Origin of the sequence: Enterobacter cloacae complex sp. P14RS (assembly GCF_014895895.1) — a bacterium.
In the GTDB taxonomy this organism is placed as follows: domain Bacteria; phylum Pseudomonadota; class Gammaproteobacteria; order Enterobacterales; family Enterobacteriaceae; genus Enterobacter; species Enterobacter bugandensis.
This window is the reverse complement of record NZ_JADBQM010000002.1, coordinates 113,305-167,067: the sequence shown is the minus strand read 5'-3', so window position 1 is coordinate 167,067 and position 53,763 is coordinate 113,305. Positions and strand designations below refer to the sequence as shown.

At 56.6% G+C, this 53,763-nt stretch carries 49 protein-coding genes (1 of these 49 only partly in view); 37 read left to right on the top strand and 12 right to left on the bottom strand.

Translation table 11 applies throughout. The annotated features are described in order from the left end of the window. Window positions 1-227 precede the first annotated feature (227 nt). Window positions 228-1,325, top strand: coding sequence for a murein transglycosylase A (mltA, locus tag IM295_RS01935; RefSeq protein WP_045261324.1), 1,098 nt, complete (start codon window positions 228-230; stop codon window positions 1,323-1,325). A 75-nt stretch (window positions 1,326-1,400) separates the two neighbouring features. Beyond that, window positions 1,401-2,207, top strand: a complete 807-nt coding sequence (tcdA, locus tag IM295_RS01930) for a tRNA cyclic N6-threonylcarbamoyladenosine(37) synthase TcdA (protein WP_045261323.1) — start codon at window positions 1,401-1,403, stop codon at window positions 2,205-2,207. Here tcdA and csdE read toward each other — a convergent pair. Together csdE and csdA are read right to left on the bottom strand one after the other, a co-directional pair. Beyond that, complete coding sequence (gene csdE, locus IM295_RS01925; RefSeq protein WP_045261322.1) at window positions 2,198-2,644, bottom strand: cysteine desulfurase sulfur acceptor subunit CsdE; 447 nt, start codon at window positions 2,642-2,644, stop codon at window positions 2,198-2,200. The two genes, tcdA and csdE, sit on opposite strands and share 10 nt — an antisense overlap. Then, on the bottom strand, window positions 2,644-3,849 hold the full coding sequence (csdA, locus tag IM295_RS01920) for a cysteine desulfurase CsdA (protein ID WP_045261321.1): 1,206 nt from the start codon (window positions 3,847-3,849) through the stop codon (window positions 2,644-2,646). The genes csdE and csdA overlap by 1 nt, the downstream gene beginning before the upstream one ends. 192 nt (window positions 3,850-4,041) lie before the next feature. Here csdA and IM295_RS01915 point away from each other — a divergent pair, with 192 nt between their 5' ends. From IM295_RS01915 to rlmM, 4 genes are all read left to right on the top strand, one after another. Beyond that, window positions 4,042-4,269 (top strand): YgdI/YgdR family lipoprotein, encoded by a 228-nt coding sequence (locus IM295_RS01915; RefSeq protein ID WP_008499648.1) that lies wholly within the window; start codon window positions 4,042-4,044, stop codon window positions 4,267-4,269. Between the two features lie 349 nt (window positions 4,270-4,618). Continuing rightward, on the top strand, window positions 4,619-5,536 hold the full coding sequence (gene gcvA / locus IM295_RS01910) for a glycine cleavage system transcriptional regulator GcvA (RefSeq protein ID WP_014885066.1): 918 nt from the start codon (window positions 4,619-4,621) through the stop codon (window positions 5,534-5,536). A 39-nt stretch (window positions 5,537-5,575) separates the two neighbouring features. Then, the gene (locus IM295_RS01905) at window positions 5,576-5,971 is read left to right on the top strand and encodes a DUF423 domain-containing protein (RefSeq protein WP_028014272.1); all 396 of its coding nucleotides are present in this window, start codon (window positions 5,576-5,578) and stop codon (window positions 5,969-5,971) included. Further along, window positions 5,964-7,064: a 23S rRNA (cytidine(2498)-2'-O)-methyltransferase RlmM gene (rlmM, locus tag IM295_RS01900; RefSeq protein WP_028014271.1), complete on the top strand. Its 1,101-nt coding sequence runs from the start codon at window positions 5,964-5,966 to the stop codon at window positions 7,062-7,064. The genes IM295_RS01905 and rlmM overlap by 8 nt, the downstream gene beginning before the upstream one ends. Window positions 7,065-7,126: 62 nt before the next feature. On the opposite strand, the gene xni is transcribed toward rlmM, so the two are convergent. The 5 genes from xni to queF form a co-directional block, all read right to left on the bottom strand. Beyond that, complete coding sequence (gene xni / locus IM295_RS01895) at window positions 7,127-7,882, bottom strand: flap endonuclease Xni (protein WP_028014270.1); 756 nt, start codon at window positions 7,880-7,882, stop codon at window positions 7,127-7,129. Window positions 7,883-7,994: 112 nt separating this feature from the next. Further along, window positions 7,995-9,362 (bottom strand): L-serine ammonia-lyase II, encoded by a 1,368-nt coding sequence (sdaB, locus tag IM295_RS01890; RefSeq protein ID WP_028014269.1) that lies wholly within the window; start codon window positions 9,360-9,362, stop codon window positions 7,995-7,997. 65 nt (window positions 9,363-9,427) lie between these two features. Continuing rightward, window positions 9,428-10,723: an HAAAP family serine/threonine permease gene (locus tag IM295_RS01885; protein ID WP_028014268.1), complete on the bottom strand. Its 1,296-nt coding sequence runs from the start codon at window positions 10,721-10,723 to the stop codon at window positions 9,428-9,430. Between the two features lie 514 nt (window positions 10,724-11,237). Continuing rightward, window positions 11,238-12,602 (bottom strand): nucleotide 5'-monophosphate nucleosidase PpnN, encoded by a 1,365-nt coding sequence (gene ppnN, locus IM295_RS01880; RefSeq protein ID WP_023309027.1) that lies wholly within the window; start codon window positions 12,600-12,602, stop codon window positions 11,238-11,240. 114 nt (window positions 12,603-12,716) lie between these two features. Beyond that, on the bottom strand, window positions 12,717-13,559 hold the full coding sequence (gene queF / locus IM295_RS01875) for an NADPH-dependent 7-cyano-7-deazaguanine reductase QueF (protein WP_048957216.1): 843 nt from the start codon (window positions 13,557-13,559) through the stop codon (window positions 12,717-12,719). 69 nt (window positions 13,560-13,628) lie between these two features. On the opposite strand from queF, the gene syd reads away from it, so the two are divergent. The 8 genes from syd (at window position 13,629) to IM295_RS01835 (ending at window position 21,940) form a co-directional block, all read left to right on the top strand. Continuing rightward, window positions 13,629-14,174 carry a SecY-interacting protein gene (gene syd / locus IM295_RS01870; RefSeq protein ID WP_048998513.1) on the top strand — a complete coding sequence of 182 codons (546 nt, stop codon included), beginning with the start codon at window positions 13,629-13,631 and terminating at the stop codon, window positions 14,172-14,174. Window positions 14,175-14,804: 630 nt separating this feature from the next. Continuing rightward, window positions 14,805-15,134 carry a YqcC family protein gene (locus IM295_RS01865; RefSeq protein WP_028014265.1) on the top strand — a complete coding sequence of 110 codons (330 nt, stop codon included), beginning with the start codon at window positions 14,805-14,807 and terminating at the stop codon, window positions 15,132-15,134. Further along, window positions 15,131-15,907, top strand: coding sequence for a tRNA pseudouridine(65) synthase TruC (gene truC, locus IM295_RS01860; protein ID WP_045261316.1), 777 nt, complete (start codon window positions 15,131-15,133; stop codon window positions 15,905-15,907). The genes IM295_RS01865 and truC overlap by 4 nt, the downstream gene beginning before the upstream one ends. A gap of 24 nt (window positions 15,908-15,931) precedes the next feature. After that, window positions 15,932-16,381, top strand: a complete 450-nt coding sequence (locus IM295_RS01855; RefSeq protein ID WP_028014263.1) for a flavodoxin — start codon at window positions 15,932-15,934, stop codon at window positions 16,379-16,381. Window positions 16,382-16,674: 293 nt separating this feature from the next. Further along, window positions 16,675-18,030 carry a galactarate/glucarate/glycerate transporter GudP gene (gene gudP / locus IM295_RS01850; protein WP_041908405.1) on the top strand — a complete coding sequence of 452 codons (1,356 nt, stop codon included), beginning with the start codon at window positions 16,675-16,677 and terminating at the stop codon, window positions 18,028-18,030. Continuing rightward, complete coding sequence (locus IM295_RS01845) at window positions 18,030-19,370, top strand: enolase C-terminal domain-like protein (protein ID WP_069732813.1); 1,341 nt, start codon at window positions 18,030-18,032, stop codon at window positions 19,368-19,370. Before gudP ends, IM295_RS01845 begins: the two co-directional genes overlap by 1 nt. A 15-nt stretch (window positions 19,371-19,385) precedes the next feature. Then, the gene (gene gudD, locus IM295_RS01840) at window positions 19,386-20,723 is read left to right on the top strand and encodes a glucarate dehydratase (protein WP_193066140.1); all 1,338 of its coding nucleotides are present in this window, start codon (window positions 19,386-19,388) and stop codon (window positions 20,721-20,723) included. A 77-nt stretch (window positions 20,724-20,800) separates the two neighbouring features. Continuing rightward, the gene (locus IM295_RS01835) at window positions 20,801-21,940 is read left to right on the top strand and encodes a glycerate kinase (RefSeq protein ID WP_193066139.1); all 1,140 of its coding nucleotides are present in this window, start codon (window positions 20,801-20,803) and stop codon (window positions 21,938-21,940) included. An 89-nt stretch (window positions 21,941-22,029) separates the two neighbouring features. On the opposite strand, the gene barA is transcribed toward IM295_RS01835, so the two are convergent. Further along, window positions 22,030-24,789 (bottom strand): two-component sensor histidine kinase BarA, encoded by a 2,760-nt coding sequence (gene barA, locus IM295_RS01830; protein ID WP_048998526.1) that lies wholly within the window; start codon window positions 24,787-24,789, stop codon window positions 22,030-22,032. A 57-nt stretch (window positions 24,790-24,846) separates the two neighbouring features. Between barA and rlmD the strand changes: the two genes are divergently transcribed. The 5 genes from rlmD to eno all read left to right on the top strand — a co-directional run bounded on the left by rlmD (window position 24,847) and on the right by eno (window position 32,527). Then, complete coding sequence (rlmD, locus tag IM295_RS01825; RefSeq protein WP_193066138.1) at window positions 24,847-26,145, top strand: 23S rRNA (uracil(1939)-C(5))-methyltransferase RlmD; 1,299 nt, start codon at window positions 24,847-24,849, stop codon at window positions 26,143-26,145. Between the two features lie 51 nt (window positions 26,146-26,196). Beyond that, the gene (gene relA, locus IM295_RS01820) at window positions 26,197-28,428 is read left to right on the top strand and encodes a GTP diphosphokinase (protein ID WP_028014256.1); all 2,232 of its coding nucleotides are present in this window, start codon (window positions 26,197-26,199) and stop codon (window positions 28,426-28,428) included. A 66-nt stretch (window positions 28,429-28,494) separates the two neighbouring features. Next, window positions 28,495-29,286, top strand: a complete 792-nt coding sequence (gene mazG, locus IM295_RS01815; protein ID WP_193066137.1) for a nucleoside triphosphate pyrophosphohydrolase — start codon at window positions 28,495-28,497, stop codon at window positions 29,284-29,286. A gap of 223 nt (window positions 29,287-29,509) precedes the next feature. Next, window positions 29,510-31,147, top strand: coding sequence for a glutamine hydrolyzing CTP synthase (pyrG, locus tag IM295_RS01810; RefSeq protein WP_028014254.1), 1,638 nt, complete (start codon window positions 29,510-29,512; stop codon window positions 31,145-31,147). An 81-nt stretch (window positions 31,148-31,228) separates the two neighbouring features. After that, window positions 31,229-32,527, top strand: a complete 1,299-nt coding sequence (gene eno / locus IM295_RS01805; RefSeq protein WP_006811784.1) for a phosphopyruvate hydratase — start codon at window positions 31,229-31,231, stop codon at window positions 32,525-32,527. Between the two features lie 53 nt (window positions 32,528-32,580). Here eno and IM295_RS01800 read toward each other — a convergent pair whose 3' ends face one another. After that, the gene (locus IM295_RS01800; RefSeq protein WP_193066136.1) at window positions 32,581-33,690 is read right to left on the bottom strand and encodes an SDR family oxidoreductase; all 1,110 of its coding nucleotides are present in this window, start codon (window positions 33,688-33,690) and stop codon (window positions 32,581-32,583) included. A gap of 357 nt (window positions 33,691-34,047) precedes the next feature. Then, entirely contained in the window at window positions 34,048-34,872 is an 825-nt protein-coding gene (locus tag IM295_RS01795; RefSeq protein ID WP_028014252.1) for a MurR/RpiR family transcriptional regulator, read from the bottom strand. A gap of 165 nt (window positions 34,873-35,037) precedes the next feature. Between IM295_RS01795 and IM295_RS01790 the strand changes: the two genes are divergently transcribed. From IM295_RS01790 to queE, 3 genes are read left to right on the top strand one after another with little or no spacing between them, the layout of a single operon-like run. After that, window positions 35,038-36,597, top strand: a complete 1,560-nt coding sequence (locus IM295_RS01790; protein WP_193066135.1) for a PTS transporter subunit EIIC — start codon at window positions 35,038-35,040, stop codon at window positions 36,595-36,597. Continuing rightward, complete coding sequence (locus IM295_RS01785) at window positions 36,597-37,304, top strand: N-acetylmannosamine-6-phosphate 2-epimerase (RefSeq protein WP_193066134.1); 708 nt, start codon at window positions 36,597-36,599, stop codon at window positions 37,302-37,304. The genes IM295_RS01790 and IM295_RS01785 overlap by 1 nt, the downstream gene beginning before the upstream one ends. A gap of 54 nt (window positions 37,305-37,358) precedes the next feature. After that, window positions 37,359-38,030, top strand: a complete 672-nt coding sequence (gene queE / locus IM295_RS01780; protein ID WP_028014249.1) for a 7-carboxy-7-deazaguanine synthase QueE — start codon at window positions 37,359-37,361, stop codon at window positions 38,028-38,030. 28 nt (window positions 38,031-38,058) lie between these two features. Here the strand turns inward: queE and queD are convergent, their stop codons facing one another. Next, window positions 38,059-38,421 (bottom strand): 6-carboxytetrahydropterin synthase QueD, encoded by a 363-nt coding sequence (queD, locus tag IM295_RS01775; RefSeq protein WP_003862700.1) that lies wholly within the window; start codon window positions 38,419-38,421, stop codon window positions 38,059-38,061. Between the two features lie 306 nt (window positions 38,422-38,727). Here queD and cysJ point away from each other — a divergent pair, with 306 nt between their 5' ends. From cysJ to cysH, 3 genes are read left to right on the top strand one after another with little or no spacing between them, the layout of a single operon-like run. Continuing rightward, window positions 38,728-40,533 (top strand): NADPH-dependent assimilatory sulfite reductase flavoprotein subunit, encoded by a 1,806-nt coding sequence (gene cysJ, locus IM295_RS01770; protein WP_193066133.1) that lies wholly within the window; start codon window positions 38,728-38,730, stop codon window positions 40,531-40,533. Next, window positions 40,533-42,245, top strand: coding sequence for an assimilatory sulfite reductase (NADPH) hemoprotein subunit (gene cysI / locus IM295_RS01765; RefSeq protein ID WP_045261277.1), 1,713 nt, complete (start codon window positions 40,533-40,535; stop codon window positions 42,243-42,245). The genes cysJ and cysI overlap by 1 nt, the downstream gene beginning before the upstream one ends. Before the next feature lie 15 nt (window positions 42,246-42,260). Beyond that, a complete protein-coding gene (gene cysH, locus IM295_RS01760) occupies window positions 42,261-42,995 on the top strand; it encodes a phosphoadenosine phosphosulfate reductase (protein WP_008499616.1) in 735 nt (244 codons plus the stop codon). Window positions 42,996-43,039: 44 nt separating this feature from the next. On the opposite strand, the gene IM295_RS01755 is transcribed toward cysH, so the two are convergent. Beyond that, window positions 43,040-44,083, bottom strand: a complete 1,044-nt coding sequence (locus tag IM295_RS01755) for an aminopeptidase (protein WP_028014245.1) — start codon at window positions 44,081-44,083, stop codon at window positions 43,040-43,042. 246 nt (window positions 44,084-44,329) lie between these two features. Here IM295_RS01755 and cysG point away from each other — a divergent pair, with 246 nt between their 5' ends. From cysG to nlpD, 12 genes are all read left to right on the top strand, one after another. After that, window positions 44,330-45,679 carry a siroheme synthase CysG gene (gene cysG / locus IM295_RS01750; protein ID WP_162196524.1) on the top strand — a complete coding sequence of 450 codons (1,350 nt, stop codon included), beginning with the start codon at window positions 44,330-44,332 and terminating at the stop codon, window positions 45,677-45,679. Between the two features lie 9 nt (window positions 45,680-45,688). Then, complete coding sequence (cysD, locus tag IM295_RS01745) at window positions 45,689-46,597, top strand: sulfate adenylyltransferase subunit CysD (RefSeq protein WP_008499613.1); 909 nt, start codon at window positions 45,689-45,691, stop codon at window positions 46,595-46,597. Window positions 46,598-46,606: 9 nt separating this feature from the next. Further along, window positions 46,607-48,031 carry a sulfate adenylyltransferase subunit CysN gene (gene cysN, locus IM295_RS01740; protein WP_028014243.1) on the top strand — a complete coding sequence of 475 codons (1,425 nt, stop codon included), beginning with the start codon at window positions 46,607-46,609 and terminating at the stop codon, window positions 48,029-48,031. Beyond that, window positions 48,031-48,636, top strand: a complete 606-nt coding sequence (gene cysC / locus IM295_RS01735; protein WP_028014242.1) for an adenylyl-sulfate kinase — start codon at window positions 48,031-48,033, stop codon at window positions 48,634-48,636. Before cysN ends, cysC begins: the two co-directional genes overlap by 1 nt. 58 nt (window positions 48,637-48,694) lie before the next feature. Then, a complete protein-coding gene (locus IM295_RS01730) occupies window positions 48,695-49,021 on the top strand; it encodes a DUF3561 family protein (RefSeq protein WP_028014241.1) in 327 nt (108 codons plus the stop codon). 79 nt (window positions 49,022-49,100) lie between these two features. Continuing rightward, complete coding sequence (gene ftsB, locus IM295_RS01725) at window positions 49,101-49,412, top strand: cell division protein FtsB (protein WP_003862095.1); 312 nt, start codon at window positions 49,101-49,103, stop codon at window positions 49,410-49,412. Between the two features lie 19 nt (window positions 49,413-49,431). After that, window positions 49,432-50,142, top strand: coding sequence for a 2-C-methyl-D-erythritol 4-phosphate cytidylyltransferase (gene ispD, locus IM295_RS01720; protein WP_028014240.1), 711 nt, complete (start codon window positions 49,432-49,434; stop codon window positions 50,140-50,142). Then, window positions 50,142-50,621: a 2-C-methyl-D-erythritol 2,4-cyclodiphosphate synthase gene (gene ispF, locus IM295_RS01715; protein ID WP_006811766.1), complete on the top strand. Its 480-nt coding sequence runs from the start codon at window positions 50,142-50,144 to the stop codon at window positions 50,619-50,621. Before ispD ends, ispF begins: the two co-directional genes overlap by 1 nt. Then, complete coding sequence (truD, locus tag IM295_RS01710; RefSeq protein WP_045261236.1) at window positions 50,618-51,667, top strand: tRNA pseudouridine(13) synthase TruD; 1,050 nt, start codon at window positions 50,618-50,620, stop codon at window positions 51,665-51,667. The genes ispF and truD overlap by 4 nt, the downstream gene beginning before the upstream one ends. Continuing rightward, complete coding sequence (gene surE, locus IM295_RS01705; RefSeq protein ID WP_028014238.1) at window positions 51,648-52,409, top strand: 5'/3'-nucleotidase SurE; 762 nt, start codon at window positions 51,648-51,650, stop codon at window positions 52,407-52,409. Before truD ends, surE begins: the two co-directional genes overlap by 20 nt. Further along, the gene (locus tag IM295_RS01700; protein ID WP_028014237.1) at window positions 52,403-53,029 is read left to right on the top strand and encodes a protein-L-isoaspartate(D-aspartate) O-methyltransferase; all 627 of its coding nucleotides are present in this window, start codon (window positions 52,403-52,405) and stop codon (window positions 53,027-53,029) included. Before surE ends, IM295_RS01700 begins: the two co-directional genes overlap by 7 nt. Before the next feature lie 116 nt (window positions 53,030-53,145). Continuing rightward, a protein-coding gene (gene nlpD, locus IM295_RS01695; RefSeq protein WP_041908436.1) for a murein hydrolase activator NlpD crosses the window boundary here: on the top strand, window positions 53,146-53,763 show its 5' portion. It continues 507 nt past the right edge of the window; 618 of the gene's 1,125 nt are visible here — the first part of the coding sequence; its start codon is at window positions 53,146-53,148; its stop codon lies beyond the right edge, outside the window.

Sequence of the window (53,763 nt, the reverse complement as noted above, 5' to 3'; positions counted from 1 at the left end):
AGGCTGCTCCACCCCGCGTCCGTGGAAGCGCACTATACTCGGATAGGTTTGTGATGCAACCCCTTTTTCACATAAATCATTAACTTTGTATATAAAGTGAACGGCATTGCGACATTTAGACTATTTTTTGCTCTGAATTTGCCAAAGGGCATGCGATCGCATTTCATTCGCTTTGTCGGTTTGTTATCTTCATCACGCGGAAATGGGCAACTTAAAGACGAGATATAATGAAAGGACGTTGGGCGAAGTATCTTATGGCGGGCGCAATGGTAGCGATTCTTGCGGCCTGTTCTTCCAAACCGACCGATCGCGGTCAGCAGTATAAAGACGGGAAGTTATCCCAGCCTTTCTCTTTAGTTAATCAGCCTGACGCCGTTGGCGCGCCGATCAACGCCGGTGATTTCTCCGAGCAGGTCTACCAGATCCGCAACGCGTCGCCGCGTCTGTATAGCGCACAGAACAATGTTTATAGCGCGGTACAGGACTGGCTGAAGGCGGGCGGCGATACGCGCAACATGCGCCAGTTTGGTATTGATGCCTGGCAAATGGAAGGGGCGGATAACTACGGCAACGTCCAGTTCACCGGCTATTACACGCCCGTGGTTCAGGCGCGACACACGCGCCAGGGCGAGTTCCAGTACCCTATCTACCGTATGCCGCCAAAACGCGGCCGTCTGCCGTCCCGCGCCGAAATCTACGCCGGTGCGCTGAGCGAAAACTACGTCCTGGCCTACAGCAACTCCCTGATGGATAATTTCATCATGGACGTGCAGGGCAGCGGTTACATTGATTTTGGCGACGGTTCACCGCTTAACTTCTTCAGCTATGCCGGGAAAAACGGCCATGCCTACCGCAGCATCGGTAAGGTGCTGATTGACCGCGGCGAAGTGAAAAAAGAAGATATGTCGATGCAGGCGATCCGCGAGTGGGGCGAAAAGCACAGTGAAGCCGAGGTGCGCGAGCTGCTGGAGCAGAACCCATCGTTCGTCTTCTTCAAGCCGCAAAACTTCGCGCCGGTGAAAGGGGCCAGCGCCGTGCCGCTGATTGGCCGCGCGTCGGTGGCATCGGATCGTTCTATCATTCCTGCGGGTACCACGCTGCTGGCGGAAGTCCCTCTGCTCGACAACAACGGCAAGTTCAACGGCAAATATGAGCTGCGTCTGATGGTAGCCCTGGATGTGGGCGGAGCGATTAAGGGCCAGCACTTTGATATCTATCAGGGCATTGGCCCGGATGCCGGTCACCGTGCAGGCTGGTATAACCACTACGGACGCGTATGGGTGCTGAAGGCCGCGCCGGGCACCGGAAACGTATTCAGCGGCTGATTGTGGTATTCTGAGCGCAATACGGATTACTGTTCAGGGTGAGGAAAACCTCACCCTTTTTACATCTGAGGTTTTATGTCTGTGGTAATCAGCGATGCCTGGCGCCAGCGTTTTGGCGGCACGGCACGTCTCTATGGTGAAAAAGCCCTGCAGCTGTTTGCGGATGCGCACGTCTGCGTCGTGGGCATTGGCGGTGTCGGCTCCTGGGCGGCGGAAGCGCTGGCGAGAACCGGGATTGGCGCAATCACGCTGATTGATATGGATGACGTTTGTGTGACCAACACTAACCGTCAGATCCACGCCCTGCGTGATAACGTCGGCCTGGCGAAGTCCGAGGTGATGGCGGAGCGCATTCGTCTCATCAATCCGGAGTGTCGGGTGACGGTGATCGACGACTTTGTGACGGCAGATAACGTCGCGGAGTACATGAGCAAAGGCTACAGCTATGTGATTGACGCCATCGACAGCGTGCGGCCTAAAGCGGCGCTGATCGCATACTGCCGTCGTTACAAGGTGCCGCTGATCACGACCGGCGGCGCGGGCGGGCAAATCGATCCCACGCAGATCCAGGTTGCCGATCTGGCGAAAACCATTCAGGATCCGCTGGCTGCCAAGCTGCGTGAACGCCTGAAGAGCGACTTCAATGTGGTGAAGAACAGCAAGGGCAAGCTGGGCGTCGACTGCGTGTTCTCCACCGAAGCGCTGGTCTACCCGCAGGCGGATGGTTCAGTTTGTGCGATGAAAAGCACGGCGGAAGGGCCAAAACGCATGGACTGCGCGTCAGGCTTTGGAGCGGCCACCATGGTAACCGCCTCTTTTGGCTTTGTGGCGGTCTCTCACGCCCTGAAGAAGATGATGGCGAAGGCGGAACGTCAGGCCTGAGCCTGACGTGCGGCGTCCAGCACCGCGTCGCTGAGCGCGATCAGGCCCTGACCGCGCGAGGCGCTAAGCTGCGCGCGCAGCCCCAGCTCGTCGAACAGCGCCAGCGGCGAGCGCGTTAACAATTCCGCCGCGCTTTTCCCCTCAATGGCGGTTAACAGGACCGCCAGCAGGCCCCGGACGATGCGCCCTTCGCTGTCGCCGAAGAAATGCAGCTTCTCGCCGGAGACGCTCACGCCCAGCCAGACGCGGTTTTCACAGCCCGCAATCTCTTTCGCCTGCGCTTTAAGATCGTCGGAAAGAGCTGGGAGCTGTTTACCCAGCAGGATCAGCTGACGATATTTATCTTCCCACTGCTGGAGCGGGGCGAAGGTCTGTTTTAAGGTCTCTTCAGTGATGACCGTGCCAAACGGATGTCCGGCTAAAGCAGCGCTAGTCATTAATCCACCAGTATTTCAAGGGCGCGGTCAATGGCGCTAACCAGCGCATCGACATCGCTTTGGGTATTATACGGCGCAAACGAGGCGCGCAGCGTACCGCTGACGCCGAGCGCCGCCAGCAGCGGCTGGGCGCAGTGCTGTCCGGCGCGCAGGGCAATGCCGTACCCGGCCAGCAGCGTCACCATATCGCTATGATGCACACCAGCAAAATCAAAGGCGAGCAGGCTGGAATCCTGAACGCGGAACGAGCGGAAACCCGGGCGTTTTTTCAGTTCTTCCTCAGCCAGCGTCGCCAGCCCTCGGCTCCAGCTTTCCGCCTGAACCACGTCCGTTTCCGCCAGCCATTCAAGTGCGGCGCTCAGGCCGATGACCCCGGCCACGTTCGGCGTGCCCGCTTCCAGACGGTAAGGCACCTCCTGCGTTTTAAAACCGTCGAAGGTCACTTCGGTAATCATTTTGCCGCCGCCGAGCCACGGCGTCATTTTTGCCAGCAGTTCTGGCTTACCGTACAGCGCGCCAATCCCGGTTGGCCCGTAGAGTTTGTGCCCGGAGAAGGCGTAGAAGTCGATATCCAGCGCCTGCACATCAGCGGGGAAATGAACCACGCCCTGAGCACCGTCGACCATCACCACCACGCCGCTGGCATGGGCAATCTCAATGGCGCGAGCCAGATCCGGACAGCCGCCGGTGACGTTGGACATCTGCCCCAGCGCCAGAATACGGCTGCGGGGGGTAATCAGCTCAGGGAGACGGGCCACGTCAGGCAGAAAGTCTGCACTCAACGGGAGCTTAATAACGCGCGCGCCCGTTTGCTCAGCCACCATCAGCCACGGCACCAGGTTAGCGTGGTGCTCTGCTTCGCTGACAATGATCTCGTCCCCTGGCTGCAGCAGCGGGCGGGCATAGCACTGGGCCACCATATTGATGGCTTCAGTCGTACCGCGCGTCCAGACGATATTTTTCCCGCTTTCGGCATTGATCAGGCGTGCAACCTGATCGCGTGCGGCTTCATAGCGCGCGGTCAGGCGCTGCGCTTCGGCAAACTGGCTGCGATGTACGTTGCCGGCGCTCAGGCTGTAGAACTGCTGCGTGGCCTCGATCACCGCCTGGGGCTTCAGGGCCGTGGCGGCGCTATCAAGATAAATACCGGCATCGGCCAGCGCCGGAAACTGTGCGCGAAACTGCGCAGGACTGAAAGCGTTCATGGAATTCCTCGTGTCGATAGAGAGATCGTCGCGCAATTTCAGCGGCAGGGCAAGGAGGTTGATATCTATCAGATTTGTCTGCTTATCCTGGCGACCTCGAAAAAGCAGGTTATGCTAAATAGTGTTAGGCGGATGTTTTAGCCTGTTATAAATCGAGGTTTGAATAGCATTAATTGCTAAAGGAGAATAATCATGAATAAGACAGCTGCAATCATTTCTGCCTGTGCGTTTACTTTTGCCCTGAGCGCCTGTTCTGGTAACAACTACGTGATGCACACAAACGATGGTCGTTCTATCGTTTCGGAAGGGAAACCGACTACCGATAACGATACCGGGATGATTTCGTACAAAGATGCTAACGGGAACAAGCAGCAGATCAACCGCACGGACGTGAAAGAGATGAAAGAGATCGAGCATTAACCGATCGCAGGCGAAAAAAAAGCACCGCAAATTGGCGGTGCTACATTAATCACTATGGACAGACAGGGTAAATGTACAGGAAGTGAAAAATTGGTAGCGTTGCTACCGTGGTCTGAATCGCAGACCAATTGCAAACACAACAACACAACATCACAACCGTAAGCCAAAAGCCCTTCAGAACACGCATTCCGAAAAAAGCTCTTCGTTCCGGCTCAGGAAGTGCCGCCACTATAGGTATTTGCTGGTAGTTCCTCAACGGACAAATTATAATGGCTCAGATAAAAAAAACTAATAGGTTAAACGTTGTTTCCTGTTTGTTAAATTCCGTTAACATCTAAGCCAGATAACCATGTCAAAGCGATTGCCACCCCTTAATGCATTACGCGTTTTTGATGCAGCAGCACGTCACCTGAGCTTCACCCGTGCGGCAGATGAGCTTTTTGTGACACAGGCCGCAGTAAGTCACCAAATCAAGTCCCTGGAGGATTTCCTGGGCCTTAAGCTGTTCCGCCGACGCAATCGTTCCTTGCTGCTGACCGAAGAGGGGCAGAGCTATTTTCAGGATATTAAAGAGATTTTTTCCCAGCTCACGGAAGCCACGCGTAAGCTGCAGGCCCGCAGTGCAAAAGGTGCCCTGACTGTTAGTTTATTGCCCAGTTTTGCCATTCAGTGGCTGGTGCCTAGACTCTCAAGCTTTAACTCAGCTTATCCGGGGATCGACGTTCGAATCCAGGCGGTGGATCGTCAGGAAGACAAGCTGGCCGATGATGTGGATGTCGCCATTTTTTATGGTCGCGGCAACTGGCCGGGCTTGCGTGTCGAGAAATTATACGCAGAATATCTGCTGCCGGTCTGTTCGCCTCTGCTTTTAACAGGCGACAAGGCGCTGAAAACACCCGCTGACCTGGCGCAGCATACGCTTTTACATGATGCCTCTCGCCGCGACTGGCAAACTTATACCCGTCAATTAGGTCTTAGTCATATAAACGTGCAGCAGGGCCCCATTTTTAGCCATAGTGCGATGGTGCTGCAGGCTGCCATTCACGGACAGGGCGTGGCGTTGGCGAACAACGTGATGGCGCAGTCCGAAATTGAGGCAGGCCGTCTGGTTTGCCCTTTTAATGATGTACTGGTCAGCAAGAATGCATTTTATCTGGTTTGTCATGACAGTCAGGCAGAACTGGGTAAAATAGCCGCCTTCCGGCAGTGGATACTGGCGAAAGCGGCAAGCGAGCAAGAAAAATTCCGCTTCAGGTATGAACAATAACGTTTGTGTGCCGGGCACGCATTAATTCAGGACTTAAACATGACCAGCCGATTCATGCTGATTTTTGCCGCGGTGAGTGGCTTTATTTTTGTTGCACTGGGCGCCTTTGGCGCGCACGTATTGAGCAAGTCTTTGGGCGCCGTCGAGATGGGCTGGATCCAGACCGGCCTTGAATACCAGGCGTTTCATACGCTGGCTATTTTTGGGCTGGCGGTAGCGATGCAGCGCCGGATAAGCATCTGGTTTTACTGGAGTAGCGTATTTATGGCGCTGGGTACCGTGCTGTTTAGCGGCAGCCTTTACTGTCTGGCCCTCTCGCATTTGCGCCTGTGGGCGTTTGTTACACCTGTCGGCGGCGTGAGCTTCCTGGCGGGTTGGGTATTAATGTTTATCGGAGCTATCCGTCTGAAACGCAAGGGCGTTGTTCATGAATAAGGTTGTTTTATATTGTCGCCCGGGGTTTGAGAAAGAGTGCGCCGCGGAAATTACCGATAAAGCGGCGAAGCGCGAAGTCTTCGGCTTTGCTCGCGTAAAAGAAAATGCGGGCTATGTGGTATTCGAATGTTATCAGCCTGAAGACGCCGACAAGCTGGCGCGCGAGCTGCCGTTCAGCTCGCTGATTTTCGCCCGCCAGATGTTCGTCGCGGGTGAGTTGCTGAAAGATCTTCCGCCGGAAGATCGCATCACGCCGATTGTGGGCATGCTGCAGGGCGTGGTGGAGAAGGGCGGCGACCTGCGCGTTGAGGTTGCCGATACCAACGAAAGCAAAGAGCTGATGAAGTTTTGCCGTAAGTTCACCGTGCCGCTGCGCGCAGCGCTGCGTGACGCGGGCATACTGACAAACTACGAAACGCCGAAGCGTCCGGTGGTGCATATCTTCTTTATCGCACCGGGCTGCTGCTATGCGGGCTATTCGTACACCAATAACAATTCGCCATTCTTTATGGGCATCCCGCGCCTGAAGTTCCCGGCAGATGCGCCGAGCCGTTCAACCCTGAAGCTGGAAGAGGCGTTTCACGTCTTTATCCCGGCAGATGAGTGGGACGAGCGTCTGGCTAACGGCATGTATGCCGTCGACCTTGGCGCGTGCCCGGGCGGCTGGACCTATCAGCTGGTGAAACGCAACATGTGGGTGTCGTCTGTGGATAACGGTCCAATGGCGCAAAGCCTGATGGACACAGGGCAGGTCACCTGGCTGCGAGAAGACGGTTTCCGCTATCGCCCAACCCGCAACAACATCTCGTGGATGGTGTGCGACATGGTGGAGAAGCCGGCGAAAGTGGCCGCGCTGATGGCCTCCTGGCTGGTGAACGGCTGGTGCCGTGAGACCATTTTCAACCTCAAGCTGCCGATGAAAAAGCGCTACGAGGAGGTATCCCAGAACCTGGCCTATATTCAGGCACAGCTGGATGAGCACGGTATTAACGTGGAGATCCAGGCGCGTCAGTTGTACCACGACCGCGAAGAGGTGACGGTACACATCCGTCGCTGGTGGGCGGCTGTAGGGGGACGTCGCGACGAGCGATAGTGCGTGCTTTGTTTTGCCCGGTGGCGCTGCGCTTACCGGGCCTACAAAACGGTGTTGACGTTTTAACGTTCTAACCGCAACTGCTGTAAATTCCCGTCCAGCTGTAAATCCGTCTGTAGCGTCGCCACCTCGCGGCAGATAAACGCCATCTCTTTATGCGCTTCCAGCTTCTTGCGCCACTTTTCAGGCACCTCATCCAGACGGGCGTAAATCCCTTCCAGACTCTGAAAATCGGTCAGCAACTGGGCGGCGCTCTTTGGTCCAATACCGGCGACACCCGGAACCTTAGAGCTGCTGATGCCTGCCAGACCCCAATAATCCGGCAGTTGCTCAGGCAAGACGCCGAACTCGCTGGCAATAAACGGCGCGTCCAGCCAGCGTTTTTGAAAATAGTCGCGAATGCGGATAGTTGGGGAGAGCAGCTGGCAGTAGCCTTTGTCAGTTGAAACGATAGTGGCCTGATGCCCGGCACTTGCCACTTTTACGGCCAGGGTGGCCGCGAGATCGTCGGCTTCATTGCCCTGTGCACCCCAGCAGGGGACGCCACGCTGCTCAAAGGCGGCACGCAGAGCGGGCATTTCGGCATGGAGATCGTCCGGCATCGGCGCGCGTCCAGCCTTGTAGTCGGGCAGGCGCTGATGTCGCCAGCCGCTGTTGCGCGCTTCGTCATCAAACACGGCCACGACGTGCGTCGGCTCGCTGTGGCGAATAAGCTGCTCCAGCGCGTGCAGGCAGGTGTCCTTGCAGGGCGTGCCTTGTACCGCATGGATTCGGCGAATCAGATTGAGCGCGTCGACGATAAGCAAATGAACAGCCACAGATATTCTCCCTTAAATCTAATGGGTAAAGGGTATCACTGTCGGCAGGATGAAACGAATAGCGTGAGGGAAAACAGGAAGAAGCCTCGCAAAACGAGGCTTCCTGAGAGGCTTAATCGCAGGTTACGATCTTCATCGCCAGGCCGCCGCGAGAGGTTTCGCGGTATTTGGCGTTCATATCTTTACCGGTTTCGTACATGGTTTCGATAACTTTATCGAGACAGACGCGCGGCTCACTGGTGCGGCGCAGCGCCATACGCGCCGCGTTCACCGCTTTGACGGAGGCGATGGCGTTACGCTCGATGCACGGCACCTGTACCTGTCCGGCAACCGGATCGCAGGTTAGCCCCAGGTTATGTTCCATGCCGATTTCCGCAGCGATGCAGACCTGCGCCGGGCTTGCGCCCAACAGTTCCGCCAGGCCCGCTGCCGCCATGGAGCATGCCACGCCGACTTCGCCCTGACAGCCTACTTCCGCACCGGAAATGGAAGCGTTCATTTTATACAGAGAACCAATCGCGCTGGCGACCAGCAGGTAGCGCGCCAGGGAGTTAGCGTTCACTTCACGGATAAACTTGTCGTAGTACGCCAGCACGGCCGGAACGATACCGCAGGCACCGTTGGTTGGCGCCGTGACGACGCGGCCCCCTGCGGCGTTCTCTTCGTTCACCGCCAGGGCGAACATGTTGATCCAGTCGACGACGGCCATCGGGTCCGTTGTCGTTTTGTCGGTGCTCACCAGCATACGACGTAGCGCCGCCGCACGACGCGGTACGCGAAGCTTGCCCGGCAGAACGCCTTCGGTGGTGATCCCGCGCTCAATGCCGCCGCGCATCACTTCCCAGACGCTAGCGAAATGCTGTTCCAGCTCCTCTTTGCTGTGAAGGGCCAGCTCGTTTTTCATCATCAGGCCGGAGAGGGAAAGCCCCGTCTCCTGGCAGTGGCGCTGGAGATCTGCCGCGGTTTTGTACGGATACGGGACCTCAACAGAAGAGGTGGTGGTTTGACCAAAGTGGTCTTCATCGACGATAAAGCCGCCGCCGATGGAGTAATACGTCTGGCTGTAAACCGCTTTGTCGCCGGCCAGCGCGGTAATGCGCATGCCGTTTTCGTGCAGCGACAGGTTGTCCGCATGGAAATTCATGCAGTGGTCAACCGGGAATTCAACCTCATGCTCACCGTTTGCCAGCAGCAAACGACCGTGGGTGTTCACGTCCTGGATGAAGCCAGGGATCGCGTCAATATCAACGGTATCCGGCAGATTTCCCGCCAGGCCCATGATAATGGCGATATCGGTATGGTGGCCTTTCCCGGTCAGGGAAAGCGAGCCGTACACATCGACAACCACGCGGGTGATGTCGTGCAGAATGCCGCGTGCAATCAAGTCATCCGTGAACTGCTTACCGGCTTTCATTGGTCCGACGGTGTGAGAGCTGGAAGGACCAATACCGATTTTGAAAATATCGAATACGCTAATCATGATGCGTCCATTGCTTTCAGTCAGAGGGGGAGGAGTGCGCCGCCCGAAGGCGGCGCGGGCGTTCATCAGAACATGGTGTACAGGGAGTAGAAGATCGCAGAGATAGCGATAAGGCCCATGATAACCACAAACACGTTGCTGACCTGGCCGCTGTACTTGCGCATGGCAGGCACTTTCTGAATCGCGTACATCGGCATCAGGAACAGAATCATCGCGATAACCGGGCCACCCAGGGTTTCAATCATGCCCAGGATGCTTGGGTTCAGGGTCGCTACCGCCCAGGTGGTGAGCAGCATGAACAGTGCAGTGATTTTGTTCAGCTTGTTGATTTCAATGCTCTTGCCTTTACCGCGCAGAGATTTAATCACCATACCGTTGAAGCCTTCACGCGCGCCCAGGTAGTGGCCCAGGAAGGATTTGGTGATGGCGATCATCGCGATGATCGGTGCCATCCACGCAATCAGCGGTGCGTTAAAGTGGTTCGCCAGGTAAGACAGAATAGAGATGTTCTGTTCTTTCGCTGCCGCCAGGTCCGCCGGGGAGAGGCTCAGTACGCAGCTGAAGACGAAGAACATCACGGTCAGCACCATCATCACGTGAGCGCGGGCCAGGATGCTGGAGCACTTCTTCTCTGCACCATTACCGTACTCTTCGCGTTTCGCCACGGCGAAAGAGGAGATGATTGGGGAGTGGTTGAAGGAGAAGACCATTACCGGGATCGCCAGCCACAGGGTCATCAGCAGGCCGTTACCGGTCGCAGACGCGCTGCTCAGGGACAGGGTTTCCAGCGCTGCACCGTTCCACTGTGGGATCAGGTAGCAGGCCAGCAGCATCAGCGCAGCCACAAACGGGAAGACCAGCACGCTCATGGCCTTAACAATCATCTGCTCGCCGAAGCGCACGATGGTCATCATGCCGACGATCAGGATCAGAGACAGAATGGCACGCGGTGGCGGCGTCATGTGCAACTGGTGCGTCATGAAGCTTTCTACGGTGTTGGTGATCGCCACGCTGTAGACGAGCAGGATTGGGTAAATCGCGAAGAAGTAGAGCAGGGTAATCAGTTTACCTGCGCCAACGCCGAAATGTTCTTCAACCACTTCGGTGATGTCTTCGCCCGGGTTTTTACCGGACAGCACGAAGCGGGTCAGACCGCGGTGTGCGAAGTAGGTCATCGGGAAGGCGATGATGGCCATGATGATCAGCGGAATCAGACCGCCGACGCCTGCGTTGATAGGAAGGAACAGTACACCAGCGCCGATTGCCGTGCCGTAAAGGCCCAGCATCCACATGGTATCCGTTTTGCGCCAACCACTTCGGGATTCAATCGAAGCAACGGTGCTGGTTTGAGTGGTTTCCATCTGTATCTCCTGGAGGAAGCAAATTGTCAGGTTTTTAGTCAAATCCGATGAAAAAGTGCCTGACGGTAATATGAAATTCGTTCAGTGACGGTTTTTTAATAATTTTCGCCCGTAACTATTGGCGGGCGGAAAGATACATTCTCGTTATGAATCTATCAGTGATCGCGATCCCAAATGCAATAATCCACTTATGATGTGGGCATCTTTAGACCATTTATCTGTTAAAAAAACATCAAATAGAATTTACGGGCGCGAAGGCTACCACCAACGACATGTGGGCTAAAAGAGCGGCCCGCAATATAGGTGTCTTCCGCTGTAAAGATATGGATTTTTAGGATTTTCTTGCGGGTAATTTAGTTTAAGGCTGATAAATTACGGTTGTTAAATGGAGGTAATCGATTGCGTTCGCCGTAAGTTTGTTAAAGTTATAAGTGAGGCCTATGAATTGATTCGCTAATAAAAAAGCCGGGACCCGCTACAGGGTGCCCCGGCTTTGAGAAGAAGAAACTGAGCGTTACGTGCAGATTTCGTAGCACGGAATGTAGGCTGAACCCGGCAACTTCATGCGGTGTTGAGCCACAAAGCCCTGAAGCATGTCGTCCATACGGCGCATCATCTCCGGGTCGCCGTGGATCTTGTACGGACCATACTGCTCAATCGCGCGGATGCCCATCTCCTTCACGTTGCCCGCCACAATCCCGGAGAAGGCGCGACGCAGGTCGGCGGCCAGCACTTCCACCGGCTGGTCCGGGTAGAGTTTCAGGTTCGCCATATTTTCATGGGTCGGCTCGAACGGGATCTGCAGGTCAGGCGCAATGCGGATTGACCAGTTAAAGCTGTACGCATCACCGGTATCACGACGATTCTCTTTCACCAGCGGCATCGCTTTTTTCATCTGGCGCGCCACTTCCGCCGCATCATCAATGATGATGCGATAGTGACGACGCGCGGCTTCTCCCAGCGTATGCACGATAAACTCGTCCAGCACGCGGAAGTAGTCGGCGCTCTCTTTCGGGCCGGTCAGGATCAGCGGTAGAACCTGATCTTTGTTGGCCGGGTTCATCAGAATCCCCAGCAGATAGAGCAGCTCTTCCGCCGTTCCCACGCCGCCCGGGAAGATGATAATCCCGTGAGCGATACGGACAAACGCCTCAAGACGCTTCTCTATATCCGGCATGATAATCAGCTCATTGACCAGCGGGTTAGGCGGCTCAGCGGCGATGATTGACGGCTCGGTCATGCCGATAAACCGCCCCTCTTTGTAACGCTGCTGCGCATGACCCACAGCTGCACCTTTCATTGGTGCTTCCATTGCACCCGGACCACAGCCGGTACAGATATTCAGCTCGCGCAGGCCAAGCTGTGTTCCGACCCGACGGGCATAGAGATATTCGGTTTCGTTAATCGAGTGGCCGCCCCAGCAGACGACCATGTTTGGTGCTTCGCCAACGTGCAGGGCGCGGGCGTTGCGCAGAATAGAGAACACCAGGTTGGTGATATGAACGGAGCTTTCCAGGTCGAGATGCTGGAAGCGGCCCGCGTTGTGAATCTGCCCGTTAACAAACAGGATGTCGCGCAGGACGGCAAACAGGTTGGCCTGAAGGGAACGAATGATACGCCCGTCGACAAAGGCCTCTTCCGGCGGGTTGATCACTTCCAGTTTCACGCCACGCTCGCGGCGCAGCACGTTAATATCAAAGCTTTCGAAGCGGGACAGCAGTTCTTTACTGTTATCTGTCAGGCTTCCGGAGTTCAGTACGGCAAGTGAACAGTTACGAAACAGTTGATAAAGATCGCTGCTGGCCGTGCGTTTAAGCATGTCCACTTCCAGCTGCGACAACATATCCATTGAGCCAAGCGGGCTAATATGTGTAATCAAGTGAGCTCCTTATGGGACGATTATCGTCATTCCCTTTGATTACAATAGCCCTGGCGCGTGACGTTTCACAACACTTCGGCGGAATACCGCACGCATATTGTGAAAATATTTATATTATTGACGCACCAGCCGGCCCGTTGCTGGCACAAAATCGGTGTTGGTGCGCCACGGGTTAATGTCCAGCCCGCCACGGCGGGTATAGCGCGCGTAAACGCTCAGTTTCTCCGGCTGGCAGAAACGCTGAATATCGTTAAAAATACGCTCCACGCACTGCTCGTGAAATTCGTTGTGATGGCGGAACGACACCAGATAGCGCAGCAGTTTTTCCCGGTCAATTTTCGGGCCGCGGTACTGGATCTGCACCGAACCCCAGTCCGGCTGGTGGGTAATCAGGCAGTTAGACTTCAGCAAATGGCTGACCAGCGTCTCTTCAACCACTTTTCCGCCCGCCGCGTTTTCGAGGTAATCGGCGCTGAATTCATAATTCTCTACCTCGATGTCCTGCTCGTCGATGCAGGTTCCGTGGAAATGGGCAATGGGCTGTCCTTCCAGCTCGTGCAGGCGGTATAACGAGACGGACACGTTCCCCTGCGCGCAGGCGGCTAAATCCCGCTCCAGCGTTTGCTGAACCTCGTCCCAGCTGTTGAATCGGGTCTGGTTGAAGCTGTTGAGATAGAGCTTAAAGCTTTTGGATTCCACCAGGTTCACGCTGGCATAGTCCAGCTCAACGTGGCCCACGGCCACCTGTGGCAAACCGCGCGCGTTAAGCCAGGAGAGTTCGTACAGCGTCCAGATATCGCCGCCGACAAACGGCAATGCGTCCGCATGCAGTCCAAGAGGATCGCGGTTCAGGCTGCGCGGCACGCCCTGCAGCAGGCTTGCATCGTAGGTATCGCGGTAATCGGTCGATTTACCCAGCGTTAGGCCGGTTAACGCCTGATGATTTTCGTAAGACATGTTTCATAGCCACTTTACAGGTACACTTATGGGCAGAGTTTATCCTGTCTTACAAGAAGAGAGAAATCGGTGGACATCGAAACTGCAAATGCCCTTACTACCTTCACAACCCGCTATTGCGACGCGTGGCATGAAAAGCACGGAACATGGCCGCAAAGCGCTGATTTATATGGCGTGCCGTCGCCGTGCATTATCTCTTCGCAGGATGACTATGTTATCTGGCAGCCGAAGCCTAATACCGCTGAGCAAAATGTAAATGCGGTTGAACGGGCTATGGACCTTGTGGTACAACCAGCGGTTCACGCGTTTTATGCCACGCAGTTTGCAGGGGATATGCTCGCGCGCTTGGGTGATTTGACGCTGACGCTGTTGCAGACCTGGAGCGAAGACGATCTGCAGCGTGTTCAGGAAAACCTGATTGGTCATCTGGTCACGCAAAAACGCCTTAAGCTTTCTCCGACGCTCTTTATTGCCACGCTGGACAGCGAACTGGATGTGATATCCGTCTGCAACCTGTCCGGGGAAGTGATTAAAGAGACCATCGGTACCCGCAATCGCGAAACGCTCGCCCCCTCTCTTGCGGATTTCCTTACCCGGCTTGAGCCACTTCTGTAATCCATGATGCTACGACGCGTGTGAGAGATCTCTTACAAGGTTTGTGAGAGATCGCTGGATCATTCAGTATTGCCTTATTTAATTCAGATTAATATCACTCTGTTTTTCAAAGAATTAGTTGTTCATCGCATCTTTTTTAGGGATTTCTTACGGCTTACAGTGCTGCAAGGGTGGGTTGTAAGACGAAGCGGAATAGCGGATTCTATCTCCGTCGACAGGACGCCGACATGAGAAACGAACATCAGGATGATGGCGTTTCTTACTCAGGACACGTCAGGATGGCGCTGCAGGAAGGCTTCAGGATGAAGCAAAAGGATAACGCAGGACGCGTAAGGGACACCTCCAGGAAGGAGAACGAGAACCGAACAGGATGGTCGGTGGGTCAGGAAGGCCAGGACGTTTCAGGATGAAACAAACACGTCAGGAAGATGTGTGCAGGATGCAAAAGGTATAAGGATGACCAGGCCTTCGGGCATCAGGAAAAGTTGTCACGGAAGAGCAGGGAGCACGAATTGTAGCTGGAATGCTGCGAAACGAACCGGGAGCACTGTTTTTACAGTGCTCCCTTTTTTATTTCTGTCTTCCGCAATGCTATGCTGCGCGCCGTTCACTTTTTCAGTTGAGGTTACTATGACGCAACACGATAGCGTTCGTGCTCAGTTGCATGCCATCGAAGCCCTTTTGCGCCAGCATCAGCTGTGGCAGGAGACCGCGCCGAATCCGGAAGCGTTTGCCAGTACCCAGCCATTCTGCCTGGATACGCTGGCACCGTTCGAGTGGCTCCAGTGGGTATTAATTCCGCGCATGCACGCGCTGCTGGAAGGCGGTCACCCTTTGCCGCAGGCGTTCGCCGTTTCTCCCTACTATGAAATGGCGCTTGAGGCGACGCACCCTGCGCGCGATGTGATGCTGGTTGAGCTGGAAAAACTGGACGCCCTGTTTGCCGGTGAAGAGGCATGACGCTGGAAATCCTCTATCAGGACGAGTGGCTGGTGGCGGTGAATAAACCGTCTGGCTGGCTGGTGCACCGCAGCTGGCTGGATCGCGATGAGAAAGTGGTGGTAATGCAAACCGTGCGCGATCAGATTGGTCAGCATGTGTTTACCGCGCACCGCCTCGACAGACCGACTTCCGGCGTGCTGCTGATGGGGCTTTCCAGCGAGGCGGGCCGCCTGCTGGCGCAGCAGTTCGAACAGCACCAGATCCAGAAGCGCTACCACGCGATCGTTCGTGGCTGGCTGACCGAATCCGCCACGCTGGACTATCCGCTGGTGGAGGAGCTGGACAAAATCGCCGATAAATTTGCCCGCGATGACAAAGGCCCGCAGCCCGCGGTGACGGATTATCGCGGCATGGCGACAACGGAAATGCCGGTAGCAACCAGCAAATTCCCCACCACGCGCTACAGCCTGGTTGAGCTTTTGCCCAAAACCGGACGCAAGCACCAGCTTCGCCGTCATCTTGCGCACCTGCGCCACCCGATTATTGGCGACAGCAAGCACGGCGATCTGCGCCAGAACCGCAGCGCGGCAGAGCATTTTGGCTGTAACAGACTGATGCTGCACGCCAGCGAGCTTAGCCTGATTCACCCGTTTACCGGTGAACCACTGATTATTCGTGCCGGGCTGGACGACGTCTGGATGCAGGCGCTGTCACAGTTTGGCTGGCGGGGACAACTCCCCGAAAATGAAAGGGTTGAGTTTGTATCAGGCAACGTTCAGGATGAACGGTAAGCGCAATAATTACGGGAGCAAAGCATGGCTGAAGTAGGCATTTTTGTCGGCACAATGTACGGCAACTCGCTGCTGGTAGCGGAAGAGGCTGAGGCGATTTTGACAAGCCAGGGCCATAAAGCCACGGTCTATGAAGACCCGGAACTGGCGGACTGGGAAAAGTATAAAGATAAATACATTCTGGTAGTGACCTCCACCACCGGTCAGGGCGATCTCCCGGACAGCATCGTGCCGCTTTTCCAGGGCATTAAAGATCGGCTTGGCTACCAGCCGGACGTTCACTACGGCATTATTGCCCTCGGCGATAGCTCTTACGCCAACTTCTGCGGCGGCGGCAAGCAGTTCGATGCGCTTCTTCAGGAACAGAGCGCCCAGCGCGTCGGCGAGATGCTGTTGATTGATGCCGGCGAGCATCCTGAACCCGAAAGCGAGTCGAACCCGTGGGTTGAACACTGGGCAACGCTTCTTAAATAGTTTCGTAGGCCGGGTAAGGCGTAGCCGCCACCCGGCAACAAAGCCGCATCAAATCCTCAATTCCGTGAAGTATCTTCCACTGCTTTGGGCTTATGCCTCAAACCACGTTCCCCACACTCCTCAATGTTGTGTTTCTGCACGGTGAGCGAACCTGTCACTCCTTCATATACTTTTCCGGTCACAATAAAACGGCTTCAGGCCGTACTAAAACGACAAAAACTTATCTCATTCTGATTACCCTACCGGTGCTGTACAGAATGAACAGGCGAAAGCTATGTTTCAGGAGTGCAACAATGAGTACATTAAGCCACGCAGCGAGCAGCGCTGAAAAGCGCACTAACGCCCGCTACTGGATAGTGGTGATGCTGTTTATCGTCACGTCCTTTAACTATGGTGACCGCGCCACGCTGTCGATTGCCGGCTCGGAAATGGCAAAAGACATCGGCCTTGATCCGGTGGGCATGGGTTACGTTTTCTCTGCATTCTCGTGGGCCTACGTCATCGGCCAAATTCCTGGCGGCTGGCTGCTGGACCGTTTTGGCTCTAAACGCGTCTATTTCTGGTCCATCTTTATCTGGTCTGCTTTTACCCTTTTGCAGGGTTTCGTCGATATCTTCAGCGGCTTTGGCATTATCGTGGCGCTCTTTACGCTGCGCTTTCTGGTAGGCCTGGCGGAAGCCCCTTCCTTCCCGGGCAACAGCCGCATTGTCGCGGCCTGGTTTCCTGCGCAGGAGAGGGGAACAGCGGTGGCGATTTTTAACTCCGCCCAGTATTTCGCAACGGTGATCTTTGCGCCCATTATGGGCTGGCTGACGCATGAGGTGGGCTGGTCGCACGTCTTCTTCTTTATGGGCGGGCTTGGGATCGTCATCAGCTTTATCTGGCTGAAAGTGATCCACGAACCGAATCAGCACCCTGGCGTGAACAAGAAGGAGCTGGAATACATTGCTGAGGGCGGGGCGCTGATCAATATGGATCAGAAATCTGACAAAGCAAAAGTCCCCTTCAGCCAGAAATGGGCGCAGATCAAGCAGCTCGTCGGCTCGCGCATGATGATCGGTATCTATCTCGGTCAGTACTGTATCAACGCCTTAACCTACTTCTTTATCACCTGGTTCCCGGTTTATCTGGTGCAGGCGCGCGGCATGTCGATCCTCAAAGCGGGGTTTGTTGCCTCGGTCCCGGCAATCTGCGGCTTCATCGGCGGCGTGCTTGGCGGGGTCATTTCCGACTGGCTGATGCGCCGCACGGGTTCGCTGAACATCGCGCGTAAAACGCCGATTGTGCTCGGCATGCTGCTTTCCATGACCATGGTGTTCTGTAACTACGTCAGTGCCGAGTGGATGATTATCGGCTTTATGGCGATGGCCTTCTTCGGCAAAGGGATTGGCGCGCTGGGCTGGGCGGTGATGGCGGATACGGCACCGAAAGAGATCAGCGGCCTGAGCGGCGGTCTGTTCAATATGTTCGGCAACGTTTCCGGGATTGTTACACCTATCGCTATCGGCTACATCGTCGGCACCACGGGGTCTTTCAACGGCGCGCTGATCTACGTTGGTGTGCATGCCCTGGTGGCGGTGCTGAGTTACCTGGTGTTGGTGGGCGATATTAAACGCGTCGAACTTAAACCTGTTGTGGAGCGCGGATGATGACAACACAATCAAGCCCTGTCGTCACGGAAATGAAAGTTATCCCGGTGGCCGGTCAGGACAGCATGCTGCTCAATATTGGCGGCGCGCATAACGCATGGTTTACCCGCAATATCGTGGTGCTGACCGATAGCGCAGGCAACACCGGGGTAGGTGAAGCCCCCGGCGGGGAAGTGATCTACCAGACCCTGGTAGAGGCTATTCCACAGGTCGTGGGCCAGGAAGTGGCTCGTCTGAACAAGGTGGTTCAGCGGGTGCATAAGGGCAATCAGTCGGCGGACTTTGATACTTTCGGCAAGGGCGCGTGGACGTTTGAACTGCGCGTCAATGCGGTCGCCGCCCTGGAAGCGGCGCTGCTGGATTTACTCGGTAAAGCCCTTAACGTTCCGGTCTGTGAACTGCTGGGGCCAGGCAAACAGCGCGATGCGGTCACCGTGCTGGGCTATCTGTTCTACGTTGGCGATCGCAATAAAACCGATCTCCCCTATCTGGCTCGTTCACCGGGTGACCACGACTGGTATCAGCTACGCCATCAGGAAGCGCTCTCCAGCGAGACGGTTGTGCGCCTGGCTGAAGCTGCGCAGGATCGCTACGGCTTTAAGGATTTCAAGCTGAAAGGCGGCGTGCTGCCCGGCGAGCAGGAGATTGAAACGGCCCGGGCGCTGAAAAAACGCTTCCCGGAGGCGCGCATCACCGTTGACCCGAACGGCGCCTGGCTGCTGGATGAGGCGATTAGCCTGTGTAAAGGTCTCGGTGACGTGCTGACCTATGCGGAAGACCCGTGCGGCGCCGAGCAGGGCTTCTCAGGCCGCGAGGTGATGGCCGAATTCCGCCGCGCCACCGGGCTGCCGGTTGCGACCAATATGATCGCCACCAACTGGCGCGAAATGGGCCACGCGGTGATGCTGAACGCCGTCGACATTCCGCTGGCAGACCCGCACTTCTGGACGCTCTCCGGCGCGGTGCGCGTGGCGCAGCTGTGCGATGACTGGGGCCTGACCTGGGGCTGCCACTCCAACAACCATTTCGATATCTCGCTGGCAATGTTTACCCACGTTGGCGCGGCGGCGCCGGGTAACCCGACCGCCATCGACACCCACTGGATTTGGCAGGAAGGCGAAGCTCGCCTGACGAAAAATCCGCTGGAGATCAAAAACGGTAAAATTGCCGTACCCGATGCGCCGGGGCTGGGCGTGGAGCTTGACTGGGATCAGGTTCATCAAGCCCATGAGGCGTATAAAAAGCTACCGGGCGGCGCGCGTAACGACGCGGGCCCGATGCAGTACCTTATCCCCGGCTGGACATTTGACCGTAAGCGCCCTGTTTTTGGACGTCACTGATAAAAGGATTACACGATGAGTACTTTTACGACCCCTGTCGTCACCTCCATGCAAATCATTCCGGTCGCAGGTCATGACAGCATGCTGATGAACCTGAGCGGGGCGCATGCGCCGTTCTTCACGCGCAATATTGTCATTATCAAAGACAATGCCGGTCATACCGGCGTGGGTGAAATTCCGGGCGGGGAGAAGATCCGCAAAACGCTGGAGGATGCCATTCCGCTGGTGGTGGGCAAAACGCTGGGTGAGTACAAAAATGTCCTCAACACCGTGCGCAACACCTTTGCCGATCGCGATGCCGGCGGCCGCGGCCTGCAAACCTTCGATTTGCGCACCACTATCCACGTGGTGACCGGCATTGAAGCCGCGATGCTGGATCTGCTGGGCCAGCACCTGGGCGTTAACGTCGCGTCGCTGCTGGGCGAGGGCCAGCAGCGCAGTGAAGTGGAGATGCTCGGCTATCTGTTCTTTGTCGGCGACCGCAAGCTGACGCCGCTGCCGTATCAGAGCCAGCCGGATGACCAATGCGACTGGTACCGCGTACGTCACGAAGAAGCGATGACCCCGGATGCGGTGGTGTGGCTGGCAGAAGCCGCGTATGAAAAATATGGCTTCAATGATTTCAAACTGAAAGGCGGCGTGCTGGCGGGGGAAGAGGAGGCGGAAGCCATTACCGCGCTGGCAAAACGTTTCCCGCAGGCGCGCGTGACGCTGGATCCGAACGGCGCGTGGTCGCTTGATGAAGCGATCGATATTGGCAAGCAGCTGAAAGGCGTGCTGGCGTACGCGGAAGATCCGTGCGGGGCTGAGCAAGGCTTTTCGGGCCGCGAAGTCATGGCGGAATTCCGTCGCGCTACGGGGCTACCGACCGCGACCAATATGATCGCTACCGACTGGCGTCAGATGGGGCACACGCTCTCTCTGCAATCGGTGGATATCCCGCTGGCGGACCCGCACTTCTGGACAATGCAGGGCTCGGTACGCGTGGCGCAGATGTGCCACGAGTTTGGCCTGACCTGGGGTTCGCACTCCAACAACCATTTTGACGTGTCGCTGGCGATGTTTACCCACGTTGCCGCCGCCGCGCCGGGCACTATTACCGCTATCGACACGCACTGGATTTGGCAGGAGGGTAACCAGCGCCTCACCAAAGAGCCGTTTGAGATCAAAGGTGGCATGGTGCAGGTGCCGTCCACGCCGGGGTTGGGCGTTGAGCTGGATATGGATCAGGTAATGAAAGCACACGAGCTGTATCAGAAACACGGTCTGGGCGCGCGCGACGACGCGATGGCGATGCAGTACCTGATCCCTGACTGGACATTCGACAATAAACGTCCGTGCATGGTACGATAAACGCATTGGGACCGCTCCCATGAGCGGTTTTCTACGTGGTGTATGCTTAACGTAACGACTATGCGTAAGGATGGCTTATGAAAATTGTTATCGCACCGGACTCGTATAAGGAAAGTTTGAGTGCGCTTGAGGTTGCGACAGCGATCGAGCGCGGTTTTCGCGAGATTTTCCCTGAGGCGGAGTACGTCAAACTGCCGGTCGCTGATGGCGGTGAAGGCACGGTTGAGGCGATGATCGCAGCAACCCGGGGACGCATTGTGCACGTTCCGGTGACCGGTCCGCTGGGCGAGCGCGTGGACGGGTTTTATGGGATATCCGGTGACGAGCAGAGCGCCTTTATTGAAATGGCGGCGGCAAGCGGTCTGGAACTGGTAGCCCCTTCACTGCGTGACCCTCTGAAAACGACCTCCTGGGGCACGGGGGAACTTATCCGCCACGCGCTGGATGCGGGCGTTAAGCATATCATCATCGGTATCGGCGGCAGCGCCACCAATGACGGCGGCGCCGGGATGGTGCAGGCGCTGGGGGCGAAGCTGCTGGACGACAATGAACAGCCGCTGGGGCAGGGCGGGGGCGAGCTGGATAAGCTTGCGCGGATTGACCTGAGCGGCCTCGACCAGCGTCTGGCGGAGTGCCGGATAGAAGTCGCCTGCGATGTGACGAATCCGCTCACCGGTAAGGATGGCGCGTCAGCGGTATTTGGCCCGCAAAAGGGCGCCACACCCGAGATGATCGTCACCCTGGACAACGCGCTTGCGCACTATGCGAGAGTCATTGCCCGGGATCTGGACATTGATGTGCTCAACCTTGCTGGCGGCGGTGCGGCGGGTGGCATGGGCGCAGCGCTGTACGCTTTTTGTGGCGCGCAGTTGCGCCAGGGCATTGAGATTGTGACCGATGCGCTAAACCTGGCCGACCAGGTGGCCGATGCGGATCTGGTGATCACCGGGGAAGGCCGCATCGACAGCCAGACGATCCATGGCAAAGTGCCGGTAGGAGTGGCGAAAGTGGCGAAACGCTTTAATAAGCCCGTTATCGGCATTGCAGGCAGCCTGACGGCGGATGTTGGCGTGGTACACGATCACGGCTTAGACGCGGTGTTTAGCATAATCTACACCATCTGCTCGCTGGAGGACGCGCTGGAAAATGCCAGCGCGAATGTACAGATGGCCGCAAGGAATATCGCGGCGGTGCTGAAAGTAGGGCAGGCATTTTAACTGTGATTGCCGGGTGGTGGCTTCGCCTTACCCGGCCTACGTTAGCGCACCTGTAGGCCCGGTAAGCGTAGCGCCACCGGGCTTTTACCTCAGCTCCCCAACACCTTCATCGCTTCCCGCGTCACGTTATCCATCTCATCAAGCAGTTCCAGGAACTCCGGTTCAAGCTCCGATTCCGGCGTACCCGCGCGCAGCTGCTGCTCCAGCAGCTGGCAGAGGTTTTTCAGCCGCGGTACGCCGCTGTAGCCGCAGCTGCCGTGCAGCTTGTGGATCGCTTCCAGCAGCTCTTCCGGGTTCTCGCCCACCAGCTGTTCTTCAACCTTATTTCGGATCTCCGGCAGAAACGCGACCAGCATTTGCAGCATCTCTCGCGCTAAATCGGGTTTACCTGCCGCCTGGCGCAGCGCCAGCTGCCAGTCAAAGGTCGCATTTTGATTAACGCTTACCTCAACCGGCTCGCTGAAAACCGTATATGTTCCGCCAATGTGCCCCGGCTTATAGCGTAACAGCAGGTTATGAAGCTTCTCTTCGTCGATAGGTTTCGCCAGGTAATCATTCATCCCGGCGCTCAGTAGCTTCTCTTTCTGACCGGCCATCGCATGCGCTGTGACCGCAATCACCGGGGTTTGCTGCTGATGCGGGAGCTGGTGGATCAGCTCGCAGGCACGAATGCCATCCATGCCCGGCATCTGAATATCCATCAGAATTAAGTCGAACTGCATCTGTTTAGCCAGTTCAACCGCCTGGGCGCCGCTGGTACACAGCTCAACATGCTGAACCTGGTCTTCCAGCAATACGCCGATTAGCTTCAGGTTTGCCGGATTATCATCCACCGCCATCACGCTCATGGGCAGTTTTTGCTCGTCGTTAATCAACGGCAGTGCGTGCTGGCTAAGACGGCAATACTCCGTAAGGGCGGGCAGCAGGCGGGTCGCGGTGAGTGGTTTAAGCAGGCACGCGGCCGCACCGTCGTTTTTCAACTCTTCCGCATTAAGCTGGGCATGGCAGGGCAGCGCCAGCAGCAGATAGTCGGTCATCGACGCGGCTTTCGCCAGCCGCTCCTGCTGCATGGTCAGCTCGCCGGTGAAGGTCACCGGGATCCCCATCAGCAAAATGTCGTAATGATCAACGGCCAGGGCTGAGAAGGTTGGACTGTAAACCACCTCCAGCGGCGTGGTGCTTAAAATATCCAGCGCGCACTGCGCCGCTGCCGCGTTAGGCTCGACGTAGGCCAGGCGCTTACCTTTCAGACAGTCCGTCACCGGGCCGTCGGTCAGCACGTTCGGATTGAGGTCGAGGTTAATATGGAACCAGAAGGTTGAGCCGCGGTTTGGCTGGCTGTGGAAAGAGATATCGCCGCCCATCTCGTTTACCAGCCTCTGCGTGATCACCAGCCCCAATCCAGTACCGCCATGGCGGCGGGAGATGCTGGCGTCTGCCTGACGGAAGGCCTGGAACAGACGCGACTGATCCCGCTCCGGAATGCCGATACCGGTATCGCGGATTTGAACCTCAATCTGCACCTTGTTATTACTGATGGCGCGTTTTTCTACCAGGATGTCGATGTTGCCGCTTTCGGTGAATTTAATCGCATTCCCGACAAGATTGGTAATGACCTGCTGCAGGCGCAGCGGATCGCCAATAACGTTGTCCGGCACGTCGTTTTTAATATTGAGCGTTAGCTCAAGGCCCTTGTCGTGCGACGAGTGCGCGAGCAGAGTCACTACTTCATCGAGCGTACTGCGCAGCGGGAACGGGATGCTCTCCAGAATCAGTTTGCCGGCCTCCAGCTTGGAGAAGTCCAGCACGTCGTTAATGATCGCCAGCAGGTTATTGGCCGAACGTTCAATGGTGTGCAGGTGATCCCGCTGAGTAGGATTCAGCTCGCTTTTCAGGGTCAGGCGGGTAAAGCCGATCACGCCATTCAGCGGCGTACGCAGCTCGTGCGACATATTGGCCAGAAACTCAGACTTAATACGCGCCGCTTCCTGAGCGCGCTTTTTCGCCAGATCTAGCTCAACGTTCTGGATCTCCATCTGCTCCAGCGTTTCGCGCAGGTCAGAGGTGGCCTGGTCAACGTTATGCTGCATCTCTTCGTGATAGGCCGCCAGCGACATCGCCATCGAGTTAATGCCATTTTTCAGCATATCCAGCTCGCCCAGCATAAACCCTTCCACGCGGCTGTCGAGCTGTCCCCGGCGGATGCGGTCAACGGTATTAACCATGTTGCGGATGGGACCCGTGACGTCGCGCATCAGACGCCAGCCGAAGATCAGCGCAATACCAATGCAGAACAGCATCATCACGCCGGAGATAAAAATTTCTTTGTACTGCTGCAGCCGTACCGACTTGAGATCCAGCTCAAGCGCTACATATCCCAGCATGTTATTGCTGGATTTGGCATCGGATTGCGCAGACTCATCGGGTGAATAGCTTTCCGACACGATCGGCGTGCGCAGGATCATGATATCGCCGCGCCGCAACACGGTGAGGTGGCGCGGGAAGGGCGTTCCGTCCGGGATTTTCAGGGCCGCCGGATCGAGATGAAAGTTTGAGGTGACAAACAGGCGGTTATGTTCGTCGTAGACGGAAATGGCACGGACGATATCCGAGTGGCGACGGTGGAGCACGCTGATTAACTGCCCAATGGATTCGCGGTTTTGCAGGTTCATGCCGTACTCGCTGGAGACGGCAAGCGGTTCGATAATGCTGGCGCCTGCGTCCTCCAGCTGTCGCTGCAAATCGTTATAGCGGTGCACCACAAAGAAGATACTCAGCAGCAAACCGATGAGAACGGTGGGGGCGAGGATCAAAATCATCATGCGCGCGCGCAGGCTGTAGTTGGTCATGGCGTTCCGTTATGGGACAATTAAGATAATTATGTTTATGTGAGAAAAATCTCGGCGATGGCGCAATTCTACTCTGCAAAGCGACGCGTGACGACGCGTCAAATCATTACTGTTGAAGCCACGGACCTTGATCCGTTTGGTCAGGGAGTGGCTCGTCACAACGGTAAGACTCTGTTTATAACAGGTTTGCTGCCAGGAGAACGAGCAGAAATTACGCTGACGGAAGACAAGCGTCAGTACTCGCGTGGACAGGTGAAGCGTCGCCTCAACGCGAGCCCGGAGCGCGTGGAGCCCCGCTGTCCCCATTTTGGCGTGTGCGGAGGCTGCCAGCAACAGCATGCGAGCACAGAATTACAGCAAAAAAGTAAAAGCCGCGCGCTGGCGCGCCTTCTTAAACACGAAGTTGACGAGATTATCGCCGATGAGCCCTGGGGCTATCGCCGCCGCGCGCGCCTGAGCCTGAGCTATCAGCCCAAAACGGAGCGGCTGGAGATGGGTTTTCGCAAAGCGGCCTCCAGCGATATTGTTGACGTGAAGCGGTGCCCCATTTTGGTGCCCCATCTTGAGGCGTTACTTCCGGACGTGCACCGCTGTCTTGCATCGCTCGACGGGGTGCGTTCATTGGGCCACGTTGAACTGGTGCTGGCGAACAACGGCCCGCTGATGGTGCTGCGCCACACCGTGCCGCTGTCGAAAAAAGATCGCGAAAAACTGGAACGCTTTTCGCATTCTCATGAGCTTGCGCTTTTCCTCGCGCCGCAAAGCGAGATACTTGAACAGGTATCGGGCGAAGCTCCCTGGTATGCGTCAGACGGGCTACGCTTAACGTTCAGTCCGCGTGATTTTATCCAGGTCAACGACGGCATAAACCAGCAAATGGTGGCGAAGGCCCTGGAATGGCTTGACGTACAGCCCACTGACCGTGTGCTCGATCTGTTCTGCGGCATGGGTAACTTTACCCTGCCGCTGGCGCGCAGAGCGGCAAGCGTGGTCGGGGTGGAAGGCGTTGAGGCGCTGGTGGTCAAAGGCCAGGAAAACGCAGAGCAGAACGGCTTGCAAAATGTGACATTCTTTCATCAAAATCTTGAGGAAGATGTCACTCAACAGCCGTGGGCAAAGCAGGGTTTCGACAAAATCCTGCTCGACCCGGCGCGTGCAGGTGCCCCAGGCGTCATGGCGCATGTTATTAAACTCGCGCCCAGGCGCGTGGTCTATGTTTCCTGTAACTCGTCAACGCTTGCCCGTGACAGTGAGGCGTTAATCAGCGCGGGTTACCAGATTCGGCGTCTGGCAATGCTGGACATGTTCCCGCACACTGGACATCTGGAATCGATGGCGTTGTTCGAGCACATCTAATTTGTTTGGCTTGTCGACTTCGACAGGCCCTGGTCCCTAAAGGAGAGGACAATGGTTGCGGTAAGAAGTGCACATCTCAATAAAGCTGGGGAGTTTGACCCACAAAAATGGATCGCAAGTCTGGGAATTTCCAGCCAGCAGTCGTGTGAACGCTTAACCGAAACCTGGGCCTACTGTCTGCGCACCACGCAGGGACACCCGGATGCCGATCTGCTCTTATGGCGCGGCGTGGAGATGGTTGAAATCTTGTCCATGCTGAACATGGACATCGAAACGCTGCAGGCCGCGCTACTGTTCCCCCTCGCGGATGCGGATGTGGTCAGCGAGGATGTGCTGCGCGACAGCGTCGGCAAATCCGTCGTTGCGCTGATCCACGGCGTGCGCGATATGGCGGCCATTCGCCAGCTAAAAGCCGCGCATACCGATTCCGTCTCCTCTGAGCAGGTTGATAACGTCCGCCGGATGCTGCTGGCCATGGTGGATGATTTTCGCTGCGTGGTCATCAAGCTTGCCGAGCGTATTGCCCACCTGCGTGAAGTGAAAGATGCGCCGGAAGACGAGCGAGTGCTGGCCGCCAAAGAGTGTACGAACATCTATGCGCCGCTGGCGAACCGCTTAGGTATTGGTCAGCTGAAATGGGAGCTGGAAGATTACTGCTTCCGCTATCTGCATCCGGCAGAATACAAGCGCATTGCCAAACTCCTGCATGAGCGCCGTATCGATCGTGAGCACTACATCGACGAGTTTGTCAGCGGGCTGCGCCAGGCCATGAAAGAAGAGAATGTGCGTGCCGAAGTTTACGGTCGGCCTAAGCACATCTACAGCATCTGGCGCAAAATGCAGAAGAAACACCTCGCCTTTGACGAGCTGTTTGACGTGCGCGCCGTGCGTATCGTGGCGGAGCGTCTGCAGGACTGCTACGCCGCGCTGGGGATAGTACATACTCACTTCCGCCACCTGCCGGATGAATTTGACGATTATGTCGCGAACCCAAAACCGAACGGCTACCAGTCCATACATACCGTGGTGCTTGGCCCCGGCGGCAAAACGGTCGAGATTCAAATCCGCACCAAACAGATGCACGAAGACGCCGAGCTGGGCGTAGCCGCGCACTGGAAGTACAAAGAGGGCACTTCTGGCGGGGCACGCTCCGGCCACGAAGACCGCATCGCCTGGCTGCGCAAGCTGATTGCGTGGCAGGAGGAGATGGCCGACTCCGGCGAAATGCTCGACGAGGTGCGCAGCCAGGTCTTTGATGACCGTGTCTACGTCTTTACCCCGAAAGGGGACGTTGTCGACCTGCCGGCTGGCTCCACGCCGCTCGATTTTGCCTACCACATCCACAGCGACGTGGGGCACCGCTGCATCGGGGCGAAGATCGGCGGACGTATCGTGCCGTTTACCTATCAGCTGCAGATGGGCGACCAGATTGAAATCATTACCCAGAAGCAGCCAAACCCGAGCCGCGACTGGCTTAACCCGAACCTCGGTTACGTCACCACCAGCCGCGGGCGCTCCAAAATTCACGCCTGGTTCCGCAAGCAGGATCGTGACAAAAACATTCTTGCCGGTCGCCAGATCCTTGACGACGAGCTGGAGCATATCGGGATCAGCCTGAAAGAAGCAGAGAAATTCCTGCTGCCGCGCTACAACTTCAACGAGCTGGACGAGCTGCTGGCGGCGATTGGCGGCGGCGATATCCGTCTGAATCAGATGGTCAACTTCCTGCAGGCGCAGTTCAACAAGCCTAGCGCGGAAGAGCAGGACGCGGCAGCGCTGAAGCAGCTGCAGCAGAAAACCTATGCCCCGCAGCAGCGCAGCAAAGACAACGGCCGCGTGGTGGTCGAGGGTGTGGGCAACCTGATGCACCATATTGCCCGCTGCTGCCAGCCGATTCCGGGGGACGATATCGTCGGCTTTATCACCCAGGGGCGCGGGATCTCGATCCACCGCTCCGACTGCGACCAGCTTGCGGAGCTGCAGTCCCACGCGCCGGAGCGTATCGTGGAAGCGGTCTGGGGTGAGAGCTACTCCGCCGGTTACTCGCTGGTTGTGCGCGTCACCGCCAACGATCGCAGCGGGCTGCTGCGCGACATCACCACCATTCTCGCCAACGAGAAGGTCAACGTGCTGGGCGTTGCCAGCCGCAGCGATACCCGCGAGCAGCTTGCCACCATCGATATGACTATCGAAATCTACAACCTGCAGGTGCTCGGCCGCGTGCTGGGCAAACTGAACCAGGTGCCGGATGTGATTGACGCGCGTCGTCTGCACGGCGGCTAAACATCCTTTTCCGTAGGCCGGGTAAGGCAACGCCGCCACCCGGCATTTTTTCATCAGGACAGAACTATGACTCAAATCGACCGCCTGCTCGGCATCATGAAACGCCTGCGCGACCCGGAAAACGGCTGCCCGTGGGACAAGGAGCAGACTTTCGCGACCATCGCACCCTATACCCTCGAAGAGACCTATGAGGTGCTGGACGCCATTTCACGCGAGGATTTCGATGACCTGCGCGGTGAACTCGGCGACCTGCTGTTCCAGGTAGTGTTCTACGCCCAGATGGCGCAGGAGGAAGGGCGCTTTAACTTTGACGATATCTGTGCCGCTATCAGCGACAAGCTGGAGCGCCGCCATCCGCATATCTTTGGCGATGCCACCGCAGGAAACAGCGCAGAGGTGCTGGCCCGCTGGGAACAGATTAAAAGCGCCGAGCGTGCTGAAAAGTCCCAACACTCTGCGCTGGACGACATCCCGCTGAGCCTGCCCGCGCTGATGCGCGCCCACAAAATTCAAAAGCGCTGCTCGGCGGTAGGATTTGACTGGGATTCCCTGGGACCCGTGCTGGATAAAGTGCATGAAGAGATCGACGAAGTGATGCACGAAGCGCAGCAGGCGGCGGTCGATGAAGCAAAGCTGGAGGAAGAGATGGGCGACCTGCTGTTCGCCACCGTCAATCTTTCTCGCCATTTAGGGGTAAAAGCGGAAACCGCCCTGCAAAAAGCCAACCTGAAATTCGAACGACGCTTTCGTGAAGTCGAGCGGATTGTGGCCTCGCGCGGCCTGGAAATGACCGGAATTGACCTCGACGCGATGGAAGAAGTCTGGCAGGAAGTAAAACGCCAGGAATCTGATCTCTAACGGAATTTTGCGATCAAGCGCAATTTGTGTGATTTTTTAAATGACAAGCGCTTGATTTGCGTCAAAAACATTTACCCAAAAGGGGCTATTTTCTCACTCCTTATGTTTGTCATGGCCTGGAATGGAGACGGAGAATGAAAGTTTGTGGCGCTCGCCGTGTTCGGGTATACTACTTTCCCGTCCTGGTTATTCCATCGTTTCACCCTAACTTCTCAGGTTCAGCATGACAACGAACTATATTTTTGTGACCGGCGGGGTCGTATCCTCTCTGGGTAAAGGCATTGCCGCAGCCTCCCTCGCAGCCATTCTTGAAGCCCGTGGCCTCAATGTGACCATGATGAAACTGGATCCGTATATCAACGTCGATCCTGGCACCATGAGCCCAACCCAACACGGGGAAGTGTTCGTTACTGAAGACGGCGCTGAAACCGATCTGGATCTTGGCCACTACGAGCGTTTCATTCGTACCAAAATGACCCGTCGTAACAACTTTACGACTGGCCGCATCTACTCTGACGTTCTGCGTAAAGAGCGCCGCGGTGACTACCTGGGCGCGACCGTGCAGGTTATCCCACACATCACTAACGCCATCAAAGAGCGTGTCCTTGCCGGTGGCGAAGGGCATGACGTTGTGCTGGTTGAAATCGGCGGTACCGTGGGTGATATCGAATCCCTGCCGTTCCTCGAAGCGATTCGTCAGCTGGCGGTAGACATTGGTCGTGAACACGCGCTGTTCATGCACCTGACGCTGGTGCCTTACATGGCGGCGGCAGGTGAAGTGAAAACCAAACCGACTCAGCACTCCGTTAAAGAACTGCTCTCCATCGGTATTCAGCCTGACATCCTGGTTTGCCGTTCCGATCGTGCCATTCCAGCGAACGAACGTGCGAAAATTGCATTGTTCTGTAACGTGCCTGAAAAAGCCGTTATTTCAATGAAAGATGTCGATTCCATTTATAAAATCCCGGGCCTGTTGAAATCACAGGGTCTGGACGATTATATTTGTAAACGATTCAGCTTGAACTGTCCGGAAGCTAACCTGTCTGAATGGGAACAGGTTATTTATGAAGAAGCGAACCCGGCAGGCGAAGTGACTATCGGTATGGTCGGCAAGTACATCGAACTGCCGGACGCCTATAAGTCCGTTATCGAAGCGCTGAAGCACGGTGGTCTGAAGAACCGCGTCTCCGTGAACATCAAGCTGATTGATTCGCAGGATGTTGAAACACGTGGCGTTGAAATTCTGAAAGATCTGGATGCTATCCTCATCCCTGGCGGCTTCGGCTACCGTGGTGTTGAAGGCAAGATCGCCACTGCACGCTATGCGCGTGAAAACAATATTCCATACCTCGGCATCTGCCTGGGTATGCAGGTTGCGCTGATCGAATTTGCGCGCAACGTAGCGGGAATGGAAAACGCGAACTCTACGGAATTTGTGCCAGACTGTAAGTACCCTGTCGTGGCGCTGATTACGGAATGGCGCGACGAAGACGGTAACGTCGAAGTCCGTACCGAGAAGAGCGATCTGGGTGGCACTATGCGTCTTGGCGCGCAGGCCTGCCAGCTGTCCGACGATAGCGTGGTTCGCAAGCTGTACGGCGAGCCGGTCATCACCGAGCGCCATCGTCACCGCTATGAAGTCAACAATATGTTGTTGAAACAAATTGAAGCCGCGGGCCTGCGTGTTGCGGGTCGCTCCGGGGACGATCAGTTAGTCGAGATCATCGAGGTGCCAAACCATCCGTGGTTTGTTGCCTGCCAGTTCCACCCGGAATTTACTTCAACGCCGCGTGATGGACATCCGCTGTTTGCAGGCTTCGTGAAAGCCGCCAGCGAGTACCAGAAGCGTCAGGCGAAGTAAAAAAGTTAGAACGGCAACGCGTACCAACGGTACGCGTTGTTTGTCTGGAGTTTTAGTTTAACTTGTACTGAGGAAAATCTAATGTCCAAAATCGTTAAAGTCATCGGTCGTGAAATCATCGACTCCCGTGGTAACCCGACCGTTGAAGCCGAAGTTCATCTGGAAGGTGGTTTCGTCGGTATGGCAGCTGCTCCATCAGGTGCTTCTACGGGTTCCCGTGAAGCGCTGGAACTGCGTGATGGCGACAAATCCCGTTTCATGGGCAAAGGCGTACTGAAAGCGGTTGGCGCTGTTAACGGTCCTATTGCTCAGGCTATCGTTGGCAAAGATGCCAAAGATCAGGCTGGCATCGACAAGATCATGATCGATCTGGACGGTACTGAAAACAAATCTAACTTCGGTGCGAACGCAATCCTGGCCGTTTCCCTGGCGAACGCCAAAGCAGCAGCCGCTGCTAAAGGTATGCCACTGTTCGAGCACATCGCTGAACTGAACGGCACCCCAGGCAAATACTCTATGCCTGTACCAATGATGAACATCATCAACGGTGGTGAGCACGCAGACAACAACGTTGATATTCAGGAATTCATGATTCAGCCAGTTGGCGCGAAAACCCTGAAAGAAGCGGTTCGTATGGGTTCTGAAGTGTTCCACAACCTGGCTAAAGTTCTGAAAGCTAAAGGTATGAACACTGCTGTTGGTGACGAAGGTGGCTACGCGCCAAACCTGGGTTCTAACGCAGAAGCACTGGCTGTTATTGCTGAAGCGGTTAAAGCAGCAGGCTACGAGCTGGGCAAAGACATCACCCTGGCGATGGACTGTGCAGCATCTGAATTCTACAAAGACGGTAAATACGTTCTGGCTGGCGAAGGCAACAAAGCGTTCACCTCCGAAGAGTTCACTCACTTCCTGGAAGACCTGACCAAACAGTACCCAATCGTTTCTATCGAAGACGGTCTGGACGAGTCTGACTGGGATGGTTTCGCATACCAGACCAAAGTACTGGGCGACAAAATCCAGCTGGTTGGTGACGATCTGTTCGTAACCAACACCAAGATCCTGAAAGAAGGCATCGAGAAAGGCATCGTTAACTCCATCCTGATCAAATTCAACCAGATCGGTTCTCTGACCGAAACGCTGGCTGCGATCAAAATGGCGAAAGACGCTGGCTACACCGCTGTTATCTCTCACCGTTCTGGCGAAACTGAAGACGCGACCATTGCTGACCTGGCTGTTGGTACCGCTGCTGGCCAGATCAAAACCGGTTCTATGAGCCGTTCTGACCGTGTTGCTAAATACAACCAGCTGATTCGTATCGAAGAAGCGCTGGGTGAAAAAGCACCTTACAACGGTCGTAAAGAGATCAAAGGCCAGGCATAATTGCTTAAGCCTTAACATGAAAATGCCAGTCGAATGACTGGCATTTTTTTTGGTTATTTAAAATCGACCGCCATCTGCTCGGGAATGGTTAGTCCCCGGGTGGTTTGCACGCAGCGGGCGATATAATCCGTAAAACGAGGTGGCTTCGGCATCCCCATGCTGAGCAGCTTATCGTTGCTGAAGCGCACGTTCAGCGTGGCAAAGGCACCGTATAAGCGCATCGCTCTCAGCATCAGACGTTCGTTGCACGGACCAAAAATGGTTTTCAGTTCACGGCGCATTTTGACCAGCGTTTCGTAGCTGACCTGCGCGTACTTATCGCCAACGGGCGCTTTCTCCAGCGCCTGCGCCATTGCCCGATCGATATCCGCAAAGCGAACGCTGTTCTCTTCCCCGGCAGAAATGTGTACCACTTCCCCCGGACGCGCGTTGCTGCTCAGCAGCATTAACATTGCGTCGGCACAATAATCTACCGGGACAACGTCGATCCGGTCTTCCATCGAGCACATAAACTTCTGCAGCATCAGGCCCATGCTGAAGACCCAAAAGATACTGCTCGACGGCGTGCAGCCGTGGCGGGTATGGCCGACGACGATGGACGGACGGGCGATGAGCAGCGGCAGGTTAGGACATTCCTGGCGCATCAGCTGTTCGATGGTTGACTTCGAATACGTATATTCCACCAGGTGCTCAGCGTTTTCTCTGAATTCCGCACTTTCGGCGACCAGCGAATCCTGCTCCGGCGTGCATGACATTGCGGTGCCTACATGCAGGAAACGCTGCAGCCCTGCGACCTGCTCCATGCGGCGCGCCAGCGCTAGCGTACCCTCTACGTTCACCTTCCAGATCAGCGGGTTATTGCCAAATGACGCAACTGCCGCGCAGTTAACGACATGCGTAACCTGGTCCAGACGGGGATCGTTCAGAAAGGCTTCCGGCTGGCTGAGGTCGCCGATGAGGATATTATCCACGCTCAGGGAGGCCAGTTTCTCCTCTGAAATTTTGAACTTACGCATGTTCTCCTGCACGCGCGCCAGCCCGCTTTGCGGATCGCCGGCACGGGCAAGCAAAAGGAGTTTTACAGATTGATCGCTGGTCAGGATTTTTTCAAGTACTGCACCGCCCAGAAACCCGGTCACGCCTGTAATTAATAACATCTTCATTATTACCGTCTCATTATGATTGATGAGGCGGATTGTAGGCGCGCAAAAGTAAACGGCGTTTAAATAATAAAACGCCGGGACCGACAGCGTCTTAAGCTTATTTTAAGGAAAGGAAATCAGGTGAAAATATTGGACATTGCAGAAGGCGGAAAAATTCAATTTATTCATGTTTTTATTTTAACTTAATGATTTTAATCTGTTTTTGTCTCTTGGGTAGCGCGATGGAAATAATTCAAACTGTAATAAACAAAATAATTTGTTACACCAAACATTTATCATATAAATGAATTGAGCCCTGCTTAAGTAAAATTGAGCAAAATAAAACGCAGGCTATTTTATTTAGCCTGCGAAGGGTTTTCAGAGCAGAAGAGGAAGCGTGGCGCTGGCCGTTTGCTGGCTGACGTCAGCGTAATGACCATCCAGCGCAATCATGGATGTCGTAAGTAATTCGACCAGCAGCATCACCCCAACTTTGGCATTGAGCGCGCCCGCGCTAAGAGGGCCTTCTGGCTTGGCGGCCACCAGCAGCATATCGCTAAGAGACGCCAGCGGGCTGCGGGGCGTGTTGCTGAGCGCCAGAACCTTCACCCCGCGCTTGCGGGCAAGTTTCACCACGTGAAGTAAATCTCGCGTTGAACCGGAACTGGAGATCGCCACCACCAGCGTCTCTGCCGAAAGCGTGGTCGCATTCATGGCTGCGCGGTGCATATCGCTAAACAGCTGTGCGGATTTACCCAGCCTTAATAACTTGTAATGCAGATACTCCCCGAGGATCGCGCTGGCCGCGACGCCATAAATCTGCACGGACTGCGCCTGATGCAGCGCCAGTGCGGCTTTTTCAAGCAGCGCGCGGTCAAGGAGTCTCGCGGTATCCTGCAAAGCCTGCACCGATTCATCCACCACGCTGTCTATCTCATCCCCCGCCTGACGAGCGGGCTGGCCCTGCTGAATATCCAGCGCCAGCGCCATTTTGAATTCGTTATACCCCTTGCACCCCAGCGTCCGGCAAAGACGCGTCACGCTGGCCTCGCTGGTGTGGCTCTCTCGCGCCAGTTCGGTGATGGTCAGGTAGAGCACCCGGGCAGGGTCGCTGAGGACAAACTCACCGAGTTTTTGTTGCGTTGGGCTGTACCCGGAAGCCTCCTGGCGGAGCTTCAGCAGCAGGTTTTCATGGTCCGACATGCCACGTCCTTAATGTGTTTCACTGCGACTAGTGTGGCGGAAAGCGGGGGAAAGATGCCAGTCATTTTAAAAAAGTATGATCGGCCTCCTGGTTTGTGATGATAATTTTCGCTATGAAATATTTATATGGTAAAAATTTTCATCTTTTAATGGGGGGATGAAAAAATGATGCAAATATTCAGTGGCGCTTCGTCGGGTGGATGGTTTGAAAAAGCGCAGCGCTTTGGCAAATCCTTTATGTTGCCTATCGCCTTATTGCCCGCGGCGGGTCTGCTGCTCGGTATCGGCGGGGCGTTATCGAACCCTAATACGCTGGCGGCCTATCCGTTTTTAGATGTGGGCTGGCTGCAGGCCATTTTCACCATTATGAGCAGTGCGGGTTCGATTGTGTTTGCGAACCTCTCGGTGCTGTTTGCGGTTGGGGTGGCCGTCGGGCTGGCAAAAAACGATAAGGGCACGGCGGGGCTGGCAGCGCTACTCGCGTTTCTGGTGATGAATGCCACCATCAACGCGCTGCTGATCCTCACCGGCAAACTGGCGCACGAGAACCCGGGCGCTGTAGGGCAGGGCATGACGCTGGGTATTCAGACGCTGGAAACCGGGGTGTTTGGCGGCGTGGTGATTGGTCTCGTGACATGTGCGCTGCATCATCGGTTTAATAAGATAGCGCTTCCGCAGTTCCTGGGCTTTTTTGGCGGCTCGCGCTTTGTCCCGATTATCAGCTCGCTGGCGGCGATACTCGTTGGCGCGATCGTGACCGTGGTCTGGCCGCATTTCCAGAAGCTTATTTTTGGTCTGGGCGGGCTGGTGGATGCCACCGGTTATCTTGGCACGCTGCTGTACGGCTTTATTTTGCGCATGCTTGGCCCGTTTGGTCTGCACCACATCTTTTATCTGCCGTTCTGGACCACCGCGCTCGGCGGCAGCGAGATCGTCAACGGCCACCTGGTTGAGGGCACGCAGCGGATCTTCTTCGCTCAGCTCGCCGACCCGAACACGCAGCATTTCTATGAGGGCACGTCACGCTTCATGTCCGGGCGCTTTATCACGATGATATTTGGCCTGCTTGGTGCCTGCCTGGCGATGTATCACACGGCGAAACCGGAGAACAAAAAGCGCGTTGCCGGGCTGCTGCTCTCCGCGGCGTTAACCTCATTCCTGACGGGAATTACCGAGCCCATCGAGTTCTCCTTCCTGTTCATTGCCCCGGTGCTCTACGTCATTCACGCGCTGTTTGACGGGCTGGCGTTTATGCTCGCGCACATGCTGCACATCACCATCGGGCAGACCTTCTCCGGCGGTTTTATTGACTTCGTGCTGTTCGGCATTTTGCAGGGGGAGGCCAAAACCAACTGGATGTTCGTTCCGCTGGTCGGCGTGCCGTGGTTCTTCCTCTACTACTTCACTTTCCGCTACCTGATTAACCGCTTTGATTTCGCCACGCCGGGCCGTGAAAAGGAGGCGATGGTTGATGACGTCAGCCTGCCGCAAAGCGAGCGCGCTGCGGCGGTGATCGCCGGGTTAGGCGGAAAAGACAATCTGGAAGAGGTGGACTGCTGCGCCACGCGGCTTCGCGTGACGGTCAAAGACGGCAGCAAAGTGAATGACGCGGCGCTGAAAGCCACCGGCGCGCGCGGCGTTATCGTGCGCGGTAACGGTGTACAGGTCATTTATGGCCCGCACGTCACGATTATCAAAAACGAAGTGGAAGAGATCTTATCGTAATGAAAAATGTACTGGATAACCTGAAGGGAAAACTGGTCGTCTCCTGTCAGGCGCTGGAAAACGAACCGCTGCACAGCCCGTTTATCATGTCGCGAATGGCGCTGGCGGCGGCACAGGGCGGAGCCTTCGCCATTCGCGCCAACAGCGTGGTGGATATCGGGGCCATTAAGCAACAGGTGTCTTTACCGGTTATCGGCATCATCAAACGGGACTATCCAGGGAGCGAAGTATTTATCACCGCTACGATGAGAGAGGTGGATGAGCTCATGGCCGTCTCTCCGGAAATCATTGCCCTTGATGCGACGGCGCGGGAACGTCCTGGCGGTGAATCCCTGGAAACACTGGTCACGGCCATCCGCTCACGTTACCCCTCGGTACTGCTGATGGCAGATATTTCCACCGTAGACGAAGCCGTGACGGCGCAGACGCTTGGCTTTGACTGCGTCGGTACCACGCTGTACGGCTATACGGCGGAAACGGCAGGCCATACGCTTCCGGAGAATGACTGTGCGTTCCTGAAAGCGGTGCTGGCGGTCGTGACGGTCCCCGTGGTTGCCGAAGGCAACGTGGATACGCCCGAGCGCGCGGCCCGGTGTCTGGCGCTGGGCGCGCATACGGTCGTTGTCGGTGGGGCGATCACCCGCCCACAGCAAATTACCGCGCGCTTTATGGCGGCGATTAGCGCGCAAAGCACCGATGGAGCATGACCATCCGACGGGGATCTGCGATACTTATCGTTTATCCCCTTTACTGAGATGACTATGCAGTACCCGATTAACGAGATGTTCCAGACCCTGCAAGGCGAGGGTTACTTTACCGGCGTTCCCGCTATCTTTATTCGTTTACAGGGTTGCCCGGTTGGCTGTGCCTGGTGTGATACCAAACATACGTGGGATAAGCTCGCAGATCGGGAAGTGTCGCTGTTTAGCATTCTGGCGAAAACCAAAGAGAGCGATAAGTGGGGCGCGGGCAGTGCAGAAGACCTGCTGGCCATAATTGGTCGCCAGGGCTGGACGGCTCGCCACGTCGTCATCACCGGCGGCGAACCCTGCATTCACGATCTGACGCCGCTGACCGAGCTGCTCGAAAAGAACGGCTACAGCTGCCAGATTGAGACCAGCGGCACCCATGAAGTGCGCTGTTCACACACCACCTGGGTGACGGTATCGCCAAAAGTGAATATGCGTGGCGGGTATGACGTGCTGTCTCAGGCGCTGGAGCGCGCGGATGAAATTAAGCATCCGGTAGGACGCGTACGTGATATCGAAGCGCTGGATGAACTGCTGGCAACGCTGACGGATGAGAAGCAGCGGGTAATCGCCCTGCAGCCGATCAGCCAGAAAGAGGATGCGACGCGCCTGTGCATTGAAACCTGCATTGCGCGCAACTGGCGCCTGTCGATGCAGACGCACAAGTATCTGAATATTGCCTAGAAAAAAGCCCGGTTTTGCCGGGCTTTTTTTACTCTCCGCGATACACGCAGCCTGCCGTGCAGGTTTCTTTGATCATCACCGCGCTCAGCAGCGGTACCAGCGGCTTCATCTGATCCCAGATCCATTTTGCCAGCACTTCGCTGGTCGGGTTTTCCAGACCCGGAATATCGTTGAGATAGTAGTGATCCAGACGATCGTAGGTCGGCTTAAACGCGGCCTTCAGCTCGGCAAAGTCCATGATCCAACCGGTATGCGGATCAACTTCACCGGTGATCTCAAGACGCACCATAAACGAATGCCCGTGCAGGCGGCCGCATTTATGTCCTGCAGGAACGTGGGGAAGGTGGTGGGCGGCTTCGAAGGTGAAATCTTTAAACAGTGTGGTGGACATGATCGCTCTCAGTAATGCGGAAAAAACCGCCGCATAGTACCGGAAAGCACAATTTTTAGCATTAACTAAAACGGCTCTGAACGGTGAACGCCCGGTATTCAGGGTGATTATTGGTTTTTATTCTTTTATTTCAGATGGTTATTCAATCGTTTTTATCGCTAAGAACGATAACTAAAACAGGTTAGTCCATTTGGTTATTTATTATTTCCATCCCTTCTTTAATTGTTATTATCCACGCCGTTAACCTTATCTTCAGTTTGGATTTATTCGCTTAAAGTCCGCTTGGCTACTGGAACATAACGACGCATGACAACACAGGCCCCACCTTCAAATTTGCTTCCCCTTAACCCGGAGCAACTGGCGCGCCTTCAGGCTGCCACCTCTGATTTTTCTCCCACTCAGCTTGCCTGGGTCTCCGGTTATTTCTGGGGAATGCTCAACCAGCAGCCTGGCGCAGTGGCTGGCGCACCGGCAACGGCCGTGGAAATTCCTGCCATTACGCTGATTAGCGCCTCGCAGACGGGCAACGCCCGCCGCGTGGCCGAAGCGCTGCGTGATGATCTGCTGGCCGCCAAACTGAACGTAAACCTGGTCAACGCCGGGGATTATAAATTCAAACAAATCGCGTCAGAAAAACTGCTGGTGATGGTCGCCTCGACCCAGGGGGAAGGTGAACCCGCTGAAGAAGCGGTGGCGCTGCACAAGTTCCTGTTCTCGAAAAAAGCGCCGAAGCTGAACGGCACGGCGTTTGCCGTCTTTGGCCTGGGCGATACCTCCTATGAATTCTTCTGCCAGTCCGGTAAAGACTTCGACAGCAAGCTGGCGGAGCTGGGCGCGGAGCGCCTGCTGGACCGCGTGGACGCGGATGTGGAATACCAGACTGCCGCCGCTGAATGGCGTGCGCGCATCGTTGAGGTATTGAAAGCCCGCGTCCCGAAAGAGACGCCAGCACAGGCCGCGGTGACCGCTGCGGGCACCGTCAATGAGATCCACACCAGCCCGTATACCAAAGAGTCGCCGCTGACGGCGAGCCTGTCGGTGAACCAGAAAATTACGGGCCGCGACTCGGAAAAAGACGTGCGCCATATTGAAATCGATCTTGGCGACTCCGGCCTGCGCTATCAGCCTGGCGATGCGCTGGGCGTCTGGTATCAGAACGATCCGGCGCTGGTGAAAGAGCTCGTCGAACTGCTGTGGCTGAAAGGCACCGAGCCGGTCTCCGTAGAAGGCAAAACGCTGCCGCTTTCCGAGGCGCTCCAGTGGCATTTCGAACTGACGGTCAATACCGCCAACATCGTGGAAAACTACGCCACCTTAACGCGCAGCGAGTCCCTCCTGCCGCTGGTGGGGGATAAGGCGAAGTTACAGCATTACGCCGCGACAACCCCGATTGTCGATATGGTACGTTTCTCCCCGGCACAGCTGGATGCCGACGCGCTGATTGGCCTGCTGCGTCCGCTGACGCCGCGCCTTTACTCCATCGCCTCCTCTCAGGCTGAAGTGGAAAGCGAAGTCCACATCACCGTCGGCGTGGTGCGTTACGATATCGAAGGCCGCGCCCGCGCGGGTGGGGCATCAAGCTTCCTGGCGGACCGCGTGGAAGAAGAGGGCGAGGTGCGCGTCTTTATTGAGCACAACGACAACTTCCGCCTGCCGGCGAACCCGGAGACCCCGGTAATCATGATTGGCCCGGGCACCGGCATCGCGCCGTTCCGCGCCTTTATGCAGCAGCGTGCCGCGGACGACGCGCCGGGTAAAAACTGGTTGTTCTTCGGCAACCCGCACTTTACCGAAGATTTCCTCTACCAGGTTGAGTGGCAGCGCTACGTCAAAGAGGGCGTACTGACCCGCATCGATCTGGCCTGGTCCCGCGATCAGAAAGAAAAAGTATACGTACAAGACAAACTGCGCGAACAGGGCGCAGAGCTGTGGCGCTGGATCAATGACGGTGCCCACATTTATGTCTGCGGCGACGCCAATCGCATGGCGAAAGACGTTGAGCAGGCACTGCTGGAAGTGATTGCCGAATTCGGCGGTATGGATGCCGAAGCGGCGGATGAATTTTTAAGTGAGCTGCGCGTTGAGCGCCGTTATCAGCGAGATGTCTACTAATGAGCGAAAAACATCCAGGGCCACTGGTGGTCGAAGGTAAACTGACAGACGCCGAGCGCATGAAGCTGGAAAGCAACTATCTGCGCGGCACCATTGCTGAAGATCTGAATGACGGCCTGACCGGCGGTTTCAAAGGCGACAACTTCCTGCTGATCCGTTTCCACGGCATGTATCAGCAGGACGACCGCGATATCCGCGCCGAGCGCGCAGAACAGAAGCTGGAGCCGCGCCACGCGATGCTGCTGCGCTGCCGCCTGCCGGGTGGAGTGATCACCACCAAACAGTGGCAGGCGATCGACAAATTTGCGGGTGAAAATACGATCTACGGCAGCATCCGTCTGACCAACCGTCAGACCTTCCAGTTCCACGGCATTCTGAAGAAGAACGTCAAGCCGGTGCACCAGATGCTGCACTCCGTTGGGCTAGACGCGCTGGCGACCGCCAACGACATGAACCGTAACGTGCTCTGCACCTCGAACCCGTACGAGTCCGAGCTGCACGCCGAAGCGTATGAGTGGGCGAAGAAAATTTCCGAGCACCTGCTGCCGCGTACCCGCGCCTATGCGGAGATCTGGCTCGATCAGGAGAAAGTCGCCACCACCGACGAAGAACCGATCCTCGGTCAGACCTACCTGCCGCGTAAGTTCAAAACCACGGTGGTGATCCCGCCGCAGAACGACATCGATCTTCACGCCAACGACATGAACTTCGTGGCGATTGCCGAAAACGGCAAGCTGATTGGCTTTAACCTGCTGGTGGGCGGCGGCCTGTCTATTGAGCACGGTAACAAGAAAACCTACGCCCGCACCGCGAGCGAGTTCGGCTTCCTGCCGCTGGAGCACACGCTGGCCGTGGCGGAAGCGGTAGTGACCACCCAGCGCGACTGGGGCAACCGTACCGACCGTAAAAACGCGAAAACCAAGTACACTCTGGAGCGCGTGGGCGTTGAAACGTTCAAAGAGGAAGTGGAGCGTCGTGCGGGGATCAAATTTGAGCCGATCCGCCCTTACGAATTCACCGGTCGCGGCGATCGCATCGGCTGGGTGAAAGGCATCGACAATAACTGGCACCTGACGCTGTTCATTGAAAATGGCCGTATTCTGGATTATCCGGGCCGCCCGCTGAAAACCGGTCTGCTGGAAATCGCGAAGATCCACAAAGGCGAGTTCCGTATCACCGCTAACCAGAACCTGATCGTCGCCAGCGTGCCGGAAAGCGAAAAGGCGAAAATTGAGGAACTGGCGCGCGAGCACGGGTTGATGAATGCGGTGAAGCCACAGCGTGAAAACTCGATGGCCTGCGTGTCGTTCCCGACCTGTCCGCTGGCGATGGCCGAAGCCGAGCGTTTCCTCCCGTCATTTACTGACAAAGTGGAAGCGATTCTGGAAAAACACGGTATTCCGGACGAGCATATTGTTATGCGCGTGACGGGCTGCCCGAACGGCTGCGGTCGCGCGATGCTGGCCGAGCTGGGGCTGGTGGGGAAAGCGCCGGGTCGCTACAACCTGCACCTGGGCGGTAACCGTATCGGCACGCGTATTCCACGTATGTTCCGCGAGAACATCACCGAGCCGGAAATTCTTGATTCTATCGACGAGCTTGTCGGGCGCTGGGCGAAAGAGCGCGAAGCGGGTGAAGGCTTTGGCGACTTTACGGTGCGTGCGGGCATCATTCGCCCGGTGCTCGATCCCGCAAGGGATTTCTGGGAGTAACCACGAGAGGTAATTATGTCCGTACTCGATCTAAACGCCCTTAATGACCTGCCAAAAGTCGAACGCATTCTGGCCCTGGCAGAAACTAACGCTCACCTTGAAAAGCTGGACGCCGAAGGGCGCGTAGCGTGGGCGCTGGAAAACCTGCCGGGAGAGTATGTGCTCTCATCAAGCTTTGGTATTCAGGCGGCGGTCAGTTTGCATCTGGTGAATCAGATCCGTCCGGACATACCGGTGATCCTCACCGATACCGGCTACCTGTTCCCGGAAACCTACCAGTTTATCGACGAGCTGACGGACAAGCTCAGGCTGAACCTCAAAGTCTACCGCGCAACGGAAAGCGCGGCCTGGCAGGAGGCGCGCTACGGCAAGCTGTGGGAGCAGGGCGTTGAGGGCATTGAGAAATACAATGAGATCAACAAAGTTGAGCCGATGAACCGGGCGCTGAAAGAGCTGAACGCCCAGACGTGGTTTGCCGGCCTGCGCCGCGAGCAGTCCGGGAGCCGCGCAACCTTACCGGTACTGGCGGTACAGCGCGGCGTATTCAAAGTGCTGCCGATTATCGACTGGGATAACCGCACGGTGTATCAGTACCTGCAAAAACACGGGCTGAAGTACCATCCGCTGTGGGACCAGGGCTACCTGTCCGTGGGCGACACCCACACCACGCGCAAATGGGAGCCGGGAATGGCGGAAGAAGAGACGCGATTCTTCGGGCTGAAGCGCGAGTGCGGGCTGCACGAAGGGTAATGTTTTTTCGCCCGGTGGCGCTGCGCTTACCGGGCTTAACGACATCAGGCTTTGCCCGCTTTCGCCAGCTCCTTCACCAGCGGCAGCATCACTTTCACCACGTCGCGGCTGCGGTGCTCAATCCGCTGCGGCAGCGTTTTATCAATGTGCTGCTGATTATCCAGCCGCACATCATGCCAGCTGGTCCCGTCCGGGAACGCTTTCGATTTAGCGCGCTGCTGATAGCCATCCTTTTTGCCCAGCGCCCAGTTCGTCGCCTCGACGTACAGCACCGGAATGCCTGCCTTATCAAACACTTCCCCGTCGTTACAACAGCCAGTGCCTTTTGGATAATCCGGGTTACCGCCTGGGTTTGTTGCGGCATAGACGCCATGCGTACGGGCAAGCGCCAGCGCACGGTCGCGGGTGAGTTTACGCACGCTGCTCGGCGTGCTCTGTCCACTATTAAAATAGAGCTTATCGCCCACGATCAGGTTATCGAGGTTAATCACCAGCAGCGTATTTTTCTTCTCCTCAGCGCTCATCCGTTTAAGGAGATTCTCAGCGCCGAGTTTTCCTTCTTCTTCGCCGCTGGTCGCCACAAAGCGAATACCGTATTTCGTCGGAATATTTTTAAGGCGTTCAGCCAGTTCAAGCATCACACCGAGACCCGCTGCGTTATCGTCCATGCCCTGCAGCGTCAGTCCCCCGAGGTTATTATCAATATCGGCGTCGCTCATTGGCGCATAGGTATCCAGGTGCGCCATGATAATAATCTGCTCAGCCGCTTTCCCCTCATGCGCCGCAATCACCGTGCTGCCGGTCACGTTATGCCAGTTTTGCGTTTTATTGCGTGAGGTATAGATGTAGCGGCTGTGAAACGAGCGTATGTCACTCTGGTAGCCCATCTGTGCAAACTGCTGGCGAATATAGTCGGCGGAGAGCATCTCCGCGGGTGAACCGGTCATGCGGCCAGGGAAAACCGTCGCAATATGTCGCGCCTGCATAGTGGCGATTTCACCATAAGGTTGATTTTTTGCCTGAGCCGGAAGGATAAAGCAAACGCCGAGCGCCAGGGCAGCAATACGGTGGCGCGTTGCGGAAAACATAGTGAGTCCTTAAAAACAGAGCAAAATAATAACGTGCATAGTATGAAACTGTGATCGTCCATACACAATTTGAATTGCTCTTAAATGCCCGAAATTTCGCGTGTTAAGCATTTTTTGGTATTTGCTTTTTCACGGCGTTATTCCATTGAGTAACTACTCATTCCAATTCGTAATTTCATTCGATCTAAGCCGCCCCCTATAGTCCCTCTATTCCTCGTTGTTAGTGAGTTGTTGCCTGTGGACTATCTGCCCCTTTTTGCCGCCTTAAAAGACCGACCGGTACTGGTTGTCGGCACGGGAGAAATTGCCGATCGCAAAATCGCGTTTTTGCAGCGCGCAGGGGCACAGGTGCGGGTTGTTGAAGAGGCGGATTTCGACGAGTCACAGATCGACAGCGTGGTGCTGGTGATTGCGGCGACTGAAAATCGGGAACTTAACCGGCGGGTCTCCGACGCGGCCCAGGCCCGTTACCGTCTGGTGAACGTGGTGGACGACCAGCCTTTATGCTCGTTTATCTTCCCGTCGATCGTTGACCGCTCGCCGCTGCTGGTGGCGATCTCCTCCGGCGGCACCGCGCCGGTGCTGGCGCGCGTGCTGCGGGAAAAGATCGAAGCGCTGCTGCCGACCAGCCTCGGGCGCATGGCGGAGAAAGCCAGCTACTGGCGCAACCATCTGAAAAACCGCCTGACCAGCGTGACGGAACGCCGTCGCTTCTGGGAGCGCGTATTTCGCGGCCGCTTTGCCAGCCTGATGCAGGCGGGCAATGAGACGGCGGCGCAGAAAATTCTCGAAGACGAACTGGATAACCCCGGCAGTACGGGCGGGGAAATTATTCTGGTGGGAGCCGGGCCGGGGGATGCCGGTTTGCTGACGCTGCGCGGCCTGCAGGTTCTGCAGGATGCGGACGTGGTGTTCTACGACCACCTGGTCACCGATGGCGTGCGCGAGCTGATCCGTCGCGATGCGGAGCAAATCTGCGTCGGCAAACGGGCAGGGGAACACTCCGTGCCGCAGCACGATACCAACCAGATGCTGATTGACGCCGCGAAAGCGGGCAAAACCGTGGTGCGCCTGAAAGGGGGCGACCCGTTCATTTTCGGTCGCGGCGGTGAAGAACTGCAGGCGGCAGCCGAGGCGGGCGTACCGTTCCAGGTGGTGCCCGGCATCACGGCGGCGTCAGCCGTGACGGCCTACGCCGGCATTCCGCTGACCCATCGCGATTACGCCCAGAGCGTCACCTTTGTGACCGGGCACTACAAGGCCGACAGCACGCCGTTCGACTGGTCGCACCTCGCCCAGAGCCGACAAACGCTGGCGATATACATGGGCACGATGAAGGCCGCAGACATCAGCGAACAGCTTATTCAGCACGGTCGCGAGGCGACGACGCCCGTTGCCGTCATTTCTCGCGGTACGCGCGTCGATCAGCATGTTGCTATCGGCACATTACAAGACCTTGCAACCCTGGCGAAAGACGCCCCGATGCCTGCCCTGATCGTGGTGGGAGAGGTGGTGCAGCTGCACAGCACCCTCGCCTGGTTCCAACACACAACCGATACAGAAGGCTTTGGTTCTTCTGTTGTAAATTTGGCTTAAGGAACGGTTATGGATCAAAAACGACTTACTCACCTGCGGCAGCTCGAAGCGGAAAGTATCCATATTATCCGCGAAGTGGCCGCCGAGTTCTCTAACCCGGTGATGATGTACTCCATCGGTAAAGATTCCAGCGTCATGCTGCACCTGGCGCGTAAAGCGTTTTATCCGGGCACGCTGCCGTTCCCGCTGCTGCACGTGGATACCGGCTGGAAATTCCGCGAAATGTACGAATTCCGCGACCGTACCGCCAAAGCCTACGGCTGCGAGCTGCTGGTGCACAAAAATCCGGAAGGGGTGGCGATGGGCATTAACCCGTTCGTCCACGGCAGCGCCAAGCATACCGACATCATGAAAACCGAAGGGCTGAAGCAGGCGCTGAACAAGTACGGTTTTGACGCGGCCTTCGGCGGCGCGCGGCGTGACGAAGAAAAGTCCCGTGCCAAAGAGCGTATCTACTCCTTCCGCGACCGCTTCCATCGCTGGGATCCGAAAAACCAGCGCCCGGAGCTGTGGCACAACTACAACGGCCAGATCAACAAGGGCGAAAGCATTCGCGTCTTCCCGCTCTCTAACTGGACCGAGCTGGATATCTGGCAGTACATCTATCTGGAAAACATCGAGATTGTTCCGCTGTACCTGGCCGCCGAGCGCCCGGTGCTGGAGCGCGACGGCATGCTGATGATGATTGACGACGATCGTATCGACCTGCAGCCGGGTGAAGTGATCAAAAAACAGATGGTCCGTTTCCGTACCCTCGGCTGCTGGCCGCTGACCGGCGCGGTGGAATCGAACGCGCAGACGCTGCCGGAGATCATCGAAGAGATGCTGGTGTCCACCACCAGCGAGCGACAGGGGCGCGTGATTGACCGCGACCAGGCAGGCTCCATGGAGCTGAAGAAACGTCAGGGTTATTTCTAAGGAGCCGCCATGAACACCACTATTGCTCAACAAATTGCCAACGAAGGCGGCGTGGAAGCGTATCTGCACGCCCAACAACATAAAAGCCTGCTGCGCTTTCTGACCTGCGGCAGCGTGGATGACGGGAAAAGTACCCTGATTGGCCGCCTGCTGCACGACACGCGCCAGATTTATGAAGATCAGCTCTCTTCCCTGCATAACGACAGCAAGCGTCACGGCACCCAGGGCGAAAAACTTGACCTGGCGCTGCTGGTGGACGGCCTGCAGGCGGAGCGCGAGCAGGGCATCACTATTGACGTGGCCTATCGCTATTTCTCCACCGAGAAGCGCAAGTTTATTATCGCCGACACCCCGGGGCACGAGCAGTACACCCGCAATATGGCGACCGGCGCATCCACCTGCGATCTGGCGATCCTGCTGATGGACGCCCGTAAAGGCGTGCTGGATCAAACCCGTCGCCACAGCTTTATCTCCACTTTGCTGGGGATCAAGCACCTGGTGGTGGCGGTCAACAAGATGGATCTGGTGAACTTCAGCGAAGAAAAATTCGAGGAGATCCGCCAGAGCTACCTGACCTTTGCCGAACAGCTGCCGGGCAACCTGGATATTCGCTTTGTGCCGCTCTCGGCGCTGGAAGGGGATAACGTCGCCTCCCAGAGCGCGAACATGCCGTGGTACAGCGGCCCGACGCTGCTGGAAGTGCTCGAAACCGTTGAAATTCAGCGCGTGGTCGACACTCAGCCAATGCGCTTCCCGGTGCAGTACGTGAACCGTCCAAACCTCGATTTCCGCGGCTTCTCCGGCACTATTGCTTCCGGTTCCGTGAAGGTGGGGCAGCGCGTGAAGGTGCTGCCATCCGGCGTGGAGTCAGCAATTGCGCGTATCGTGACCTTCGACGGCGACCTGCAGGAAGCCGGGGCAGGGGAAGCGGTCACGCTGGTGTTGAAAGACGAAATTGATATCAGCCGCGGTGACCTGCTGGTCGACGCGCAGGAGACGCTGGCGGCGGTGCAGGGCGCTTCCGTGGACGTGGTGTGGATGGCCGAACAGCCGCTGACCGCAGGCCAGAGCTACGACATCAAAATTGCCGGGAAGAAAACCCGTGCCCGCGTGGACGGCATTCAGTTCCAGGTGGACATCAACAACCTGACCCACCGTGATGTGAGCGAGCTGCCGCTGAATGGTATTGGCCTGGTGGATCTGACCTTCGACGAGCCGCTGGTGCTGGATCCGTATCAGCAGAACCCGGTGACGGGCGGGCTGATCTTTATTGACCGCCTGACCAACGTTACCGTCGGCGCGGGCATGGTGCGCGAGCCTAACGCGCAGGCGAGCGTGACCTCTGAGTTCAGCGCGTTTGAGCTGGAGCTGAACGCGCTGGTGCGTAAGCACTTCCCGCACTGGGGCGCCCGCGATCTGCTGGGAGGCAAGTAATGGCCGCCCATGATGAGAACGTCGTCTGGCATCCTCATCCGGTCACCGTCGCCCAGCGCGAACAGCTTCACGGCCACCGTGGGGTGGTGCTGTGGTTTACCGGGCTGTCTGGCTCCGGTAAATCCACGGTGGCGGGCGCGCTGGAAGAGGCGCTGCATCAGCAGGGAGTAAGTACCTACCTGCTGGATGGCGACAACGTGCGTCACGGCCTGTGTAGCGATTTGGGGTTCAGCGACGACGACCGCAAAGAGAACATTCGCCGGGTAGGTGAAGTCGCCAGCCTGATGGCTGACGCCGGGCTGGTGGTGCTGACGGCGTTTATCTCACCGCACCGCGCCGAGCGCCAGATGGTGCGCGAGCGCGTGGGTCAGGATCGCTTTATCGAAGTGTTTGTCGATACGCCGCTGGAGATCTGCGAAGCGCGCGATCCGAAAGGGCTGTACAAAAAAGCGCGTGCCGGCGAGCTGCGAAACTTCACCGGAATTGACTCGGTTTACGAAGCGCCTGAATCGCCTGAGATTCACCTGGAAGGTCAACAATTGGTAACAAATTTAGTAAGCCAATTATTAGACCTGCTCAGACGGGACGATATTATCAGATCCTGAGGCGGTATCGTTCGGGAGCTGTCTTCCCGAACGATGAGTCACGGTCACAGGATTAGCTATGCGCAACAGTGAAAACTACATTATCACCACCGGGTCGGAACCGTTAACCACCGACAATGAGACGACCTGGTCCTTCCCTGGGGCGATAGTCGGCTTTGCGTCGTGGTTACTGGCGCTGGGTATCCCGTTTTTGATCTACGGTGGTAACACCCTTTTCTTCTTTCTCTACACCTGGCCCTTCTTTCTGGCGCTGATGCCCGTTGCGGTCGTTGTCGGGGTTGCGCTGCACTCCCTTTTCAACGGCAAGCTCCTGTACAGTACGGTTATCACGATTGCCACCGTTGTCGTCATCTTTGGCCTGCTGTTTTTATGGCTGATGGGCTAACTTGCGACATAATTAAAACCCCGCAGTAGAGTCGAACGGAAAGTTATGGGATGATGATGCCGTTTTTTCAGGGGGCAGGATGGGTAAACTAACGCTGCTGTTGCTGGCTTTGCTGGTCTGGCTGCAATATTCGTTGTGGTTCGGTAAGAACGGGCTGCACGACTACAGCCGGGTGAGCGATGACGTCGCGGCTCAGCAGGCAACAAATGCCAAACTTAAGGCGCGTAACGATCAACTCTTTGCTGAAATTGATGACCTCAATGGCGGCCAGGAGGCGATTGAGGAGCGCGCACGCAATGAACTCAGTATGACTAAGCCGGGCGAAACCTTTTATCGTCTGGTTCCGGATGCGTCTAAACGCAATCAGGGCTCAGCACAAAACAATCGATAATCAGGCCCAGGATTACGACATGGCAGCAACTTTTTCGGACGTATGTGCCGTGGTGCCGGCCGCAGGTTTTGGCCGGCGCATGCAGACAGAATGTCCCAAGCAGTACCTCTCAATTGGCGATAAAACGATCCTTGAGCACGCCGTGGCGGCGCTGCTGGCGCACCCGCGGGTGACGCACGTGGTCATCGCCATCAGTCCCGGCGATGCCCGCTTTGCGCAGCTGCCGCTGGCAAACCACCCACAGATTACCGTCGTTGATGGCGGCGCCGAGCGCGCCGATTCCGTGCTGGCGGGCATTCAGGCTGCCGGAAGCGCCCAGTGGGTGCTGGTCCATGACGCGGCACGTCCGTGCCTGCATCAGGACGACCTGGCACGCCTGCTGGCGCTGAGCGAAACCAGTAAAGTGGGCGGCATTCTGGCCGCGCCGGTGCGCGATACCATGAAGCGTGCCGAGCCGGGCAAGCGTGCCATCGCCCACACCGTTGAGCGCGTCGACTTATGGCACGCGCTGACGCCGCAATTTTTCCCCCGCGAACTGCTCCACGACTGCTTAACGCGTGCCCTTAATGAAGGCGCGACCATCACGGACGAAGCCTCCGCGCTGGAGTATTGCGGTTTTCACCCCACGCTTGTTGAAGGGCGCGCTGATAATATAAAAGTGACGCGCCCGGAAGATTTACAGCTCGCGGAATTTTATCTTACCCGTTCGACCCATCAGGAGAAGGCATAATGCGAATTGGACACGGTTTTGATGTACACGCCTTTGGCGGAGAAGGCCCAATTATCATTGGCGGCGTACGTATTCCTTACGAAAAAGGGCTGCTGGCGCATTCTGATGGCGACGTGGCGCTGCATGCGCTGACCGACGCGCTGCTCGGCGCTGCCGCGCTGGGTGATATCGGCAAGCTGTTCCCGGACACCGACCCGGCCTTTAAAGGGGCGGACAGCCGCGAACTGCTGCGCGAAGCGTGGCGCCGTATTCAGGCGAAAGGTTACACACTCGGCAACGTCGACGTGACGATTATTGCCCAGGCCCCGAAAATGCTGCCGCACATTCCGCAGATGCGCGTATTTATCGCTGAAGATCTGGGCTGCCATATGGACGACGTCAACGTCAAAGCCACCACCACGGAGAAGCTGGGCTTTACCGGTCGTGGCGAAGGGATTGCCTGTGAAGCCGTGGCGCTGCTGGTGAAGGCGGCAAAATGACGGACTTCGATAACCTGACATACCTGCACGGCAAGCCGCAGGGGAACGGGGTGCTGAAAGCCAGCCCGGAAGATTTCCTCGTGGTTGAGGATCTGGGCTTTGAGCCCGATGGCGAAGGCGAACATATCCTGGTGCGTATTCTGAAAAACGGCTGCAACACCCGCTTTGTGGCCGACGCGCTGGCAAAATTCCTCAAAATTCACGCCCGGGAAGTGAGCTTTGCCGGGCAGAAAGATAAACACGCTGTCACCGAGCAGTGGCTCTGCGCCCGCGTGCCCGGCAATGCGATGCCTGATTTAAGCAAATTTGAGCTTGAAGGCTGTAAGGTGCTGGAGTACGCCCGCCACAAGCGCAAGCTGCGCCTGGGGGCGTTGAAAGGCAACGCATTTACGCTGGTGCTGCGCGAAGTGACTAACCGTGAAGACGTTGAAAAACGTCTCAACGCCATTAATGAACGCGGCGTTCCGAACTACTTTGGCGCGCAGCGCTTTGGCATTGGCGGCAGCAACCTGCAGGGCGCGCTGCGCTGGGCGCAAAGCGATGCGCCGGTGCGCGACAGGAATAAACGCAGTTTTTGGTTGTCGGCGGCCCGCAGCGCGTTGTTTAATCAGATTGTGAGCGAAAGGCTGAAAAAACCGGACGCGAATCAAGTTGTTGTTGGCGATGCGCTACAATTAGCGGGACGCGGAAGCTGGTTTGTGGCAACGGCCGAAGAAATGGCCGATGTGCAGTCGCGCGTGGATGCCAAAGCGCTGATGATTACCGCAGCTTTGCCGGGCTCAGGCGACTGGGGCACCCAGGGCGACGCGTTGAGCGCTGAGCAGTCCGCCGTGGCGGATGCGCCGGAATTACAATCCTTGCTGGTGCGGGAAAAAGTCGAAGCAGCGCGCCGCGCGATGCTGCTCTATCCGCAGCAGTTAAGCTGGAACTGGTGGGATGACGTGACCGTCGAGTTACGCTTCTGGCTGCCGGCAGGTAGCTTTGCCACCAGTGTTGTCAGGGAACTAATCAACACCTCAGGTGATTATGCGAATATTGCTGAGTAACGATGACGGGATCCACGCGCCGGGCATTCAGACCCTGGCGAAGCACCTCCGTGAATTTGCGGATGTGCAGGTCGTGGCCCCCGATCGTAACCGCAGTGGAGCGTCTAACTCACTGACGCTGGAGTCGTCGCTTCGCACCTTTACCTTTGAAAATGGCGATATTGCCGTGCAGATGGGCACGCCGACGGACTGCGTGTTTCTGGGCGTGAACGCGCTGATGCGCCCGCGTCCGGATATCGTCGTCTCCGGCATTAACGCCGGGCCGAACCTCGGCGATGACGTGATTTACTCCGGAACGGTAGCGGCGGCAATGGAAGGGCGCCATCTGGGGTTCCCGGCGCTGGCGGTCTCGTTAAACGGCCACACGCACTACGATACCGCCGCCGCGGTGACCTGCTCGATCCTGCGGGCGCTCGGCCGCGAGCCGCTGCGTACCGGGCGCATTCTGAACATCAACGTGCCGGATCTTCCTCTCAATGAAATTAAGGGCATTCGCGTTACGCGCTGCGGAAGCCGGCATCCGGCCGATCAGGTGATCCCGCAGCAGGATCCTCGCGGCAACACGCTTTACTGGATCGGGCCACCTGGCGATAAGTGCGATGCGGGTCCGGACACCGACTTTGCTGCCGTGGATGAAGGCTATGTCTCGGTCACTCCGCTGCACGTAGATTTAACCGCGTATAGCGCGCATGATGTGGTGTCGGGCTGGCTGGATCGCGCAGGAGTGAACGCGCAATGGTAAGCAAACGTGTACAAACTCTTCTGGAACAACTTCGCGCACAGGGGATCCGCGACGAGCACGTGCTTGAAGCGCTCGCTCAGGTCCCGCGTGAGAAATTTGTAGACGAGGCGTTTGAACACAAAGCGTGGGAAAACGTAGCGCTGCCCATCGGGCAAGGCCAGACGATTTCGCAGCCTTATATGGTGGCGCGGATGACGGAGCTGCTGGAGCTCACGCCCGACTCACGCGTGCTGGAGATTGGCACCGGGTCGGGGTATCAGACCGCCATCCTGGCGCATCTGGTACACCATGTCTGTTCCGTAGAGCGGATCAAAGGTTTGCAATGGCAGGCGCGTCGTCGCCTGAAACAACTTGATTTACATAATGTTTCGACACGACACGGTGATGGATGGCAGGGTTGGCAGGCTCGCGCCCCGTTTGACGCTATCATCGTGACGGCGGCTCCGCCTGAAATTCCCGCTGCGCTCTTGTCGCAGCTGGATGAGGGGGGCATTCTTGTTCTGCCCGTCGGGGACGAGCAGCAGCTATTAAAGCGCGTTCGTCGGCGCGGCGGCGAGTATATTATCGACACCGTGGAAGCCGTGCGCTTTGTGCCTCTGGTAAAGGGGGAGTTGGCCTGAGACTCGGATTTATCCAGGGTTATTAAGGCAAATTCAGCGTATGGTGTGGCGCGAAAGATTCGTGTCATCACGGTAAATTTTAAGTCACTGGTAGTTAACACATTCCTGGGGGATAAATGAGCGCGGGAAGCCCTAAATTCACCATCAGCCGTGTTGCGGCATTATCACTGGTTTCGCTCTGGCTGGCAGGCTGTACAAGTTCCAATAACGCGCCTGCGCCCGTCAGTTCCGTCGGGGGAAACAGCGGCTCCGGTAACACGTCCAGCGGAATGTTAATCACGCCTCCGCCTAAAATGGGTACTGCTGCGCCGCAGCAAACACCACAAATTCAGCCTGTGCAACATCCTGTTACACAGCCAACGCAGATTCAGCCAGTTGAACAGCCTGTTCAGACCCAAAATGGCCGCATAGTCTATAACCGTCAGTATGGGAACATTCCGAAAGGCAGCTATACCGGCGGCAGCACCTATACCGTGAAGCGCGGCGATACGCTGTTCTACATTGCCTGGATCACCGGGAACGATTTCCGTGACCTCGCGCAGCGCAATAACGTCCAGGCCCCGTATGCTCTGGAAGTTGGCCAAACGCTCCAGGTGGGCAACGCAACGGGTACGCCACTGACGCCTGGCAATACGGTTTCAGCGGCCGATGTGACGGCTCAAAATAACAGCGTTAAGCCTGCACAAAAATCCACCACGGTGGTTGCTTCACAACCTGTAATTACGTATTCTGAG

Bases quoted from the DNA above. Each gene is read 5' to 3' on its own strand.
- IM295_RS01800 (WP_193066136.1), bottom strand. From the start codon at position 33,690: ATGAAGATGTTATTAATTACAGGCGTGACCGGGTTTCTGGGCGGTGCA.
- cysJ (WP_193066133.1), top strand. From the start codon at position 38,728: ATGACAACACAGGCCCCACCTTCAAATTTGCTTCCCCTTAACCCGGAG.
- cysH (WP_008499616.1), top strand. From the start codon at position 42,261: ATGTCCGTACTCGATCTAAACGCCCTTAATGACCTGCCAAAAGTCGAA.
- cysN (WP_028014243.1), top strand. From the start codon at position 46,607: ATGAACACCACTATTGCTCAACAAATTGCCAACGAAGGCGGCGTGGAA.
- eno (WP_006811784.1), top strand. From the start codon at position 31,229: ATGTCCAAAATCGTTAAAGTCATCGGTCGTGAAATCATCGACTCCCGT.
- IM295_RS01835 (WP_193066139.1), top strand. From the start codon at position 20,801: ATGAAAATTGTTATCGCACCGGACTCGTATAAGGAAAGTTTGAGTGCG.
- gudP (WP_041908405.1), top strand. From the start codon at position 16,675: ATGAGTACATTAAGCCACGCAGCGAGCAGCGCTGAAAAGCGCACTAAC.
- truC (WP_045261316.1), top strand. From the start codon at position 15,131: ATGACGCTGGAAATCCTCTATCAGGACGAGTGGCTGGTGGCGGTGAAT.
- cysC (WP_028014242.1), top strand. From the start codon at position 48,031: ATGGCCGCCCATGATGAGAACGTCGTCTGGCATCCTCATCCGGTCACC.
- mazG (WP_193066137.1), top strand. From the start codon at position 28,495: ATGACTCAAATCGACCGCCTGCTCGGCATCATGAAACGCCTGCGCGAC.
- rlmM (WP_028014271.1), top strand. From the start codon at position 5,964: ATGAATAAGGTTGTTTTATATTGTCGCCCGGGGTTTGAGAAAGAGTGC.
- gudD (WP_193066140.1), top strand. From the start codon at position 19,386: ATGAGTACTTTTACGACCCCTGTCGTCACCTCCATGCAAATCATTCCG.
- rlmD (WP_193066138.1), top strand. From the start codon at position 24,847: ATGGCGCAATTCTACTCTGCAAAGCGACGCGTGACGACGCGTCAAATC.
- sdaB (WP_028014269.1), bottom strand. From the start codon at position 9,362: ATGATTAGCGTATTCGATATTTTCAAAATCGGTATTGGTCCTTCCAGC.
- IM295_RS01785 (WP_193066134.1), top strand. From the start codon at position 36,597: ATGAAAAATGTACTGGATAACCTGAAGGGAAAACTGGTCGTCTCCTGT.
- barA (WP_048998526.1), bottom strand. From the start codon at position 24,789: ATGACCAACTACAGCCTGCGCGCGCGCATGATGATTTTGATCCTCGCC.
- IM295_RS01865 (WP_028014265.1), top strand. From the start codon at position 14,805: ATGACGCAACACGATAGCGTTCGTGCTCAGTTGCATGCCATCGAAGCC.
- cysI (WP_045261277.1), top strand. From the start codon at position 40,533: ATGAGCGAAAAACATCCAGGGCCACTGGTGGTCGAAGGTAAACTGACA.
- ispF (WP_006811766.1), top strand. From the start codon at position 50,142: ATGCGAATTGGACACGGTTTTGATGTACACGCCTTTGGCGGAGAAGGC.
- queD (WP_003862700.1), bottom strand. From the start codon at position 38,421: ATGTCCACCACACTGTTTAAAGATTTCACCTTCGAAGCCGCCCACCAC.
- csdA (WP_045261321.1), bottom strand. From the start codon at position 3,849: ATGAACGCTTTCAGTCCTGCGCAGTTTCGCGCACAGTTTCCGGCGCTG.
- IM295_RS01730 (WP_028014241.1), top strand. From the start codon at position 48,695: ATGCGCAACAGTGAAAACTACATTATCACCACCGGGTCGGAACCGTTA.
- cysD (WP_008499613.1), top strand. From the start codon at position 45,689: ATGGATCAAAAACGACTTACTCACCTGCGGCAGCTCGAAGCGGAAAGT.
- IM295_RS01790 (WP_193066135.1), top strand. From the start codon at position 35,038: ATGATGCAAATATTCAGTGGCGCTTCGTCGGGTGGATGGTTTGAAAAA.
- IM295_RS01915 (WP_008499648.1), top strand. From the start codon at position 4,042: ATGAATAAGACAGCTGCAATCATTTCTGCCTGTGCGTTTACTTTTGCC.
- IM295_RS01885 (WP_028014268.1), bottom strand. From the start codon at position 10,723: ATGGAAACCACTCAAACCAGCACCGTTGCTTCGATTGAATCCCGAAGT.
- surE (WP_028014238.1), top strand. From the start codon at position 51,648: ATGCGAATATTGCTGAGTAACGATGACGGGATCCACGCGCCGGGCATT.
- pyrG (WP_028014254.1), top strand. From the start codon at position 29,510: ATGACAACGAACTATATTTTTGTGACCGGCGGGGTCGTATCCTCTCTG.
- IM295_RS01795 (WP_028014252.1), bottom strand. From the start codon at position 34,872: ATGTCGGACCATGAAAACCTGCTGCTGAAGCTCCGCCAGGAGGCTTCC.
- ispD (WP_028014240.1), top strand. From the start codon at position 49,432: ATGGCAGCAACTTTTTCGGACGTATGTGCCGTGGTGCCGGCCGCAGGT.
- queE (WP_028014249.1), top strand. From the start codon at position 37,359: ATGCAGTACCCGATTAACGAGATGTTCCAGACCCTGCAAGGCGAGGGT.
- IM295_RS01905 (WP_028014272.1), top strand. From the start codon at position 5,576: ATGACCAGCCGATTCATGCTGATTTTTGCCGCGGTGAGTGGCTTTATT.
- queF (WP_048957216.1), bottom strand. From the start codon at position 13,559: ATGTCTTACGAAAATCATCAGGCGTTAACCGGCCTAACGCTGGGTAAA.
- gcvA (WP_014885066.1), top strand. From the start codon at position 4,619: ATGTCAAAGCGATTGCCACCCCTTAATGCATTACGCGTTTTTGATGCA.
- mltA (WP_045261324.1), top strand. From the start codon at position 228: ATGAAAGGACGTTGGGCGAAGTATCTTATGGCGGGCGCAATGGTAGCG.
- IM295_RS01700 (WP_028014237.1), top strand. From the start codon at position 52,403: ATGGTAAGCAAACGTGTACAAACTCTTCTGGAACAACTTCGCGCACAG.
- IM295_RS01755 (WP_028014245.1), bottom strand. From the start codon at position 44,083: ATGTTTTCCGCAACGCGCCACCGTATTGCTGCCCTGGCGCTCGGCGTT.
- relA (WP_028014256.1), top strand. From the start codon at position 26,197: ATGGTTGCGGTAAGAAGTGCACATCTCAATAAAGCTGGGGAGTTTGAC.
- IM295_RS01845 (WP_069732813.1), top strand. From the start codon at position 18,030: ATGACAACACAATCAAGCCCTGTCGTCACGGAAATGAAAGTTATCCCG.
- IM295_RS01855 (WP_028014263.1), top strand. From the start codon at position 15,932: ATGGCTGAAGTAGGCATTTTTGTCGGCACAATGTACGGCAACTCGCTG.
- csdE (WP_045261322.1), bottom strand. From the start codon at position 2,644: ATGACTAGCGCTGCTTTAGCCGGACATCCGTTTGGCACGGTCATCACT.
- tcdA (WP_045261323.1), top strand. From the start codon at position 1,401: ATGTCTGTGGTAATCAGCGATGCCTGGCGCCAGCGTTTTGGCGGCACG.
- truD (WP_045261236.1), top strand. From the start codon at position 50,618: ATGACGGACTTCGATAACCTGACATACCTGCACGGCAAGCCGCAGGGG.
- ftsB (WP_003862095.1), top strand. From the start codon at position 49,101: ATGGGTAAACTAACGCTGCTGTTGCTGGCTTTGCTGGTCTGGCTGCAA.